At 63.5% G+C, this 53,453-nt stretch carries 50 protein-coding genes and 1 pseudogene; 19 read left to right on the top strand and 32 right to left on the bottom strand.

All coding sequences use genetic code 11. The annotated features are described in order from the left end of the window. Both FXV83_RS35660 and FXV83_RS35655 read right to left on the bottom strand, forming a co-directional pair. On the bottom strand, positions 1-1,802 hold a 1,802-nt coding region (locus tag FXV83_RS35660; RefSeq protein ID WP_148744218.1), incomplete at its 3' end, for an AIPR family protein. Between the two features lie 802 nt (positions 1,803-2,604). Continuing rightward, positions 2,605-3,030: a hypothetical protein gene (locus tag FXV83_RS35655; RefSeq protein WP_148744217.1), complete on the bottom strand. Its 426-nt coding sequence runs from the start codon at positions 3,028-3,030 to the stop codon at positions 2,605-2,607. A gap of 111 nt (positions 3,031-3,141) precedes the next feature. On the opposite strand from FXV83_RS35655, the pseudogene FXV83_RS35650 reads away from it, so the two are divergent. From FXV83_RS35650 to FXV83_RS35640, 3 genes and pseudogenes are all read left to right on the top strand, one after another. After that, a pseudogene (locus FXV83_RS35650) lies at positions 3,142-4,050 on the top strand (YifB family Mg chelatase-like AAA ATPase); the annotation flags it as partial. Between the two features lie 111 nt (positions 4,051-4,161). Next, positions 4,162-4,629 carry a hypothetical protein gene (locus FXV83_RS35645; protein ID WP_148744215.1) on the top strand — a complete coding sequence of 156 codons (468 nt, stop codon included), beginning with the start codon at positions 4,162-4,164 and terminating at the stop codon, positions 4,627-4,629. Positions 4,630-4,751: 122 nt separating this feature from the next. Continuing rightward, positions 4,752-6,980, top strand: coding sequence for a PAS domain-containing hybrid sensor histidine kinase/response regulator (locus FXV83_RS35640; protein WP_148744214.1), 2,229 nt, complete (start codon positions 4,752-4,754; stop codon positions 6,978-6,980). A 228-nt stretch (positions 6,981-7,208) separates the two neighbouring features. Here FXV83_RS35640 and coaA read toward each other — a convergent pair whose 3' ends face one another. The 7 genes from coaA to hisB all read right to left on the bottom strand — a co-directional run bounded on the left by coaA (position 7,209) and on the right by hisB (position 12,106). Beyond that, complete coding sequence (gene coaA / locus FXV83_RS35635) at positions 7,209-8,165, bottom strand: type I pantothenate kinase (RefSeq protein ID WP_148744213.1); 957 nt, start codon at positions 8,163-8,165, stop codon at positions 7,209-7,211. A 27-nt stretch (positions 8,166-8,192) separates the two neighbouring features. Then, positions 8,193-8,519, bottom strand: a complete 327-nt coding sequence (locus FXV83_RS35630; RefSeq protein ID WP_148744212.1) for a phosphoribosyl-ATP diphosphatase — start codon at positions 8,517-8,519, stop codon at positions 8,193-8,195. A 76-nt stretch (positions 8,520-8,595) separates the two neighbouring features. Next, a complete protein-coding gene (gene hisF / locus FXV83_RS35625; RefSeq protein WP_148744211.1) occupies positions 8,596-9,372 on the bottom strand; it encodes an imidazole glycerol phosphate synthase subunit HisF in 777 nt (258 codons plus the stop codon). 10 nt (positions 9,373-9,382) lie between these two features. Next, a complete protein-coding gene (gene hisA, locus FXV83_RS35620; protein WP_148744210.1) occupies positions 9,383-10,114 on the bottom strand; it encodes a 1-(5-phosphoribosyl)-5-[(5-phosphoribosylamino)methylideneamino]imidazole-4-carboxamide isomerase in 732 nt (243 codons plus the stop codon). Positions 10,115-10,271: 157 nt separating this feature from the next. Then, entirely contained in the window at positions 10,272-10,922 is a 651-nt protein-coding gene (gene hisH / locus FXV83_RS35615; protein WP_148744209.1) for an imidazole glycerol phosphate synthase subunit HisH, read from the bottom strand. After that, on the bottom strand, positions 10,919-11,449 hold the full coding sequence (locus tag FXV83_RS35610) for a DUF2628 domain-containing protein (protein ID WP_148744208.1): 531 nt from the start codon (positions 11,447-11,449) through the stop codon (positions 10,919-10,921). Before FXV83_RS35610 ends, hisH begins: the two co-directional genes overlap by 4 nt. Before the next feature lie 63 nt (positions 11,450-11,512). Next, positions 11,513-12,106 (bottom strand): imidazoleglycerol-phosphate dehydratase HisB, encoded by a 594-nt coding sequence (hisB, locus tag FXV83_RS35605; protein WP_148744207.1) that lies wholly within the window; start codon positions 12,104-12,106, stop codon positions 11,513-11,515. Between the two features lie 269 nt (positions 12,107-12,375). Between hisB and hslV the strand changes: the two genes are divergently transcribed. The 5 genes from hslV (at position 12,376) to FXV83_RS35580 (ending at position 16,923) form a co-directional block, all read left to right on the top strand. Then, positions 12,376-12,936 (top strand): ATP-dependent protease subunit HslV, encoded by a 561-nt coding sequence (gene hslV / locus FXV83_RS35600; protein WP_148744206.1) that lies wholly within the window; start codon positions 12,376-12,378, stop codon positions 12,934-12,936. A 186-nt stretch (positions 12,937-13,122) separates the two neighbouring features. Continuing rightward, on the top strand, positions 13,123-13,608 hold the full coding sequence (locus tag FXV83_RS35595) for a GNAT family N-acetyltransferase (RefSeq protein ID WP_148744205.1): 486 nt from the start codon (positions 13,123-13,125) through the stop codon (positions 13,606-13,608). After that, the gene (locus tag FXV83_RS35590; RefSeq protein WP_148744204.1) at positions 13,605-14,222 is read left to right on the top strand and encodes a DUF2585 domain-containing protein; all 618 of its coding nucleotides are present in this window, start codon (positions 13,605-13,607) and stop codon (positions 14,220-14,222) included. The genes FXV83_RS35595 and FXV83_RS35590 overlap by 4 nt, the downstream gene beginning before the upstream one ends. A gap of 52 nt (positions 14,223-14,274) precedes the next feature. Beyond that, positions 14,275-15,579: an ATP-dependent protease ATPase subunit HslU gene (gene hslU / locus FXV83_RS35585; RefSeq protein ID WP_148744203.1), complete on the top strand. Its 1,305-nt coding sequence runs from the start codon at positions 14,275-14,277 to the stop codon at positions 15,577-15,579. Between the two features lie 219 nt (positions 15,580-15,798). Further along, a complete protein-coding gene (locus tag FXV83_RS35580) occupies positions 15,799-16,923 on the top strand; it encodes a hypothetical protein (protein WP_148744202.1) in 1,125 nt (374 codons plus the stop codon). A 175-nt stretch (positions 16,924-17,098) separates the two neighbouring features. On the opposite strand, the gene FXV83_RS35575 is transcribed toward FXV83_RS35580, so the two are convergent. The 3 genes from FXV83_RS35575 to FXV83_RS35565 are packed head-to-tail and all read right to left on the bottom strand — an operon-like array spanning position 17,099 to position 19,912. Continuing rightward, entirely contained in the window at positions 17,099-17,689 is a 591-nt protein-coding gene (locus tag FXV83_RS35575) for a Smr/MutS family protein (protein WP_148744201.1), read from the bottom strand. Continuing rightward, complete coding sequence (mltA, locus tag FXV83_RS35570) at positions 17,686-19,233, bottom strand: murein transglycosylase A (RefSeq protein ID WP_187436399.1); 1,548 nt, start codon at positions 19,231-19,233, stop codon at positions 17,686-17,688. Before mltA ends, FXV83_RS35575 begins: the two co-directional genes overlap by 4 nt. Next, positions 19,211-19,912 carry a Tim44/TimA family putative adaptor protein gene (locus tag FXV83_RS35565; protein ID WP_148744200.1) on the bottom strand — a complete coding sequence of 234 codons (702 nt, stop codon included), beginning with the start codon at positions 19,910-19,912 and terminating at the stop codon, positions 19,211-19,213. Before FXV83_RS35565 ends, mltA begins: the two co-directional genes overlap by 23 nt. Before the next feature lie 404 nt (positions 19,913-20,316). On the opposite strand from FXV83_RS35565, the gene secB reads away from it, so the two are divergent. After that, complete coding sequence (gene secB / locus FXV83_RS35560) at positions 20,317-20,799, top strand: protein-export chaperone SecB (protein ID WP_148744199.1); 483 nt, start codon at positions 20,317-20,319, stop codon at positions 20,797-20,799. Here secB and dnaQ read toward each other — a convergent pair. Genes dnaQ through FXV83_RS35540 form a run of 4 tightly spaced genes read right to left on the bottom strand, consistent with a single transcriptional unit; the run spans position 20,796 to position 23,621 of the window. Continuing rightward, a complete protein-coding gene (gene dnaQ / locus FXV83_RS35555; RefSeq protein ID WP_148744198.1) occupies positions 20,796-21,512 on the bottom strand; it encodes a DNA polymerase III subunit epsilon in 717 nt (238 codons plus the stop codon). The genes secB and dnaQ overlap by 4 nt on opposite strands. Positions 21,513-21,540: 28 nt before the next feature. Further along, positions 21,541-22,140, bottom strand: coding sequence for a dephospho-CoA kinase (gene coaE / locus FXV83_RS35550; protein ID WP_148744221.1), 600 nt, complete (start codon positions 22,138-22,140; stop codon positions 21,541-21,543). Between the two features lie 23 nt (positions 22,141-22,163). Then, positions 22,164-22,772: a Maf family protein gene (locus tag FXV83_RS35545; RefSeq protein WP_148744197.1), complete on the bottom strand. Its 609-nt coding sequence runs from the start codon at positions 22,770-22,772 to the stop codon at positions 22,164-22,166. A gap of 9 nt (positions 22,773-22,781) precedes the next feature. Next, positions 22,782-23,621: a pyruvate, water dikinase regulatory protein gene (locus FXV83_RS35540; protein WP_148744196.1), complete on the bottom strand. Its 840-nt coding sequence runs from the start codon at positions 23,619-23,621 to the stop codon at positions 22,782-22,784. Positions 23,622-24,144: 523 nt separating this feature from the next. On the opposite strand from FXV83_RS35540, the gene hemJ reads away from it, so the two are divergent. The 7 genes from hemJ to FXV83_RS35500 all read left to right on the top strand — a co-directional run bounded on the left by hemJ (position 24,145) and on the right by FXV83_RS35500 (position 32,553). After that, complete coding sequence (gene hemJ, locus FXV83_RS35530; RefSeq protein WP_148744194.1) at positions 24,145-24,567, top strand: protoporphyrinogen oxidase HemJ; 423 nt, start codon at positions 24,145-24,147, stop codon at positions 24,565-24,567. A 246-nt stretch (positions 24,568-24,813) separates the two neighbouring features. Next, positions 24,814-26,079 carry a transcription termination factor Rho gene (gene rho / locus FXV83_RS35525; RefSeq protein WP_148744193.1) on the top strand — a complete coding sequence of 422 codons (1,266 nt, stop codon included), beginning with the start codon at positions 24,814-24,816 and terminating at the stop codon, positions 26,077-26,079. A 310-nt stretch (positions 26,080-26,389) separates the two neighbouring features. Next, positions 26,390-27,721, top strand: coding sequence for a tRNA uridine-5-carboxymethylaminomethyl(34) synthesis GTPase MnmE (gene mnmE / locus FXV83_RS35520; protein WP_148744192.1), 1,332 nt, complete (start codon positions 26,390-26,392; stop codon positions 27,719-27,721). Between the two features lie 242 nt (positions 27,722-27,963). Beyond that, positions 27,964-29,844 (top strand): tRNA uridine-5-carboxymethylaminomethyl(34) synthesis enzyme MnmG, encoded by a 1,881-nt coding sequence (gene mnmG / locus FXV83_RS35515; protein ID WP_148744191.1) that lies wholly within the window; start codon positions 27,964-27,966, stop codon positions 29,842-29,844. 141 nt (positions 29,845-29,985) lie between these two features. Then, entirely contained in the window at positions 29,986-30,627 is a 642-nt protein-coding gene (gene rsmG, locus FXV83_RS35510; protein WP_235940438.1) for a 16S rRNA (guanine(527)-N(7))-methyltransferase RsmG, read from the top strand. A gap of 30 nt (positions 30,628-30,657) precedes the next feature. After that, positions 30,658-31,512: a ParA family protein gene (locus FXV83_RS35505; RefSeq protein WP_148744189.1), complete on the top strand. Its 855-nt coding sequence runs from the start codon at positions 30,658-30,660 to the stop codon at positions 31,510-31,512. Between the two features lie 156 nt (positions 31,513-31,668). Beyond that, a complete protein-coding gene (locus FXV83_RS35500; protein WP_187436398.1) occupies positions 31,669-32,553 on the top strand; it encodes a ParB/RepB/Spo0J family partition protein in 885 nt (294 codons plus the stop codon). A gap of 110 nt (positions 32,554-32,663) precedes the next feature. Here FXV83_RS35500 and holA read toward each other — a convergent pair whose 3' ends face one another. From holA to FXV83_RS35480, 4 genes are all read right to left on the bottom strand, one after another. After that, positions 32,664-33,692: a DNA polymerase III subunit delta gene (gene holA / locus FXV83_RS35495; RefSeq protein ID WP_148744220.1), complete on the bottom strand. Its 1,029-nt coding sequence runs from the start codon at positions 33,690-33,692 to the stop codon at positions 32,664-32,666. A gap of 56 nt (positions 33,693-33,748) precedes the next feature. Then, complete coding sequence (gene lptE, locus FXV83_RS35490; RefSeq protein WP_148744187.1) at positions 33,749-34,300, bottom strand: LPS assembly lipoprotein LptE; 552 nt, start codon at positions 34,298-34,300, stop codon at positions 33,749-33,751. Further along, a complete protein-coding gene (gene leuS, locus FXV83_RS35485) occupies positions 34,287-36,926 on the bottom strand; it encodes a leucine--tRNA ligase (RefSeq protein WP_148744186.1) in 2,640 nt (879 codons plus the stop codon). Before leuS ends, lptE begins: the two co-directional genes overlap by 14 nt. A 178-nt stretch (positions 36,927-37,104) precedes the next feature. Next, complete coding sequence (locus FXV83_RS35480; protein ID WP_187436397.1) at positions 37,105-38,802, bottom strand: diguanylate cyclase domain-containing protein; 1,698 nt, start codon at positions 38,800-38,802, stop codon at positions 37,105-37,107. Between the two features lie 108 nt (positions 38,803-38,910). Between FXV83_RS35480 and FXV83_RS35475 the strand changes: the two genes are divergently transcribed. Beyond that, positions 38,911-39,600 (top strand): YggS family pyridoxal phosphate-dependent enzyme, encoded by a 690-nt coding sequence (locus FXV83_RS35475; protein WP_148744184.1) that lies wholly within the window; start codon positions 38,911-38,913, stop codon positions 39,598-39,600. A gap of 178 nt (positions 39,601-39,778) precedes the next feature. On the opposite strand, the gene FXV83_RS35470 is transcribed toward FXV83_RS35475, so the two are convergent. Beyond that, entirely contained in the window at positions 39,779-40,348 is a 570-nt protein-coding gene (locus tag FXV83_RS35470; protein ID WP_235940436.1) for a L,D-transpeptidase family protein, read from the bottom strand. Between the two features lie 206 nt (positions 40,349-40,554). On the opposite strand from FXV83_RS35470, the gene FXV83_RS35465 reads away from it, so the two are divergent. Together FXV83_RS35465 and FXV83_RS35460 are read left to right on the top strand one after the other, a co-directional pair. Further along, a complete protein-coding gene (locus FXV83_RS35465) occupies positions 40,555-41,241 on the top strand; it encodes a response regulator transcription factor (RefSeq protein WP_148744182.1) in 687 nt (228 codons plus the stop codon). 58 nt (positions 41,242-41,299) lie between these two features. Continuing rightward, positions 41,300-41,743, top strand: a complete 444-nt coding sequence (locus FXV83_RS35460) for a cyclic nucleotide-binding domain-containing protein (RefSeq protein WP_148744181.1) — start codon at positions 41,300-41,302, stop codon at positions 41,741-41,743. A 134-nt stretch (positions 41,744-41,877) separates the two neighbouring features. Here the strand turns inward: FXV83_RS35460 and xth are convergent, their stop codons facing one another. From xth to FXV83_RS35405, 11 genes are all read right to left on the bottom strand, one after another. Next, complete coding sequence (gene xth / locus FXV83_RS35455) at positions 41,878-42,693, bottom strand: exodeoxyribonuclease III (RefSeq protein ID WP_148744180.1); 816 nt, start codon at positions 42,691-42,693, stop codon at positions 41,878-41,880. Between the two features lie 127 nt (positions 42,694-42,820). Beyond that, a complete protein-coding gene (locus tag FXV83_RS35450; protein ID WP_148744219.1) occupies positions 42,821-43,576 on the bottom strand; it encodes an outer membrane lipoprotein carrier protein LolA in 756 nt (251 codons plus the stop codon). A 152-nt stretch (positions 43,577-43,728) separates the two neighbouring features. After that, positions 43,729-46,203 carry a DNA translocase FtsK gene (locus tag FXV83_RS35445; RefSeq protein ID WP_148744179.1) on the bottom strand — a complete coding sequence of 825 codons (2,475 nt, stop codon included), beginning with the start codon at positions 46,201-46,203 and terminating at the stop codon, positions 43,729-43,731. Positions 46,204-46,212: 9 nt separating this feature from the next. Continuing rightward, on the bottom strand, positions 46,213-47,427 hold the full coding sequence (locus FXV83_RS35440; protein ID WP_148744178.1) for an aminotransferase class I/II-fold pyridoxal phosphate-dependent enzyme: 1,215 nt from the start codon (positions 47,425-47,427) through the stop codon (positions 46,213-46,215). 320 nt (positions 47,428-47,747) lie between these two features. After that, positions 47,748-48,152 (bottom strand): GFA family protein, encoded by a 405-nt coding sequence (locus FXV83_RS35435; protein WP_148744177.1) that lies wholly within the window; start codon positions 48,150-48,152, stop codon positions 47,748-47,750. 207 nt (positions 48,153-48,359) lie between these two features. After that, positions 48,360-49,808, bottom strand: a complete 1,449-nt coding sequence (locus FXV83_RS35430; protein ID WP_148744176.1) for an ammonium transporter — start codon at positions 49,806-49,808, stop codon at positions 48,360-48,362. A gap of 39 nt (positions 49,809-49,847) precedes the next feature. Further along, positions 49,848-50,186, bottom strand: coding sequence for a P-II family nitrogen regulator (locus FXV83_RS35425; RefSeq protein ID WP_008142813.1), 339 nt, complete (start codon positions 50,184-50,186; stop codon positions 49,848-49,850). 411 nt (positions 50,187-50,597) lie between these two features. Continuing rightward, positions 50,598-51,200, bottom strand: coding sequence for an ATP-dependent Clp protease proteolytic subunit (locus FXV83_RS35420; RefSeq protein WP_148744175.1), 603 nt, complete (start codon positions 51,198-51,200; stop codon positions 50,598-50,600). Positions 51,201-51,241: 41 nt separating this feature from the next. Beyond that, entirely contained in the window at positions 51,242-51,595 is a 354-nt protein-coding gene (locus FXV83_RS35415; protein WP_148744174.1) for an SRPBCC family protein, read from the bottom strand. Then, on the bottom strand, positions 51,592-51,906 hold the full coding sequence (locus tag FXV83_RS35410) for an ArsR/SmtB family transcription factor (RefSeq protein ID WP_148744173.1): 315 nt from the start codon (positions 51,904-51,906) through the stop codon (positions 51,592-51,594). Before FXV83_RS35410 ends, FXV83_RS35415 begins: the two co-directional genes overlap by 4 nt. Positions 51,907-51,998: 92 nt before the next feature. Then, positions 51,999-53,300 (bottom strand): ammonium transporter, encoded by a 1,302-nt coding sequence (locus FXV83_RS35405; protein ID WP_148744172.1) that lies wholly within the window; start codon positions 53,298-53,300, stop codon positions 51,999-52,001. Positions 53,301-53,453 lie beyond the last annotated feature (153 nt).

The raw sequence follows: 53,453 nt of genomic DNA, 5'->3' as shown, positions 1-53,453 counted from the left end.
CGCAATCCCCGGAATCCGCATCCTGCGGAAGCACGTCCCTTTGCAACGCCAGCCAGGTAGGCCGTTATGTGATTGAAAAACGCATTGCTCTTCAGCAGAACGGGCCAGCTCTTGTCGGCCTTGTCTTTGTTGTTCTTGGCAAAGTCGATGATGTGGAGCAAGTGCGCGCGAATTATTTCGTCTGCCTCCACGCTAACGATTTTAGGAATGTTCTTCAGATCCGTCTTTCTAATCTCAACCAATTCCTTGTAGACGGTGCCGCACATAAACAACGAGCACTGCGGGATCACTTGGTGCATCACGTCGCTGTGTCTCTCTGCTAGAAGCGTTCCCAGAATCGGTTCATAGACAGTTTTTAGGTTAGTCGAAGCCTGCGCTTTCCGCCTGATTGCGGTGAACCGCCTCACAAAGTCATCAAGCCTTTGTTTCAGGTCGTGAGCGATCACGATTTTCTCTGCGGTCATGTCACCGGAGAAGATTCGCTCGTAGTAGCCGCCATCCTCAACCGAGAGAAAAATCTTCTTCACGTTCTTCTTCGCGATTTCCGGTTGGCCATAAAATGTGGCGGTGTAAGCTTGCGCGCCGTCCTTCAGGCGAATGACACGGCCGTCAAGGGAATGGCCAATACGCCTCTCAAGGGCCACTCGCTCGGTCTCCGTCAGGCTAGTCAGCTCTCCCTCTCGCCGTTCCAGCAACCACCCAAGCGATGCAAGCGCATGATCGAGTTGAACGACGCGCTGATCGTTCGACCGCAGGAAACCGGTGCCAACTTGGTTTTGATTGTTTTGATTGACCGCGACATCGTTAGCGAAGTCCTTGTGACCACTTGACGTAATTGCCCTCGCCGGGACGATAACGTCTGACTTCAGTTTCTTTTTTTCGAGAGCCCTATGCAGAGCGCGGATTGTTTGACCACCGTTTACGACTTGAGCCTTCTCCAAGGTCAACGTCTTTTGGAAGACGTCATAGAACGCTTTCTCACAGAGGAACGTCACACCGTTATTGAAGTGGAGAAAGTTGACAGAACTATCGCCCGAACACGTGGCCTCGATTGACCTATTGGTCGCCGTATCGCGCTGATCGACTCGAATGTTCCTCTGCAACAATCCCTCTCCGTGTTGCGCGTAAAGTTCGGCCAACGTGTTTCCAGGAATTGAGAATAGGTAGCAATCCGCAATGCCGGATCGTTGGGTGTATGGTGTTACCGGGACATCAAGCCGCAGCGGATCTTTAACAGCCGGAAGGGAGTGCTGGTAGAAACGCTCTTGAAGGACTTCGATAGGCTGTTCATCCCACTCAATGAAGCTGTCGGCGGCACGGCCCTTTAACATCCCGACGAATGCGTCAAGTTTGACCTTTGCCTCGGGAGCCAGCCCAGCGCCGCTGCTAACGAAGTGAATGCGATAACCATTTGGGACCTGTTGATAGAGCTCTTCAAGTCTGGCCTTAAGATCAGGATTTGCTACCGCCTCATGCTTTCGGTTCAAAATCAAGCCTAAGCCGGAGATGACCTTATCTACATCGCCAGTTGGGATCCCCTTGTCGATGTTCTGCGGGTTCTTGAGTTGATAGAAGTGGACCAGTTCATCATCGTCGATCCACAGGGCGTCGATACCGAGATCCCCGCCACCGTCACAGAACACTTCCTCGACTTCCGCGTCCGTGAAATCATGGAGGCGGTTGAAATACCAATACAGGAGGGAATGGCCTCTTTCCGTTAGACCATGGTGGTCGGAAAGCGTCTTGCATTCGGCCTCAAGTTGCTCCTTGAACAACGAGAGCAGCGGATTGACAGCGGTCATAGGATCCCCTCTAGCGACGGTTTGCAGCCACTGCTAGCACCTTAGTTCGACTGCAACCACTCGTAATGCCCGAAAAGTTTGAGAGAGCCTCAATACAAATAGCGGGGTCAGGGGCCACGCTGCTCGCCTTCCTTGGGCGACAGCCGCACCCCCTTATGCCGGACATCTGAAATTAGAGAGCGGGGTCGACCAAGAAGGGGCCCGGTGCGCGACACGGGAGCCTCCAGTTTCGCCACTGACACCGCGCCTGAGGCTTTCTTAGGAGTTCACGGAAGCCGCGCGGGAGCTCTCAGGGCGCTAACTTGCCCGCGTGTGCCAGCCCCACCACTGCATGCGCCGCAATCCGATTATTCGGCAGAGTGCCGGCTCTCTCGAATCATGTCGGCCGAGCGAACCACCTGCTCACGTAGGGCTTTGCCCGCGAGATACACGACATTGGATAAATACACGGTGCAGAGAATGATGGTGGCTATAAGCACCAAAAATTGGATATCGCCCATTAGTCTCCCGCCTCGCTCCGGCGCGTTTCGTATGTTCGTCATCTATGCACTTTGAATTCTCGCTGCCAACGCTAGGGCCGGACTACGATTGGACGAGCCGGAACAATAAGAGCAGCAGCAGCCCGCTAAGGGACCCATACGGTACTTTCAGCGAACCACACCGCCCTGTGCAGTTGAGCAAAGGCCCAAGGCTTTAGCCCCACTTTTTGGAAAGCAGGGGAGGCCCAAATCGTGGCCAAGGGGCCCACGCCTCCAAGGGGACCCGAGGCCGCGCTCGTCAACATCCATAGGTAATTCCCCCGTCAGTCATACCATGGGGCCAGCATCTCCTCTTTCTGGAAGGTGCGGTCGGTGCGGTAGTAGCTTGTAATGGTCTCGTCGCCATTGCCCGCGAAGAGCCCGTAGAGCCCGAATTCGTTGATGTCTTTGAAATAGAAGCCCACGCGATATTCGGGGCCATGGTTGACGTGAAAAGCCGACAGATGCGCCGTCTCAAACAGTAACTCTCCGTCCTTTGCCTTCCGGCGCGTGCGGGAGAATAGGTCCTCGCATCGCCCCTCGCGTTGGCGCCAGTCATACTCTCTCATACCAGTCTTGATATGTTCGTAGAGCAGCTTGTCTCTCGTTAGCCTGGCAGACGCGACCTTCGCGGCTTCCGCCTGCTTCTGGCTGCGCCAGAGAATGAAGGCTCCCACAGGCACCGCAATCATCAAAAAAGACCAATCCATCCCTCGCTCCTCCCCTTCGCACTATCGCCCCCAGTTTGGGGCTGCTCAACCGGCCAATGGTATTGCAGCAACCGCTCGCGCTTTCGGCTGGCCGCTTTTTGTCATTGACGAAATCACCTGCTGATGATCGGTGCGCCCGGCGCCGGCAAATCGATGCTGGCGGCGCGGCTGCCCTCGATCCTGCCGCCGCTGTCGCCGGGCGAACTGTTAGAGGTCTCGATGATCGCCTCCGTCGCCGGCGAGATCCAGGGCGGCGCGCTGACCGCGCGGCGGCCGTTCCGCTCGCCGCATCATTCCGCCAGCATGGCCGCGCTCACCGGCGGCGGCATGCGGGCAAAGCCCGGCGAAATTTCGCTGGCGCATCAGGGCGTGCTGTTCCTCGACGAGCTGCCCGAATTCGATCCGCGCGTGCTGGATTCGCTGCGCCAGCCGCTGGAGAACGGCGAGGTCGCGGTGTCCCGTGCCAATCATCGCGTCACCTATCCGGCGCGCTTCATGCTGGTCGCGGCGATGAATCCTTGCCGCTGCGGCAACGCATTCGAGCCCGGCTATGCCTGCAAGCGCGGCCGCATCGATCGCTGCACCGGCGATTACCAGGCCCGCATCTCCGGCCCGCTGATGGACCGCATCGACCTGCGCATCGAGGTGCCGGCGGTCACCGCCGCCGATTTGATCCTGCCGCCCGCGGCAGAAGGATCAGCCGAGGTTGCCGCGCGCGTGGCGGCGGCGCGCGACATCCAGCTCGCGCGCTATGCGGATGCCGGTCTGCCGCGTGTGCGCACCAATGCCGAGGCGCCGGCTTCGGTGCTGGAGGAAATCGCAAAGCCCGACGCGCAAGGCGCCAAGCTGCTGCGCGATGCCGCCGAAACCATGCGGCTGTCGGCGCGCGGCTATCACCGCGTGCTGCGGGTGGCGCGCACGCTCGCCGATCTCGACGGCACCGAGAAGATCGGCCGGCTGCATCTTGCCGAGGCGCTGTCCTACCGCGCACTGGCCGAGGATGTACGCCAGTTGGCGTGAGGGCCGTGCCCATCAACCCGGCGGTAACGAGTTTCCTTTACTCTCTGCAAACCATAAGGCCCCACGCGTTTTCCGGCACGAGTTCCACCGGGGCCTGGCGAGTAAAGTGTCATGTTGCGTTTCAAGATCCTGGCCTCGGTTATTCCCCTGTTGGCGGCTGCAGTATTCGCCCGCACAGAGATCGGATCGGTCTCGCATCCCTGCATCGCGCTTGGCGAGACCACGGTCGAGCTCACGTCGCTGTTCTGGACGGCCGCCGTGCACGTCGCCTTCACCGAAGACCCGGCACGGGCCACGGTGCGGGTTCAGGTCACCGACGATCCTGATGCCGCGGATTTCGCCGTCGTCGACGATGGCCTAGGTTCGGAGCCGGATTCCTGCCAGGCCAATCCGTCGACGCGCCTCATCACGATTGCCGCGCAGCCCGTCGATGGCGGCCCGGTGATCTATCTCTCCAGCGAAGGCCCGGCGGATTACCGCATCTATGTGCGCTCGAAGACGTTTTCGCAGCGCGATGCGGCGGCATTGATCGTCGGCGCCCACGGCGGCCACCGCCACCTCCAGGCCGCCTCGCTCTGAGACGTTAACGCCTCGTCAACCCTGTTTGGCAGCAGCCCCAGAGCCTCAAGCTGTTCGCAAGGTCGGCGAGACATCGTCGCACACGGCAGTGGGGTTTCGGACAAGAGTCGGGGTCGGTTGCGATGGGTCGGACGTTCCGGATCAAGGTGCAGATGCGCCGCTTCAGGCGCCGCCATCCCAGAATTGCGTTCGCGATCCGCTCGTTCGTGATCTTCTCGGCGACTTTTGGCGGCGCCTTCGGATTCATTACCGGCAGCCGGTCCGAGAATTCCGGTTACGATCCCAACGCGTTCGCGATCGGCGCGAGTTTTCTGTTCGCGCTCGCTTGCCTTGGCCTGGCGACGCTGAGCATGCGGCTGCGCTTCGTCAACAAGCGGCTGCGCACGCTGGCCGCTCACAATGAAGCGCTGATCGATCGCAATTGGGAGCTGAAGGAAGCCGAAGAGCGCGCCCGCAGCCTGTTCGAGCAGCAGGGCGATCTGATCGTGCTGCGCGATCATCAGGGCCGCATCACCTTTGCCAACGATGCCTATTGCGTGCTGGCCGGCCGGCCGCGGAGCGCGCTGCTCGGCACGCGCTTTGATTTCGACGTGCTGGAGCAGGGCGAAAGCGCGCGCGAAAGCAGCGGCACGCGCATGCACGACCAGAAGATCGCGACGCCTGCCGGCGGACGCTGGATCGCCTGGCGCGAGGGTTTTGTGCGGCTCGATGCCGGCCAGGGCGCCGAATTGCAGAGCGTCGGGCGCGATGTCACCGACCGGACCGAGACCGAACGGGCGCTGTCGCAGGCGCGCGACCAGGCCGATGCCGCCAACCGCGCCAAGTCGCGCTTCCTGGCGATGGCCTCGCACGAGATCCGCACCCCTCTCAACGGCATCATCGGCATGGGCGGGCTGTTGCTCGACACCACGCTGACGCCCGAGCAGGCAGCCTATGCCAGGGCGGTGAAGACCTCGGGCGAGGCGCTGATGGCGCTGATCGAGGAGCTGCTCGACTATTCAAAGATCGAAGCCGGCAAGCTCGACCTCGAGCAGCGCCCGTTCGCGCTCTCGACCCTCATCGAGGACATCACCGAGCTGCTGGCGCCGCGCGCGCAGGCCAAGAATCTCGAGATCGCCGCCTATGTCGACGAGCGCCTGCCGCTCGAAGTCGTCGGCGACGCGGCGCGGCTGCGCCAGGTGCTGCTCAACCTCGCCGGCAATGCCATCAAATTTACCGCGAGCGGCGGCGTCGCGCTGATCGTCGAACCCGGGATAGGGCCGAACGAGATCAGCTTTCTTGTGCGCGACACCGGCATTGGCATCGCGCCCGAAGCGCGCTCGCGCATCTTCCGCGAATTCGAGCAGGCCGACGAGCGCGTCGCCCGCACCTACGGCGGCACCGGTCTTGGGCTTGCGATCAGCGAGCGCATCGTCAAGCGCATGGGCGGCCGCATCACGCTCACGAGCGAGCCGGGCCAGGGCTCGACCTTCGAGATTGCGATTCCGCTGGCGGCATCGCAAGCCGGCACGGGGCAGACCGCATTCCCTAGCCCCGACCTCACCGGCAAGTCTATCCTCCTGATCGCCGACGGCATCGAGGCCGCGCTAATCGCGCGGCGGCTGGAGCGCTGGGGCGGCCAGACCTGCATGGTCTCGGATGCCGCCGTGGCGGCGGCGCTGCTGCCCGAACGGTCGTGGCATGCGGTGCTGATCGATCGTGCGCTCGGTCCTGACGTCGCCGACCGCCTGGGCGAAGCGGCTCGCATACACGCGGCGCAGCGGCTCGTGCTGCTGACGCCGAGCTCGCGCCACGAAAAACTTTCGGCAGCCTTCACCGGCTTTCTGGTCAAGCCGCTGCGTGCCGCCTCGCTCGCCGCGCGGCTATCGCTGGCGCCCGAAATTGTCGCACCTGATCTCGCCCCCGAGCCGCCGGTTGGGAGCACCGCCAATGCAACGCCCGTAAAATGCCTGTCGATCCTCGTCGCCGAAGACAACGAGATCAACGCGCTGTTGATGCGATCGCTATTGACGAAACTCGGCCACCTCGTCGTCATCGCGGTCCATGGCGAGGCCGCGCTGGAATCCTGGCTCGCCGCGGCATCGGCCGGCGCGCCCTACGATCTCGTGCTGATGGACATCCAGATGCCGCAGCTCGACGGCATCGAGGTAACCAAACGCATCCGCGCGCACGAGGCAGCCACAGGCGGCCGCCACACGCCGATCCTGGCGCTGACCGCCAATACGCTGGTGGAGGACCGCTATGCCTGCTTCGAGGCGGGCATGAATGGGTTTTTGATCAAGCCGCTGGACCGCGAGAAGCTGGAAGAGGCGCTGGCGGGGCTAGCGGCGGCGCGGCAGATTGCGGTGTAGCGGGCCCTCTTCGCTCGTCATTGCGAGCGAAGCGAAGCAATCCAGAATCTTTCCGCCGTGACAGTCTGGATTGCTTCGCTGCACTCGCAATGACGATGCGGTAACAGGCGTGCGTCAAGCGCTAATACTGTAGGGTGGGCAAAGCGAAGCGTGCCCACCATTCACGTTCGACCATGGGGCATGGTGGGCACGGCGCGCGAAGAGCGCGCCTTTGCCCACCCTACGAAGCTACAGCCTCCTCAGCGCCACGCTCTCCACCACGTGGTCGGGGCCCTTCTTCAGGATCAGCGTCGCGCGGGGGCGGGTCGGCAGGATGTTGTCCTCGAGATTGGCGAGGTTGGTGCGCTCCCAGATCGCGATCGCAGTGGCGGTGGCTTCCTCGTCCGACAACAGGGCGTAGCGGTTGAAGTAGGACTTTGGGTTGATGAACGCAGTGTCGCGCAGCGACAGGAAGCGCCGGATGTACCACTGCCGCAGCGCCGCTTCGTCGGCATCGATATAGACCGAGAAATCGAAGAAGTCGGAGACGACCGGCACCGCCTTGCCGTCGCGCGGCAGCTTGCCGGTTTGCAGCACGTTGACGCCCTCGACGATCAGGATGTCGGGTTGGTCGATCTCGGCCCATTCGTTCGGCACGATGTCGTAAGTCAGATGCGAATAGACCGGCGCGCGCACATGGCGGCGGCCGGCCTTGATGTCGGAGAGGAAGCTGAGCAGCAGCGGCAGGTCGTAGCTTTCCGGAAAGCCCTTCTTCTGCATCAGGCCCTGCCGCTCGAGCACGGCGTTGGGATAGAGAAAACCGTCGGTGGTGATCAGTTCGACCTTCGGGCGCGGCGACCAGCGCGCCAGCAGCGCCTGGAGCACGCGGGCCGTGGTGGATTTTCCGACCGCGACCGAGCCGGCGACACCAATGATGTACGGCATCTTGCGGTCGCGGATGTTGAGGAACTGGCGCTCCGCATAATACAGCCGCTGCATCGCATCGACATAGATCGACAGCAATCGCGACAGCGGCAGGTAGATGTCCTCGACCTCCTGCAAATCCAGGCGATCATGCAGCGAGCGCAGCCGATCGAATTCGCCCGGCTCCAGCGTCATCGGCGTGTCGTCGCGCAGCCGCGCCCATTGCTCGCGCGTATAGATGCGGTACGGATTGTACTGCTGCTCGGGTGCGCGGATATCCATAACGCCGCCTTTCCGTTGCGACCTCAGCTAACTGCCGCCCTTGCGCGACGCCTTCTCTTCCAACCCGGACATCGAGGTTCGCTTGTCCAGCGCCGCCTCGACCTCTTCCAGCTTTACGCCGCGGGCCTTGAGCAGCACAAGGAAATGGTAGAGAAGGTCGGCGCCCTCGGCGATCAGATGCTCGCGATCGTTTTCGACTGCTGCGATTACGGTTTCGACTGCTTCCTCACCGAACTTCTTGGCGCAATGTTCGGCGCCCTTGTCCAGGAGCTTGCGGGTATAGGAGCCCTCGCCGCCGGCCGTCGCGCGGGCATCGATGGTGTCGGCCAGGTCGTGGATCGTGAAACGCGGCATACGGAATACTCAGAACACGCCCGGCTGGATCAGCCGGTCTCACCCACCGATGTAGCATTTTTTGGAACTGGAGTCGTCAGGGATCGAGACGCATGGGCAGGCCGCGCCGAGTCATGTGCTCCTTGGCCTCGCGGATGGTGAATTCCCCGAAATGGAAGATCGAGGCGGCCAGCACCGCCGTGGCGTGCCCGTCGCGAATACCGTCGACGAGGTGATCGAGATTGCCGACGCCGCCCGAGGCGATCACGGGAACGGGAACGCTGTCGGCGATCGCCCTGGTCAGGGGAATGTCGAACCCCTGCCTGGTGCCGTCGCGGTCCATCGACGTGAGCAAAATTTCACCAGCGCCGAGCGAGACCACTTCCTGGGCATATTCGATGGCGTCGATGCCGGTCGAATTGCGCCCGCCATGGGTAAAAATCTCCCAGCGGTCGGAGCCGCCTGGACGCTTGACCCGCTTGGCGTCGATCGCGACCACCACGCATTGCCCGCCGAACTTTTCGGCGGCTTCCTTGACGAACTCGCGCCGTGACACCGCGGCGCTGTTGATCGAGACCTTGTCGGCGCCGGAACGCAGCAATGTCCTGATGTCGTTGACCTCACGCACGCCGCCGCCCACGGTGACCGGCATGAAGCAGGCCTCGGCCGTGCGCCGGACCACGTCGAGCATGATGCCGCGGTTCTCGTGCGTCGCGGTGATATCGAGGAAGCAGAGTTCGTCGGCGCCGGCCGCATCATAGGCGATTGCCGCTTCGACGGGATCGCCGGCATCGCGCAGGTCGACGAAGTTGACGCCCTTGACGACCCGGCCGTCCTTGACGTCGAGGCAGGGGATCACACGCACCTTGAACATCTGATGTCTCCTAGGCCGCGGCGCGGATCAGCGTGAGGGCCGCAGCGGGATCGAGCCGGCCGTCATAGAGCGCGCGGCCGGCAATCGCGCCGGCGAGCTTTTTCGCTCGCGGCGTCAGCATCGCCTTGACGTCTTCGATCGAGGCGAGACCGCCGGAGGCGATTACGGGAATGGAGATCGCCTCCGCCAGCGCAATCGTGGCATCGAGGTTCAGCCCCTTGAGCAGGCCGTCGCGCGCGATGTCGGTGAAGATGATGGCGGCGACGCCGGCGTCCTCGAAACGCTGCGCGATTTCCAGCACGGTCACCTGCGAGGTCTCGGCCCAGCCTTCGACCGCGACCTTGCCGTCGCGGGCGTCTAACCCCACCGCGACGCGGCCGGGAAATTTCTTTGCGGCAGCCTTCACCAGCTCCGGATCGCGCACCGCGGCGGTGCCGATGATGACGCGGGTGATGCCCTTGGCAAGCCAGGCCTCGACGGTGGCGAGATCGCGAATGCCGCCGCCAAGCTGCACCGGGATCTTGATCCTCTTCAGCATTGCCTCGACAGCCTGCGCATTCACCGGCTTGCCTGCGAAGGCGCCATCGAGATCGACGACGTGAAGATATTCAAAACCTTGCTCTGCGAAGCTCTGCGCCTGCGCCGCGGGATCGAGGTTGAACACGGTCGCGCGCGCCATGTCGCCTTGCTCGAGGCGCACGCATTGGCCGTTCTTGAGGTCGATGGCGGGAAAGAGGATCATGTCGCACCTTCTCCCGTCCCCCTCATGGTGGGAACGGGGCTGTCAGCCATGCACTCCGTCATTGCGAGCGCAACGAAGCAATCCAGAGTCTTTCCGCGGAGACAGTCTGGATTGCTTCGCTGCGCTCGCAATGACGAGGTGAAAACAGTCGGAACCCTCACGGCTTCCATCGCAAAAAGTTCGAGATCAGGGCCAGGCCAAAGCGCTGGCTCTTCTCGGGGTGGAATTGCGTGCCGATGGCGGTGTCCTTGCCAACGATTGCGGTGACCGGCCCGCCGTAATCGGCGCGCGCGAGCACGTCCGCTTCATTGGCGGCATTGAGGTGATAGGAGTGCACGAAATAGGCGTGCTGGCCCTTTGGGCCGAGCGGCAGCCGCTCCAGCACCGGGTGCTCGCGCAGCACGTCGAGCGTATTCCAGCCCATGTGCGGGATCTTCAGGCTTTCGTCGCGCGGCGTGATCTTCTCGACGTCGCCGCCGATCCAGTTCAGGCCCTCGGTGATGACGTGCTCCTTGCCGCGCGTGGCGAACAGCTGCATGCCGACGCAGATGCCGAACATCGGCCGCGCCTTGACCCGCACCGCTTCGGTGATCGCCTCGACCATGCCGTTGACGGCGTCTAACCCGCGCCGGCAATCGGCGAAGGCGCCGACGCCCGGCAACACCAGACGATCGGCGCTGTAGGCCTGGTCCGGATCGCTGGTGACGAAGACCTTTTGCGGGTTTTCCAGGCTGCGCGCGGCGCGCTCGAAGGCCTTGGCGGCGGAATGCAGATTACCGGAACCGTAATCGATGATGGCGACGCTCACCTTGACCCTCCCGGTTCTGGAAATAATCCGATTATGCCGCCCGCCGGCAGCGGCGGTGGGCTGGAGAATTGCTGGCCCGGCACGTTGCGGGTCGGCGGCGGGCCACCGCGATCGACGGCCCATTGATCGTTGACGATGCCGCGCTGCTTCTGGCTCCAGCGCTCGAAGAAGCGCCGTTCGGCGGTGTCCTCATCATCGCCGACGACGACATCGAGCTGGTGCCAATTGCCGCGCGACAGTGTCCAGCGGCGCAGGCTCGAGGCTTCAAAACCCATCAGGAGCGCGACTATGATGTCGGCAAAGAAGATCGAGCCGCGGCCAACGCCGAGGCTGGACAGCCCGGCATTGAACGCGGCAACGAAGATCACCCAGCCGATCAGCGCCAGCCAGAGCCTGTTCCAAAGCAGCCAGATCGGACCGAACACCATCGCCCAGAAATGAAAACCGTCGCGCACGAAGACGAACTTGTCCGTCGCGCGAAGATCCGCCCCGCCGGGGGTGGGAGCATGAACTGTATAGACAGGCATGGTGATGCCCCGTTCTTCGAATTCAGTGAAACCGCAGGCGGCGCGCGCCGCCGGAGCGAGATGTCAGCCGCCGAGCGAGCCCTTGGTGGAGGGCACCTCGCCCGCCGCCTTCGGATCAATCGCGACCGCCGCCCGCAGCGCCCGCGCCAGACCCTTGAAGCAGGACTCCGCGATGTGGTGGCTGTTATCGCCATATAGGGTCTCGACGTGGAGAGTCACGCCAGCGTTCATGGCGAAGGCCTGGAACCACTCGCGCACCAGCTCGGTGTCGAACTCGCCGATCTTGTCGCGGGGGAAATCGACCTTGAACACCAGGACCGGACGCCCCGAGATGTCGATGACGACGCGCGACAGGGTCTCGTCCATGGGCATGTGGACGCCGGCATAGCGGGTGATGCCGGCCATGGTGCCGAGCGCCTGCTTGACCGCCTGGCCGAGCGCAATGCCGGTGTCTTCGGTGGTATGGTGATGATCAATGTGCAGATCACCCACCGCCTTGACCGTGAGGTCGATGCGGGAATGGCGGGCGAGGAGATCGAGCATATGGTCGAAAAAGCCGATGCCGGTCGCGATATTGGACACGCCGGTACCATCAAGGTTCACGGTCACCTCGATGTCGGTCTCCTTGGTCTTGCGCTTGATCGTCGCGGTGCGCATGGAAAGCTGGCTTTCGCTTCTACTTGAGCATGATCCTTCTCGGAAAACCGGTGCCCACTTTTCCGGATCATGCTCGCTTGGGGCCGAAAACGCCGGTCTTTTAACAGCCAAATGACGCCTTCGCTACTGCGGGATCGCCCTGGCAGGGCAGCAGTTGGGTCTATGGTGAGCGAAATTTGGGACCGGAGCGGTCCCGTTGTGCGTCGGTTATGCACTGGTTGTGACTTGGCTCCCGACCGCCTAGATCAGGCCGGACAACGAGGTATTTCATGCACAACCCCCAGAACAGCTCGCCGGTCTGGCACGGCACCACGATTTTGACCGTCCGCAAGGGCGGCAAGGTGGTGGTTGGCGGCGACGGTCAGGTCTCGATCGGCCAGACCGTGATCAAGTCCAACGCCAAAAAGGTCCGCAAGCTCGGCAAGGGCGACGTCATCGGCGGCTTTGCCGGTGCCACTGCCGACGCCTTCACGCTGTTTGAGCGCTTGGAAGCCAAACTCGAGCAATATCCGGGGCAATTGACCCGGGCCGCGGTCGAGCTTGCCAAGGACTGGCGCACCGACCGCTATTTGCGGCGGCTGGAGGCCATGATGATCGTGGCCGACAAGGATGTCTCCCTGGTCCTGACGGGCACCGGCGACGTGCTGGAGCCCGAGGCCGGGGTGATGGCGATCGGCTCCGGCGGCAATTACGCGCTGGCCGCCGCGCGGGCGCTGCTCGACACCGACAGGGAGGCCGAGGCCATCGTCCGCCGCTCGCTCGACATTGCCGCCGACATTTGCGTCTACACCAACCGCAACGTGACCATCGAGAGCCTGGCGAGCGGTTAGACTATGGGTTTGACGGACAAACCCGTCCGCGTGCTGGCTGTAACCTCTCCCGCTTGCGGGAGAGGTCGCGCCGAAGGCGCGGGTGAGGGCTCTCTCCTCATCGGGACTGTCCCATTGCGGAAGCACCCTCACCCCGACCCTCTCCCGCAAGCGGGAGAGGGAGCGCAGCACCGCCGTGGCCGCTAGATGACCATCGCCTACACCTTCCGCCCGATGACGACGGCCGACCTGCCGCTGGTCCGGCGGTGGCTTGGCGAAGCGCATGTGCGGGAATGGTGGGGCGATCCGGATGAGCAGTTTGCGCTCGTGAGCGGCGATCTCGACGAGCCGGCGATGGACCAGTTCATCGTGTTGGCCGGAATGCGGCCATTCGGCTATCTTCAATGCTATCACCTGACCGCCTGGAATACGGGATTCGGGCCGCAACCGGAGGGCACGCGTGGCATCGACCAGTTCATCGGCGAGAGCGACATGATCGCGCGCGGTCACGGCTCGGCATTCATCCGCCAGTTCGCCGATGCGCAGCTGCAGCAGGGCCTGCCGCGCATCGTCACCGATCCTGATGCGCTCAACCTGCGCGCCGTGCGCGCCTACGAGAAGGCCGGCTTTGTCCGCGATCGCATGGTCGAGACGCCCGACGGCCCGGCGCTGCTGATGGTGCGCGCGCCATGACGCTGGCAACCACGCACGAAGGCAAGGCCGCATTTCCGCCGCTCGCCTGGGTCGGCATCGCGCTGCTGCTGCTGGCGCTACAGGCATCGATCCTGGTCGCCATGGGGCGGGTGCCGATCTGCGCCTGCGGCACCATCAAGCTCTGGCATGGCGTGGTGAACTCTTCGGAGAACTCCCAGCACATCGCCGACTGGTACAGTTTCTCGCATGTGTTGCACGGCTTCCTGTTCTACGGATTGACATGGATCCTGTTCGCGCGGCTGCCGCTGCTGCGTCTTTCCTGGCCGGTACGGCTGATCATGGCCATGCTGATCGAAGGTGCCTGGGAGATCGTCGAGAATTCCCCGTTCATCATCGAGCGCTACCGCGCCGGCACGATCTCGCTGGACTATTACGGCGATAGCATTGTCAATTCGATCTCGGATACGACGTTCATGGTGCTGGGGTTTCTCGCCGCGCGCCTGCTGCCGGTCCCGGCGACCGTCGCGATCGGACTCGCCTTCGAAATCATGATGGCGCTCCATATTCGTGACAATCTGACGCTGAACATTCTGATGCTGATCCATCCGCTCGACGCCGTGAAACTTTGGCAATCCGGCCCACCGATCCTCTGACGGCCAAAAAAGCGGCTTGTCCCGGCCCGTCTCTGATCCTAGCTAAGGTCCCATGACAGACTTCTCCCCCCGCGAAATCGTTTCCGAACTCGATCGTTTCATCGTCGGCCAGACCGAAGCCAAGCGCGCGGTCTCGATCGCGCTGCGCAACCGTTGGCGCCGGCAGCAGCTCGAAGGTTCCTTGCGCGAGGAGGTGCTGCCGAAGAACATCCTGATGATCGGCCCGACCGGCGTCGGCAAGACAGAGATTGCGCGGCGGCTCGCCAAGCTTGCCAACGCGCCGTTCCTGAAGGTCGAGGCGACAAAATTCACCGAGGTCGGCTATGTCGGCCGCGACGTCGAGCAGATCGTGCGCGACCTCGTCGAGGTTGCGATCGCCCAGGTGCGCGAACGCAAGCGCAAGGACGTGCAGGCGCGGGCGCAGCTTGCCGCCGAGGAGCGCGTGCTCGACGCGCTGGTCGGGGCCAATGCCAGCGCCGCGACGCGGGAATCGTTCCGCAAGAAGCTGCGCGCCGGCGAAATGAACGACAAGGAAATCGAGATCGAGACGCAATCCTCCGGCAGCGGTTTTCCGATGTTCGAAATACCGGGCATGCCTGGCGCGCAGATGGGCGCTGTCTCGATCGGCGATATCTTCGGCAAGCTCGGGGGCCGCAGCAAGACGCGGCGGCTGACGGTGGAGAGCTCGCACGAGATCCTCGTCAACGAGGAATCCGACAAGCTGCTGGACAACGACCAGTTGACCCAGGAGGCGATCGGCGCGGTCGAGAACAACGGCATCGTGTTTCTCGACGAGATCGACAAGATCTGCGCGCGCGACGGCCGCGTCGGCGGCGACGTCTCGCGCGAAGGCGTGCAGCGCGACCTGTTGCCGCTGATCGAGGGCACCACGGTCTCGACCAAGCATGGCGCGGTGAAGACCGACCACATCCTGTTCATTGCCTCCGGCGCCTTCCACGTCGCCAAGCCGTCGGACCTGTTGCCGGAATTGCAGGGACGGCTGCCGATTCGCGTCGAGTTGCAGGCGCTGACGCGCGACGACCTGCGGCGTATCCTGACCGAGCCCGAGGCCTCGCTGATCAAGCAATATGTCGCCTTGATGCAGACCGAAGGCGTGACGCTCGACATCACCGACAACGCCATCGATGCGCTGGCCGACGTCGCGGTGGCCGTGAATTCGACGGTCGAGAACATCGGCGCCCGGCGGCTGCAGACCGTGATGGAACGGGTGCTGGACGAAATCTCCTTCAGCGCACCCGACCGCAACGGCGAGACCGTCCGGATCGACGCCGACTACGTGCAGAAGCACGTCGGCGACCTCGCCAAGAACGCCGATCTGAGCCGGTTTATTTTGTAATCCGGCCGAGGTCGGCTATCTATCCCGCCGTCGTCCTGGCGAAAGCCAGGACCCATTACCACCAGCGGTATTTGGTAGAAAAGACGGCGGCCCCAGCTTTGCCTCAAACAGACATTCGTGGCTATGGGTCCCGGATCGGCGCTCGCTTTGGACAACGCTGCGCGTTGCCGGATCGCTTGTCCGGGACGACAGCGGAGTTTTGCGCGCCGAAGGTGCCACGTGCGCGCTAGCATCCTGCAAAATCCCTGGCGGATCCTGCTCGCGATCAACGCCGCGGTCATCGTCGGCGTCTTCGTCCACAAGATTCAGCTGCCGCCCTACGTCCCCTATATCCATCTCCTCGTCGACTATCATTTCGGCTTCATCAAGCGCGCGCTGATCGGGGCGATCGTCGCGCTGTTCACCGCGAGGGTGCCGGTGTGGCTGGTGTTCGCGCTCGGCGGCGTGACGTGGCTTGCCACGCTCGCTTTGTTCGCCAAACTATTCCAGAACACGTTCGGCTTCGCTGCCAAGACGTTGCCGCTGTTCATCTTCATCGCGGGCTCGCCGTTCTTCCTGAAGAACTTCATGCACACGCTCGGCCATTTCGACATCTATGGCTGCGCGCTGGCGATCATCCTGCTGTTGATGCCGGCGGGCTCCCTCCTGTTCGTGGCGACGGCCGCGACGTTCTCGATCGTCCTGATCCTAATCCACCACATTCATCTGCTGATGTATGTGCCCACGATCATCACCATCGTCGTGATCAGGCATTACCTCGCGCACGGCTGCAATCGCGTCAATTTCGCGTTCGGCATTGTCGCCTTGCTCATCGTCTCTGCACTGTTCTTCGCCGCGCAGTTTCTGGGAACGATGCCGATCCCCGAGACGGATTTTGTCGCATACCTGAAAAGCCGGATAGCCGATTCCTCGCGCACCGACCTGCTGCAATTCAGCTACATCTGGTACCAGCCGCTGGCGAAGGAGATTGCGGATACTTGGGGCCGCCTGCCGCACAACATCCTCGGCGTGCCCGTATTCGCGCTGCTGATCTGGCTGCACATGCCGCTGTGGCACTACTTTGCGAACCTGATCGGCGCCCTTGCCAGCGAGGTGCACCGCCGCCTGGTGATCGCGGCACTGGTCGCCGTCAGCTTCGCCTATCTCGTGATGTTCGCGATGGTATTCGACTATTCGCGCTGGATCTCGAACTGGGCGGTCTGCATGTTCCTGATCCTGCATGCCGTGAAGATGCTGCCGGCCGCGCGGACGGTGCCGCCGATTCCGGCGGACGATCGGGCGACGAATATCTTCGGTCTGATCATCACGCTGATCCCGCGCGTCGGAATCGTGCGGCCGTTCTAAGGTCTCGCAAGGACACGCCTAGCTGCGGCAGCGGCAGTGCGCTCCCTCTCCCGCTTGTGGGAGAGGGCTGGGGAGAGGGTGTCTCCGCGGAGAGATTCCCAATGAGGAGACAGCCCTCACCCGGCGCTTCGCGCCGACCTCTCCCGCAAGCGGGAGAGGTGAACCGAGCGCGCAGCTAGAATCTCGCACGCCTGATCCGCACATAAAGCGCGCCCTCGCCGCCATGGCCGAGACCCGCCTCCTCGAAGCCGACGACGAAGGCGCGGAATTCCGGCAGGCTCAGCCATTCCGGCACCTGGCGGCGCAGCACGCCGCTTTCGCCGCCGCTTCGTCCCTTGCCGGTGATGACGAGCACGAAGGTCAGGCCGTCATGGTGGGCGCGCTGGAGGAAGCCGGACAATGCGCGATGGGCGCGCGTCTGGGTCATGCCGTGCAGATCCAGCCGCGCCTCGATCTCGCTGCGGCCGCGCGACAGTTTTGTCCGCTCGCGCTTGCCGAGCGGCGCCAGCGGCGGCACCGACAGTTTCGCGGCACGTGGTGCCGGCGCAGCGGCAACCGGCCTTGCCGGCGGCGCGGGCTTGCCCACCGGCGCTGGAGGCAAGGGTTCGGCGCGCGGCGCAGCGTGCAGTTTCGCGGCACGATGCTTCCGCAGCGGCTTGACCTGCTTTGCGACGAACTCCCACAGCTCGCGGTCTTCCTCGCTCAGCGCGCGGCGGCGCGGCGAGGGACGGACATCCAGCACGGGCGGGCGCGACGATCGCTTCATTGCCGGTGGGGACGATTCTTCGCCGGCCGGCGCGGTTCGCGGACCGGCTCGATCACAGGGCGCGGTGCCGGTAGCGGGACCGCGCTCGCAGCGGCGACCGTATCGCCCTTGGGTTGAGTCGCGGCTGCGGCGGGCGTGGCCGGCTTGGCCGAATCCTTCGCGGGATCGGTTTGCGGAAACAGCTTTGCGATCCTCTCCGACGGCCGCGGATCCGGCACGGGCAGCCTTGCGCCGCGGGCGACGGGATCGACGCTCTTCGGCACCAGCATCACGAAGTGCATGGCGTGGCGCAGCCGGCCCGAGACGCGGCCGGCTTCCTGGCCCGCGCCAAAATAGAGATCGGCGCGCGCAGGTCCAATGATGGCCGAGCCGGTGTCCTGCGCGATCATCAGGCGATGGAACGGGGTCTTGGCGCGTTCGGAATCGATCGGCAGCTCGCCTTCGATGAAGAACGGCGTGCCATAGACGTGAAGCGATTTGTCGACGGCGATCGAGCGGCCGGCCGTCAGCGGAATGCCTTGCGCGCCGACTGCCTCGTCCTTGTCGGACAAATTGACCTCGCGGAAGAAGATGTAGGAGCGGTTCTGGCGGCGCAGCTCCTTGGCGCCATCGGGATTCTGCGCCATCCACTCCCTGATCTTCTGCATCGACATCTCCTCCTTCGGGATGATGCCGCGCTCGATCAGGACGCGCCCCACGGCGGTGTAGGGATAGCCGTTATAGGCGTCGTAGTTGAGCCGGACCGTGGTGCCGTCGTCGAACTTGATTCGGGCCGAGCCCTGGATCTGCGCGAACAGCAGATCGGTCGGGTCCTTGAGCCAGGCGATCTCCAGCCCGCGGCCGGCGATCTTGCCGTCCTCGATCTCGCCGCGATCGTAGTAAGGCACCAGCTTGCGGCGGCCGACCTTGCGGTAGACCGGGCCCTTGTTGGGCAGGCTGACCGAGTCCTGCTTGTAGCCGCGCACGAACAAGTTGGAGGGCCGGCGATAGACGGGAACGTTGTAGACATCGGTCTGCGTGCGCGAACCGTCAAGCACCGGCTCGTAATAGCCGGTCACGAACCCGTCGGGCTCGCCGAGCCGCGAGACCCGCAGCGGCGCGAAATTCTCCTCGAAAAAGGCCTTCGCCCTGGCGTCGTCGGTGAGTTCGAGCGATTTGACGATACGGCAGGGCTCACTCAGCGAGGCGCCCAAAGCCTTGTACTCGATCTTGGCTTCGGCCGCGGCTGTCTGCGCATTGATCGAACGGCAGCTGGCGCGGAAAGTCTTGTAGGCGGCGAGATGATCGTCGTCGCTCCAGCCCTTCACGTCGGCCCAGGTCAGCGGCAAATATTGCGCGCCGGGAATTTCGAACGGCAGGGGGAGCTGCGGATAGGGCAAGACCCGCGCGGGAACGGCAGGCAATTCGGGATGATGATGGTGGCTGCGATAGTGGCGCCGCGCCGCCTCGGCGCCGAGCGAAAACGACGATAGCGCAACGACACCGGCGCACAGCGCCGCCGCGCTCGTCTTCAAGAAAGCCTTAATTCGCGCTTCCGGTGCCAACCAGCTTCCAGTTCGGATCGCGAGAGGTGATGTCGCGGGCGAAAGTCCAGATGTCGGTGATGTCGGCGACCGTGTCGGCGCTGCCGTCGACGATGTTGCCGGCCTTGTCGCGGGTGGCCGAGATCATCTGCGAGACGAAGCGCACGGTGAGCTGTCCGGTGCGGTCGCGCAACTCGGCGCCGACGAGCTCGGCCTTGTCGATCGAGACGAAGCGCGTCTCGGTCTTCCGCTCGTTCTTCTCGCGTTCCTTAATCGCCGCGTCGAAGCTCTCAAAGACCTCCGACGACAGGAGATCGCGCAGCGCGCGCCGGTCGCCATTGGCGAAGGCCAGCACGATCATCTCGTAGGCGCCGCGGGCGCCGGACAGGAAGTGCCGCGGATCGAAGGTGGAATCCTTCTCGACGATAGCGTCAAGGCCCTGCGCCAGCGCGGTGCCCGGCTCGGTCAGATCCTTCCAGCGATCGGAGGGCGGGGCCGGCTCGGTCGTCGGCGCCAGCGGAGCCTGGTCGATCACCTTGCCCGGCATGGTCACGACGTTCTTGTCCTGGGCACCCAGCGCATTGCGGGCGGTGCGGTCGAACGGCGGCCGCTCATTGCCGGTCCGCTGCCCCAGCACACTACGCAGCCGCAGGAAGATAAAGACCGCCAGCGCTAGGAAGATGATGGTGTAGATGTCCACGTCGTATTCGCTTTCTGGTCTTTTCAGGAAGTCACTGCCGGGAAAATCGATCCGGCCAGTAGACCGTTCTACGCGGGAACGGCAAGTCTACGTCACCATTTGGTTTGGCTCCGCGCGTCACGTCCGCCGGATGTAGGCACGAAATCTTGCCCGGCCAATGGCGCCTTTTGGCACAGAGGCAAGTGTAGCGCGTTTTATGCTTAAGGGGAAACCCGATCCTGTCCGGAAATCGCGCATCTTCAATCGTTTACGGCGCCCTTCGGCCAGGAAGCCGGCTCGAACGTCACAGTTGTGGCGACGAGCCGGCGATCCCCTCCAGGATCGTTCGTCCTTGTGGAACGAGGTGGCCCTATGTTAGCCAACCGCCGCGAAATTCAGCCCCATCGGGTTAAGGAGAGACTTTCATGACCAACGGTAACGGCACCCCTCCCGAGGCGGCCCAGGCTCCCCAGCTCAACGTGCTGGCCCAGTATACCAAGGACCTCTCGTTCGAAAACCCGAACGCGCCGAGCTCGCTCCAGTCCCAGGGCCAGCCGCCCCAGATCAACATCCAGATCAACGTCAGCGCCAATAACCTCAGCGAACAGGAGTTCGAGGTGACGCTGTCGGTCGAAGGCAAGGCCGAAACCGCGGGCAAGGTGATGTTCTCGTTCGAGCTCGCCTATGCCGGCGTGTTCCGGATCTCCAACGTGCCGAAGGAGAATCTGCATCCGCTGGTCATGATCGAATGCCCGCGGCTGTTGTTCCCCTTCGCGCGCGAGATCATCGCGACCGCAGTCCGCGACGGCGGGTTCCCGCCTCTGATGCTGGACCCGGTCGATTTCGTCGGTCTCTATCGCCAGAACATGGAGCGGCAAATGGCCGCTCAGCCGAGCGGTCAGGCCTAACCGGCCGGATTGACCGCCAGAGCCGGCAGGAACTCGTTCCAGATCGCCTTGTCGCCGAGCGTGGCAATGAAGGCCCGGTGGGCCTCGCGCTCGGCGTCTGAAATCCGCGGCGCAAGCGGCACGGTCCGCTGTCGCCGTGTGACTTCCCCGGTCGCACCGACGCGAATCTCGTCGCTGTCCGAGGCCAGGATCAGTTGCGACTGCCGCGCCCCGATCAGATCGATATAGACTTCAGCCAGCAACTCGGCGTCGAGCAGCGCGCCGTGCTTGGTGCGGTGCGAATTGTCGATCGCATAGCGCGAGCAGAGATCGTCGAGCCGGTTCGACACGCCGGGATGCTTGCGCCGCGCCAGCAACAGCGTATCGACCAGCCGATCGCGTGGGATAGCTGCCTTCTTGATGCGGTCGAGCTCGGCATTGATGAAGCTGATGTCGAACGAGGCGTTGTGGATCACCAGCGGCGCATCGCCGATGAACGCGATGAATTCGTCGACGACCTCGTGAAACAGCGGCTTCGTCGCCAGAAATTCGCTCGACAGCCCGTGCACCGCAAAGGCTTCCGCCGGCATGTCCCTTTCCGGATTGATGTAGACGTGAAACGTCTGTCCGGTCGGCATGCGGTTGAAAATCTCGACGCAGCCGATCTCGACCAGGCGATCGCCGCGCAGCGGATCGAGGCCGGTGGTTTCGGTGTCGAGAACGATTTCGCGCATGTTTTGACAAGCCGTATGAGACGGCGAATCAGGCTCGCCGCTGCGGCATCTTAACGACCTCGGCCAGGATGTCCCTGATTTGCGCGCGCACTGGTTCAAGTCCGTATGACGTATCCACTACGAAATCGGCGCGTTTGCGCTTCTCGGCGTCGGGCGTCTGCTTGGCAATGATGGCGTCGAGCTTCGCCTCGTCCATCGTGCCTCGCGCCAGCACGCGCGCGCGCTGGAGTTCCGGCGAGGTCGACACCACGACCACCGCATCGACGCGCTTCTCACCGCCGGTTTCGAACAGCAGCGGAATGTCGAGGACCACGACCGGCGCCTTGGCCGCTTCTGCGTCGGCAAAGAACTTTTGCCGCGATGCGCCGAGCATGGGGTGGACGATCTGCTCCAGCTGCTTGATGGCGGCGGGATCGTGCACGACGCGCGCGGACAGTTTTTGTCGATCGACCTTGCCGTTGGCGGTGGTGCCGGGGAAGGCGGCCTCGATCGCCGGCGCCGCCTCGCCCTCATAGAGTTGATGGACGGCGGCATCGGCGTCGTAGACGGGAACGCCCGCCTCCGCGAACAATTTCGCGGTGGTGGATTTGCCCATTCCGATCGAGCCGGTCAGTCCCAGGATCCGCATCAGCGCACAGCCATCCCTGTCGTTCACACTGCAACTAGCCGTTCGTGCCGCAGGAACGCAAGCAGCGGCAGCAACGGCAGGCCGAGAATGGTGAAGTGATCGCCCTCTATGCGCTCGAACAGATGGATTCCCAGGCTCTCGAGCTGATAGGCACCGACGCTTGTCGTCACGGCGTCACCGGCAGTATCGAGATAGGCCTGAATCTCGGCTTCGGACATTTGCCGCATGGTCATGCGAGCCACCGAGACATCCTCGAAAACAACTTTGCCGGCGCGTGCCACGGCCACAGCCGAATTCAACGCGTGGCTCTTGCCGGCAAGCTCGCGCAATTGCATCATGGCCTGAGCGCGTCCGGCAGGCTTGTTGAAAAGACGATTCCCTAGAGCCAGGGTCTGGTCGGCGCCGATCACGTAACTTTCCGGATGATGCGCCGATACGGCCTTGGCCTTTTCACAGGCCAGCAGCAAAGCGATCTCGCGCGGGCTTGAAAGCTTGGAGGCCGCCTCGATTTCGCGTTCGTCAATGTCGGCCGTAATCGCCTTGAACTCCAGCCCGGCATTGGCCAGCAGCAATTTGCGCGCGCCGCTTTGCGAGGCCAGGATCAATGGAGATTTGCCGCGCCAGAGAGCCATCGCGAAAACTTATTCCGAGGGTCGGTTGCGCTGGCGATCACTGTAAAGCTTCATGATCGCCGCGGCGGTTTCCTCGATCGACCGTCGCGTGACGTCAAGCAGCGGCCAATCGTGCTTGGCGCTCAGCTTGCGCGCGAACGCGACCTCTTCGGCCACCGCCTGCCGGTCGGTATAGGTGTCGCTGCTGGAATCGGCGCCCATGGAGAGCAAGCGGTTCTGCCGCACCTGGATCAGGCGCTCCGGCGTCGCGTGCAGGCTCACCACCAGCGGCCGGATCAGCGTTTCCAATTGCGCCGGCACGGGAATGCCCGGCACCAGCGGCACGTTGGCGGTGCGGATGCCGCGATTGGCGAGATAGATCGACGTCGGCGTCTTCGAGGTCCGGGAGACACCGACGAGCACGACGTCGGCGTCCTCGAGCCCTTCGACATGCTGGCCGTCGTCATGGATCATGGTGTAGTTCAGCGCGTCGATGCGCTTGAAATATTCGGCGTTGAGGACGTGCTGGGCGCCGACCCGGCCGGTCGTCGCTGCGCCGAGATAAGCCTCGAACAACTGCATCACCGGCCCGATGATCGACAAGCTCGGAACGTTGATGTTCTTGCACTTGTCCTCGAGCCGCGAAACCAGATCCTTCTCCAGCAGCGTGAACAGCACGATGCCGGGCGCCTCCTCGATCTCGTCGAGCACGCGATCGAGCTGCTTCTGGCTCCGCACCAGCGGATAGACATGCTCGACCGGCGTCACATTGGCGTATTGCGCGGCGACCGCACGCGCGACGGTGATCAGCGTCTCGCCGGTGGAGTCGGAGACCAGGTGCAGATGGAAATAATTGTTCGATGTCGGCACAAAAACTCTTTGTATGGAGGCGGGGCGGTTTGTGGATTTCTGTGGACCTTAACGTCTCGGAAAGGGTTGCGCGACACCACGGGCGGGATAACCGCCAATTTTGTTCACACCCCTGCCCGTCGGAACAAGTTCAGCGTCCGCGCAACGCAGAATCTGAATTGCGCGGACAACCCCGTTGATAGGCTGCCGACAGCCGTGCGCAAGCCCTTGAGGCTGGACGACTTATCCGGTCACGCCGGACCTTCGCGGGACATGTTGATGGATGTGAACAAACGCGCGTGAAGTGGCGGACGGAATTGTGTGAGTCCAATTCACGGTCACTCAGACTCAAACCTTAAGATTCTAAAAGTTTTAGGTTTAGAAGAGCCGAGCGCGAGGATATGTGTGTGCGCCCGCATCTATGAATGAATTCTTACCGACGACGGTCTATCCACCGATTGCTGAGCCAGACCATTTTCGAGCGAAGTGGATCCCGCTTCGCGGTAAGAAAACGCGTCAAAACACGAAGTGGGGTTTTTCCGGCATGTACGAATGGATCAAAGCGCTGCACGTGATCGCTGTCATCTCCTGGATGGCGGGCATGCTCTACCTGCCGCGGCTGTTCGTCTATCACTGCGAGGCGGAGGTCGGCTCGAAGCAGTCGGAAACCTTCAAGGTCATGGAACGCCGGCTGCTCAAGGCGATCATCAACCCCGCGATGATCGTCACCTGGGTCGCCGGGCTCTACCTCGCCTGGTCCGGCAATTGGTTCGCCTCGCCCTGGTTGCACGTAAAACTGGCACTGGTCCTGGCGATGTCGGCGGTCCACGGCTTTTTTTCGCGCTGGCTGAAGGATTTCGCTGCCGACCGGCGCCCGCGGAGTCAGAAATTCTATCGAATTATCAACGAGGTGCCGACCGTCCTGATGATCTTGATCGTCATCATGGTGATCGTGAAGCCGTTCTAGGCAGCGTTCACGATCGATCGCTCAGCGCTTCGGCTTGCGGAGTGAAGAGCGATTTTCTATATTAGCGATATCCCACCCAACGCAGGCGGATGTGGTCGTGTCCGAGCTTTCCAGAGGCCGGACGCCGCATCGGGTTTGAAGCCTCACCGGCGCTCACCTTGCCAGACCTGCGGACCTTACCTTCTCGCGTCCGCATTTCAGAGCCTCCTCGCACCCCTCCCAAGGTTACCCCACAGGACCACCCCAATGCGGGAAATTAAACTCCAGGACCTCAAGTCGAAAACCCCGGCCGAGCTCGTCTCGTTCGCGGAAGAGAACGGGGTCGAGAATGCCAGCACCATGCGCAAGCAGGAGCTGCTGTTCGCCATCCTCAAGCAGCTCGCGCTCGCGGAAACCGACATTGTCGGCGAGGGCGTCGTCGAGGTGCTGTCCGACGGCTTCGGCTTCCTGCGCTCGCCGGACGCCAATTATCTGCCGGGCCCGGACGATATCTACGTTTCGCCCTCGCAGATTCGCCGCTTCGGCCTGCGCACCGGCGACACCCTCGAAGGCCATATTCGCAGCCCGAAAGAGGGCGAACGCTACTTTGCGCTGCTGAAGGTCAATACGCTCAATTTCGAGGATCCGGAAAAGGCCAAGCACAAGGTCAATTTCGACAACCTCACGCCGCTGTTTCCGAATCAGCGTTTCCGCATGGAAATCGATGACCCGACGCGGAAAGACCTTTCCGCAAGGGTGATCGACATTGTCGCGCCGATCGGCAAGGGCCAGCGCGCGCTGATCGTGGCGCCGCCGCGCACCGGCAAGACGGTGCTGATGCAGAACATCGCGCACTCGATCGCGCACAATCATCCCGAGTGCTATTTGATCGTGCTCTTGATCGACGAGCGTCCGGAAGAGGTCACGGATATGCAGCGCTCGGTGAAGGGCGAGGTCGTCTCCTCGACCTTCGACGAGCCGGCGGTGCGCCACGTCCAGGTCGCCGAGATGGTGATCGAGAAGGCCAAGCGCCTGGTCGAGCATGGCCGCGACGTGGTCATCCTGCTCGATTCGATCACGCGCCTCGGCCGCGCCTACAACACCGTGGTGCCGTCATCCGGCAAGGTGCTGACCGGCGGCGTCGACGCCAACGCGTTGCAGCGGCCGAAGCGCTTCTTCGGTGCCGCCCGCAACATCGAGGAGGGTGGCTCGCTGACGATCATCGCGACCGCGCTGGTCGATACCGGTAGCCGCATGGACGAAGTCATCTTCGAAGAGTTCAAGGGCACCGGTAACTCGGAACTGATCCTGGACCGCAAGGTTTCGGACAAGCGCACCTTCCCGGCGATCGACATTTCGCGCTCCGGCACCCGCAAGGAGGAGCTCATCACCGATCCGGTGTTGCTGAAGAAGATGTATGTGCTCCGCCGCATCCTGAACCCGATGGGCACGATGGACGGAATCGACTTCCTGCTCGACAAGCTCCGCAGCACCAAGAGCAATTCCGAGTTCTTTGACTCGATGAATACGTGAGTGCAGTGCAGCAACGGACGGAAGGGCGCCTTCGGGCGCCCTTTTCATTTGTGCAGCTTTGCTGCGGCGAAGGTGCAGCATGACTGGCGGCTCAAGAGCTGGTTTCGAGGCCATTCTAGTCTTTGATCTTACCTCGAAATTGTTGTGTTGAGCTGAGGACCGGTGCTGCGGCAGAGGTTTTGTGCAGCAAATTTCCACATTTATATTGCACTGCAATAAATGCGTTTGCTGCAGGTCGGGTGCAGCAATCGGGCTGCAGAACGCTGAAAACGGATATTTGCCTTTTCGCGGCCAGCCGGACAAATAGGCCATGCATCCGGGAGATCAGACCATCTTCGCGTTGTCGTCCGGCCGGCCGCCGAGCGCGATCGCCGTGGTACGCGTCTCCGGATCGCAGGCCGGGCAGGCGCTGACAACGCTGGCGGGGACGCTGCCGGCGGCAAGGCTGGCGAGCCGGCGTCTGCTCCGTGACGCGTCCGGGCAACCGATCGATGATTCCGTCGTGCTCTGGTTTCCGGGGCCGGCGAGCGCGACGGGCGAGGACGTTGCCGAATTTCACGTCCATGGCGGCCGCGCGGTGCTCTCGGCGCTCCTTGCCGCAATTTCTGACATTCCGAATATGCGTGCGGCCGAGCCAGGCGAATTCACCCGGCGCGCCTTCGAGAACGGCAAGCTCGATCTCACTGAGGCCGAGGGCCTCGACGATCTTATCCATGCCGACACCGACCGCCAGCGCCGTCAGGCGCTGCGTCAGTTGCAGGGCTTGCTCGGCAATCGTGCGCGGGACTGGCGTGAGCGGATCATCGAAGCGTCCGCGCTGATCGAGGCCGGCATCGATTTCTCGGACGAGGCTGATGTACCGGCCGAGCTGATGGCGCCGGCGATGCAGGCAATCAAGGCGCTGCAGGCCGAAATCGCAGAAGTCCTTGCGGCACAGGGCCAGGCTGAACGCCTGCGAGACGGCCTCGTCGTCGCGATTGCCGGCCCGCCGAATGTCGGCAAATCGACCCTGATCAACCAGCTCGCGCGCCGCGAGGTCGCGATCGTCTCTCCGCATGCCGGCACGACGCGCGACGTGATCGAGGTCCAGCTTGATCTCGACGGCTATCCGGTCACGGTGATCGACACCGCCGGCATTCGCGAAGCGGATGATCCGGTGGAGCAGGAGGGTGTACGGCGAGCCAAAGCCCGCGCCGCCGACGCGGACCTCGTGCTTTGGCTGTTGGGTCCCGATTCGGGGGCGAATGAGCGGCTGCCGGCGTCCGTGCCGGTCTGGGCGATCCGCAACAAGATCGATCTGGAGGGTGGGGTCCCGACTGTCGTGGCTGCGGCGGACCGAACCTTCCCGATTTCGGCCCGGCGCGGCGACGGGTTGCCCGACCTGATCCAGGCGCTGGTCGGATTTGCCGCCGATTTCTTCGGGACCAGCGAGGGTGCATTGGTCACCCGCGTCCGTCAGCGCGATCTGCTGCGCCAGGCATTGGACAGCTTGCGCCGGAGTCTGGAGCATGTAGAAGACGGCGAGGAGCTGGCCGCCGAAGAGCTGCGCGCCGCCGCTTATGCTCTGGGCCGATTGTTGGGCCGGGTGGACGTCGAGGACGTCCTTGGCGCCATTTTTCAGAAGTTCTGCATCGGAAAGTAGCGCTAGTTCTTCATTGTAGGACTAGCGCTTGCTCCATTGCTTGGTTGTTTCACGTGAAACGGACTAAAGTGGTTCCAACCCGTTTCACGTGAAACACAATGATTTCAGGCGCTGAGCTACGGTGCATGGGGTTGTTTTGCGAAAACTGCATTGGGCTTTTTTTGAGCGTCCTGTTTCACGTGAAACATTCGACGACCGAGTTTCTACTTCCGGCTTTTTCCACTCTGAGCTAGAAGTCCGCCATGCGTACAGAGCGAGCGAACTTCGACGTCATCGTGATCGGCGGCGGCCACGCCGGCTGTGAAGCTGCGGCTGCCTCTGCCAGGATGGGCGCGACGACCGCCCTGGTGACGCATCGGTTCGCGACCGTCGGCGCCATGTCCTGCAATCCCGCCATTGGCGGTCTCGGCAAGGGTCATCTGGTTCGCGAGGTCGATGCGCTCGACGGTCTGATGGGCCGGGTCGCGGACGCCGGCGGCATCCAGTTCCGCGTTCTTAATCGCCGCAAGGGTCCTGCCGTTCGTGGACCGCGCGCCCAAGCTGACCGGAAGCTCTATGCGGCTGCGATGCAGGTTGCGATCTCTGAGACCAAGGGCCTTTCGCTGATCGAAGGCGAAGCTGACGAACTGATCGTGATCGATGGCCGGGTGACCGGACTGCGCCTGGCCGACGGTCGGGAGCTCGGGGCAGGGGCTGTCGTCGTCACCACCGGCACCTTTCTCCGCGGTCTGATCCATCTCGGCGAAAAGAATTGGCCGGCTGGCCGGGTCGACGAGGCGCCGGCGATGGGCCTGTCGGGCTCGTTCGAGCGTGCCGGCTTTACCTTGGGCCGCCTGAAAACCGGGACGCCGCCGCGCCTGGACGGGACCACAATCGACTGGCCCGCCGTCGAAATGCAGCCGGGAGACAATCCTCCGGAGCCGTTCTCGGTCCTGACCGAGCGGATCACCACGCCGCAGATCGAGTGCGGGATCACGCGGACCACGTCGGCGACCCATGAGGTGATCCGGGCCAATGTCCATCGGTCCCCGATGTATTCCGGCCAAATCAAGAGCTCCGGACCGCGCTATTGTCCCTCGATCGAGGACAAGATCGTCCGCTTCGGCGATCGCGATGGCCACCAGATCTTCTTGGAGCCGGAAGGACTCGACGATACGACGGTCTATCCCAACGGCATCTCCACCTCGCTGCCGGAGGACGTCCAGCTGGCAATCCTCGCCAGCATTCCCGGCCTGGAGCGGGTCAGGATGGTCCGGCCGGGCTATGCCATCGAATACGACCACGTCGATCCGCGCGAGCTCGATCCGACCCTCCAGACCAAGCGTTTGCGGGGCCTGTTCCTGGCTGGACAGATCAATGGCACCACCGGATATGAAGAGGCCGCCGGCCAGGGCATCGTGGCCGGGCTGAACGCGGCACTGGCCGCCAGCGGGGCCACGCTGACGGTGTTCGACCGCGCCGACGGCTATCTCGGCGTGATGATCGACGATCTCGTCACCCGCGGCATCAGCGAACCCTATCGGATGTTCACCTCGCGGGCCGAATACCGGCTGACTTTGCGCGCGGACAATGCCGACCAGCGTCTGACCGAGAAGGGCATTGCCTTGGGGTGCGTCGGAAGCGGCCGGACGCAGCATCACCGCGCCAAGATGGATGCTCTGAATGCAGCGCGGGCGCTTTCGAAGTCGCTGACCATCACCCCGAACGAGGCAATCAGGCATGGGCTGTCGCTGAACAGGGATGGCCAGCGCCGGTCGGCCTTCGAGCTGATGGCCTATCCCGACATCGGCTGGAGCCAGGTTCGCGCGATCTGGCCGGAGCTGTCCGTCATTGACCCCGTGATTGCCACCCATCTCGAGATCGATGCGAAATACGACGTCTATCTCGAGCGCCAAAGCGCCGATGTCGAAGCCTTCAGGCGCGACGAGGGATTGGTGTTGTCCGATGTCGACTACCAGCTGGTGCCCGGCCTCTCCAATGAGGTCCGCGCCAAGCTGGAGAAGGCGCGGCCGTTCACCGTCGGCCAGGCCGGCCGCATCGATGGCATGACACCGGCGGCGCTCGGCATCCTCGCGGCCTATCTCCGCCGCGAAGCACGGAAGACTTCCAAAGCAATCGCATAGGCGTTTCACGTGAAACAGCGCGGGCCGGCAGGCGGCAGACCTTCATCGCCAGAGCCTAAGGCGGGCGAGGGCGCGGGACATCGACCCGGATCGGTCCCGATCAATCCGAAGATCGACAAAGCCAGCGCGACCGATAAGTCGCTGGACGCCGTGATCGCTGTCGACAAGGCCGCTGCACTCAAGCTCGCGCCTATTTCACGTGAAACGGAAGCGCGGCTCGATCGGTACATCGCGCTGCTCCGGGAGTGGCAGGCCAAGACCAATCTGGTCGCGCCCTCGACGCTGCCGCAGCTCTGGACCCGGCACATCGCCGACTCGCTTCAGCTGGTGGATCTGGCGCCATCGGCCAAGCGCTGGGCCGACCTTGGTAGCGGCGGCGGCTTTCCCGGTGTGGTGCTGGCCTGTGCCATGGCCGGGACAGCGGGAGCCAGCGTCCATCTGGTCGAGCGCATCGCCAAGAAGGCGGCTTTCCTGCGCGAAGCGATCCGTGTCACCGAATCTCCGGGAGTCGTACATCTCGCGGAGATCGGGGATAATGTGGATAGAATCACCGGCCCAGTGGATTGCGTCACCGCGCGGGCACTTGCTCCGCTACATCAACTCATCGGCTTTGCGGAGCCGCTGATGCGCCAGGGTGCAAAAGCGTTATTTCCAAAGGGTCAAGATGTAGAGGCTGAATTGACCGAAGCCGCTAAATATTGGAATATTCGGCCTCAGCTCCACCGAAGCCGCACGGGCGATGGCTGGATTGTGGAGCTGGCTGCCGTCGAACGGCGCGGGTGAAGCCTTCAGGGGCTGAGTGGGGAATTGGCGATGACCGTGATTTACGAACCGCAGCAAGAGCAGACCGAAATTGTCGCGCAGGGCCATCCGCGCATCCTCGCGTTGGCGAACCAGAAGGGCGGCGTCGGCAAAACAACCACAGCGATCAATCTCGGCACGGCGCTCGCGGCGATCGGCGAACGCGTCCTGATCGTCGATCTCGACCCGCAGGGCAACGCCTCGACCGGCCTCGGCATCGATCGCCGCAACCGCTCCTGCTCGACCTATGACGTGCTGATCGGCGAAGCCAATTTGCGCGAGGCGGTGGTCGCGACCGCGGTGCCGCGGCTGCACATCGCGCCCTCGACCATGGATCTCTCTGGCCTCGAGCTCGAACTCGGCACCACGCCCGGCCGCGCCTTCAAGCTGCGCGATGCGATCGCTGCGCTCAACAACAACGTGTCGCCGGATGCCGACTACACCTATGTGCTGATCGACTGCCCGCCCTCGCTCAACCTGCTCACGGTGAATGCGATGGCGGCGTCCGACGCCATCCTGGTGCCGCTGCAATGCGAGTTCTTCGCGCTCGAAGGCCTGTCGCAACTGTTGCAGACCGTCGAGCAGGTGCGCTCGACGCTCAACCCGAATCTGTCGATCCACGGCATCGTGCTGACCATGTTCGACTCGCGCAACAACCTCTCGAACCAGGTCGTCGCCGACGTCCGGCAGTTCATGGGCGAGAAGGTATACAAGACCATGATCCCGCGCAACGTGCGCATCTCGGAAGCGCCGTCCTACGGCAAGCCGGTGCTGGTCTACGATCTCAAATGCGTCGGCAGCGAAGCTTATCTGCGCCTAGCCACCGAAGTGATCCAGCGCGAGCGCGAGCTGCGTACGACACATTGAAGCGAAGAATCGTAGGGTGGGCAAAGCGAAGCGTGCCCACCAGAACCGTTCGAAAGACGGTGGGCACAGCGCGAAGACGCGCCTTTGCCCACCCTACGATCGAGAATCTGAAATTCAGTTCTGGAGTGTTGCACCGTGAATCCAAGGGAGCTGGCGATGGCCGACGAAGCGCGTTCGCGACTGGGCCGGGGTCTTGCGAGCCTGATCGGCGATGTCGGCGGTGAGGCACAGCATGTCGATCGTCCGCGCGCGCAGCGCAAGGTGCCGATCGAGTTCATCAAGCCCAATCCGCGCAATCCGCGCCGCGCCTTTTCGGACGTCGAGCTCAAGGAGCTCTCGGACTCCATCAAGCAGCACGGCGTGATCCAGCCGATCGTGGTGCGTCCGGTGAAGGGCGCGCAGGACCGCTACGAGATCGTCGCCGGCGAACGCCGCTGGCGCGCTTCGCAAATGGCCGGCCTGCATGAAGTGCCGATCGTGCCGGTCGACATCAGCGACAGCGACGCGCTGGAGTTCGCGATCGTCGAGAACGTGCAGCGCGAAGACCTCAATCCGATGGAAGAGGCGCTCGGCTATCACGCGCTCGCGGGCGAGTTCAAACGCAGCCAGGACGACATCGCAAAGGTCGTCGGCAAGAGCCGCAGTCATGTCGCCAACATGATGCGGCTGACCAAGCTGCCGGCCGAGGTGCAAGCCTTCATCGCGGACGGTCAATTGACCGCTGGTCACGCCCGCGCACTGATCGGCGTGCCCGATCCGCTTGCGACCGCCAAGCGCATCGTCGAGGAGGGTCTCAACGTCCGTCAGGCCGAGGCGCTGGCGCACGAAGAGGGCGTGCCGGAGCGCAAGCCGCAGAAGGCGCGCGCAGGCGCCAAGGAGAAGGACCCCGACACGGTCGATCTCGAGAAGCGCGTCAGCGACGCGCTCGGCCTCAAGGTCACCGTCAGCCACCGCGAGCCCGGCGGCTCAGTTCAGATCAACTACCGCAACCTCGAGCAGCTCGACGAGGTGATGCGGCGGCTGGCGAAGGGCGCGCTCTAGCCCTCCTCGTCATTGCGAGCGCAGCGAAGCAATCCAGAATCTCTCCGCGGAAAGATTCTGGATTGCTTCGTCGCAAGGGCTCCTCGCAATGACGTGGATAGAGTCGAGACTCAGCCCCGCCGCCTTGCGTTCGCGGCGATCGCCATCAGCGTGCGCTGGGCAATGGCGGCGGCGAGCGTCGATTGCTTGCGGGTGTCGAGCGCGGCGGTGGCGAGCTGCTCGATAATGCCGGCAAGCCGCGTCGCGCTGAAATTGCGCAGCGCCGTTTCCACCGCCGGCTTTCGGGAAAAGTGCAGTCGCGGAAATCCGCCGTCGAGCACGGCAGAGGCCGGCGTGCCGTCGGCAATGGCGAGCGCGGACTTGTGCAGCCATGCGGCCTGGCGCTGTGCCGCCGAGATGATCACGCCGGGATAGGTGCCGGCGATCATGGCTTTGGCGAATTCGGTCTCGACGATGTCGGGCCGGCCGGCGAAGGCGCCGTCGACGATCGGATCGAGCTTCAGCTCGGACGCGTCGGCCACCACGGCCATCACGTCGTCCAGCGTGATCTCGCCCTTGCCGTGGGCGTATAGAGTGAGCTTGCGTAGCTCGTTGCGCGAGGCCTGCCGGTCGCCGCCGAGGAACGACATCAGCGCGGCGCGGGCGTCCTGCGCGATGCGCAAGCTGGCGATGCGGAGCTCGTCCTCCATCAGCTTGGCGAGGTCGCGCTCGGTGTCGGGATAGCAAGCGATCGCCACAGCGGTCTTGGCGCGCTCGCAGGCTTTGCGCAGCGGCGATTCCGGGCGCAGCTCGCCGGCCTCGATCACGATGCGGCAATCCTTCATCGACATCTCGGCGAGCGTGTCGACGCCGCTGGCAAAGCTGCGCGAGCCGGCGCGCACGCGGATGGCGCGGCGGCCGCCGAACAGCGGCACGGTCATGGCCTCATCCACCAGGCGCGACGGCTCGGCGGACAGCTCGTCGCCGTCTAGCTTCACCAGCGAAAAGGGATCGTTGGGATCGTCGACGGCGGATGCGATCAATGCGTCGGCGCGCTCGCGCACGAGGCCGGCATCAGGACCATAGAGCAGGATGATCGGCCGGCCCGCATCGGGCCGGGCGAGGAAGGCGTCGATCTCTTTTCCGCGCAGCGCGACCATGTTGCCTAACACGCGTCATTCCGGCTCACGCTTCCCGCGCCCGGAATGAGAGATGATTACGTGCCCGCGGTGAAGAACGAGGCGAGCCGGGTGTTGATGTTCTCGGCGATCTCGTTGGCGGCACGGTCTTCCGCGTCGCGCAGCGCTCGATTACGGGAGAACCGCTGGTAGGAGCCGGGCATGTCGTAGGACACGCGCGAGAACGTGCTGCCGGTCATCACCGACTTGTTGGTCGCGAGGTCAATCAGGTTGTACTGAGCATCGAGGCTGTATGTTTCGGTTGTCGGCAGCGCCGTGCTGGGATCGACGATCAGGGACGAGCGGCCGGCGCTGAAGCGGAGCACTAGGCGGTGGGTCGGCGGCATACCCGTGGCAGTGCCGTAAAGCTTGAACGCAAGGGCGTTACGGACCTCGACCCCGACGCGGGCCTCTCGGGAGGCGTTCGGCTTGTCGACCGGGGGAATTTCGATCCCCATCAGCTTCTCGCGGAGGCCAGGGGTGCCGTCGGTCCGCTCGGCATACATCGGTTGGAAGCAGCCGGCCGTCAGCGCCGCCAGAGCGGCGACCGCCAGCAAACGGGCTGCGATGCGGATCCTAGCCGACAACATTCACGATCCTCTTGGGGACGATGATCACCTTGCGGACGGGTTTGCCGTCCAGGGCCAGCTTTACCGCATCGAGCGCCAAAACGGCAGCCTCGATTTCCGGATTCTGGGCCGCTGTTGCAACTGTGACCTCGCCCCGCTTCTTGCCGTTGACCTGGACTACCAGCGTCACGCTATCTTCAACCAGCAAATCGCGTTCGATTTGCGGCCAGGGCGCCTCGGAAACCAGCCCGGTCCGGCCCAACCCATTCGTAGACAAGACCTGCCAGCATTCCTCGGCCAGATGCGGCATCATCGGGGAGAACAGCTGAACCAGGATCTGGCCGGCCTCCCGGATCGCCCAGGCCAAGTCGGGGGCTGGTTGGCCGGGACGCTGCAACACCCCCGAAAAGGCGTTGGCGAATTCGCGGATATGGGCGAGGCAGACGTTGAAGTGCAGCCGCTCGATGCCGGTCGTGACCTTATCCAGCGCGCCATGGGCGGCCTTGCGCAGGGCGGTCGCATCGGCCCCGAACGAAGCCGGCCGCGCCGCGGCTGCGTCCTTGCCCAGTTCCGCGGCCTCGTTCACCAGCCGCCACAGCCGCTGCACGAAGCGCGAGGCGCCCTGGACGCGTTCGTCGCTCCAGATCACGTCGCGGTCGGGCGGAGAGTCCGACAGCATGAACCAGCGCGCGACGTCGGCGCCGTAGGTCTCGATGATGTCGTCGGGGTCGACCGTGTTCTTCTTCGACTTCGACATCTTCTCGATCGCGCCGATCTGGATGTCTTCGCCGGTCGTCATCAGAACAGCGCGCCTGCCATTACCGCCGACTTCGATCTTCACCTCGGCCGGCTGGACATAGCTGCCGTCGGCCTTCTGGTAGGTCTCGTGCACCACCATGCCCTGCGTGAACATGCCTGCGAACGGCTCGTCCATCGCGATGTGGCCGGTCGCCTTCATCGCGCGCACGAAGAAGCGGCTGTAGAGCAGATGCAGGATCGCGTGCTCGACGCCGCCGATATACTGGTCGACCGGCATCATCCGGTTGGCGACCGCGGGCGTCGTCGGCGCGTTCTCGTTCCAGGGATCGGTGAAGCGCGCAAAATACCAGGACGAATCTACGAAGGTGTCCATGGTGTCGGTTTCGCGCTGGGCCTTGGCCCCGCATTGCGGGCAGGTCACGTGCTTCCAGGTCGGGTGATGGTCGAGCGCGTTGCCGGGCTTGTCGAAGGTCGCGTCATCCGGCAGCTCGACCGGCAAATCGGCATCCGGCACCGGCACGACATCGCATGTCGGACAATGGATGACGGGAATCGGGCAGCCCCAATAGCGCTGGCGTGAAATGCCCCAGTCGCGCAGGCGGAAATTGACCTGCCGCTCGCCGACCGGCGCATTGCCACGCAGCTCGTTTTCCAGGCGTTTCGCAACTTCGTTCTTGGCCTCGTCGATGGTCATGCCGTCGAGGAAGCGCGAATTGATCATGCGGCCGTCACCGTCATAGGCGGTGTCGGTGATGACAAACGATTTCGGATCCTGACCTTCGGGGCACACCACCGGCGTATTGCCGAGGGCGTACTTGTTGACGAAGTCGAGGTCGCGCTGGTCATGCGCGGGGCAGCCGAAGATCGCGCCGGTGCCGTATTCCATCAGCACGAAGTTGGCGACATAGACCGGCAGCTTCCAGCTGGAATCGAACGGATGGACCGCGCGGATGCCGGTGTCAAAGCCCTGCTTCTCCGCGGTGTCGATGATCTCCTGCGCGGTGCCGATCTTCTTGATCTCGGCGATGAACTCCGCGAGCTTCGGGTTCTTCGCGGCGGCCGCCGTCGCCAGCGGATGGTCCGCCGAGATCGCCATGAACTTCGCGCCGAACAGCGTGTCCTGGCGCGTCGTAAAAACCTTCAGCTCGCTCTCGCCGGCCGGCGTCGTCGCCTGATCGAGTGCGAAGCGGACCAACAGGCCTTCGGACCGGCCGATCCAGTTGCGCTGCATCAGCCGGACCTTGTCGGGCCAGCGGTCCAGGCTATCAAGCGCGTCCAGCAGTTCCTGCGAGTACTTCGTGATCTTGAAGACCCACTGGTTCATTTCCCGTTGTTCGACCACGGCTCCCGAACGCCAGCCGCGACCGTCGATCACCTGCTCGTTGGCGAGCACGGTCATGTCGACGGGGTCCCAGTTCACCTTGCGCTTCTCGCGCTCGGCTAGCCCTGCGCGCAGGAAGTCCAGGAACATCTTCTGCTGGTGCTTGTAGTAGGAGGGATCGCAGGTCGCGATCTCGCGGCTCCAGTCCAGCGACAGCCCGATCGAGCGGAGCTGTTTCTTCATCGCGGCGATGTTGTCGTAGGTCCAGGCTTTCGGCGCGACCTTGCGCTCGATGGCGGCGTTTTCGGCCGGCAGGCCGAAGGCATCCCAGCCCATCGGGTGCAGCACGTTGAACCCTTTGGCGCGCATGAAGCGCGCCAGCACATCGCCCAGCGTGTAATTGCGGACATGGCCGATATGGATGCGCCCGGAGGGGTAGGGGAACATCTCGAGCACGTAGTATTTCGGCCGCGAATCGTCGTTCTTTGAGACGAAAATCGCCTGCTGGTCCCAGGCGGCTTGCCAGCGCGGTTCGGAATCGCGGGCGTTATAACGTTCGGAGGTCATGGAATCGTTGGGTTTTCGTGAGTTTCGGGCCGCTTTAAGGAGGGCGGACTAGGCCACAAAAGCGGCCGTGGGGTCAACGGGTTGGATATCCGCGGCCGGTCTGGCTTTCGGATGCCCCGCGAGCCGCGCGCGGCTGATGGCGAGACACACGTTCCAGTGTGACCGCACCCGGGCGATATTAGCCCGCCATCATCATATCGGCGGTACCGCCTTCGATCGGCACGATGCCGTGCTCGGCGACGCTGTTGCGGCCGCGGTGCTTGGCGACGTAAAGCGCGGCATCGGCGGCTTCGATCAGGTCGCCGGGGCGCAGGGTCTCGTTGGGCCGCGTTGCGGCGACGCCGATCGAGACGGTGACGATCATGTGGTTCGATGTGATGTGCGGCAGGCAGAGCTTGTGCACGGCCGCGCGCACCTGTTCGCCGATTTCGACGGCGCGTGTCACGTCGGTGTTCGGCAGCAACAGGCAGAATTCTTCGCCGCCATAGCGCGCCGCAAAGCCCATCGTATCGGCGGCGATGCCGGACAGCGATTCGCCGAGCCTGGTCAGGCAGGAATCGCCTTCGAGGTGGCCATAGGTGTCGTTGAACAGCTTGAAATGGTCGACGTCGATCATCAACAGCGCGAGCTCGCTGCCATATTGCTGTGCGCGCATCCATTCGAAGTCGAGCCGGCTCTGGAAGCCGCGGCGGTTGGCGAGTCCCGACAGCATATCGATCGAGGCCATCACCGTCAGCCGGTCGTTGCTCGCGACCAGCTCGCGCTCGCGCTGGCTCAGTTGCGCGGCCATCGCATTGAACGCGCGCGCCAGCGGCACGAATTCGGAAGGCAGGCGATTGCGCGCAGCGCGGGCCGACAGATCACCCTCGCCGAGCCGCTTGGCCATGTCGGCGAGCATCTCGATCGGCTTGATCACGAGTTTCTCTGCGGCGATCAGCGCGCCGAGCAGGACGAACAGGACCACGAAGGCGAGCTGGAGATAGGCGGTGCGAATGTCGCGGCTGACCGCCGCGGACACCTTGTCCTCGTCGATGCTGGCGATCAGACGGGCATTGGTGCCGACAATACGGATGTAGCTGACCGCGCGCCGGGATCCATCGGCGGCAAGGAAAGACAGCGAGCCCTCGTCCTGGTCCGAACGCAACGCCTTGTCGGCGATCGCCGACATCAGCGGCATGTTGTCGAGGGGCCGGCCGACCGCGCTGTGCTGGTCGGCGGGCGCGGCCAGCACGGTGCCGGCGCTGTCGACCAGCACCGCGGTGATGCCGGCGCGACCGCCCAGATTGTTCATGACCTTCGACATCCAGTCGAGATTGACCGTTGCCAGCACGACGGCATCAGCTACGCCGCTGAACGCGGACACCGGATAGACCGCCATGACGGTCGGTGCCGGCACGGGCCGCGACAGGATGAAGTCGCTGAGAACGAAGCGGCCGGTCTCCTGCGCCTGCTGGAAGTAAGGCCGGTCGCTCAGGTCAAGGCCGACATACATGTTGTTGGTGGCGCACTGGATGTGCCCGTCCTGGCCGGCGATGAGAAGCGTGCGGATCCAGGGAAGGCTCGACGGCAGGCTCGCGCGCAGCACATCGCAGCTCTTGCTGATGCCGCCGACGGAGGCGCGGATAAAGGCTTCCGATTTCAGGATGGTCTCGACCGACGAGATCACTTCACGCTGCGCGTCGGCGCTGTGCCTTGCGATGGTGGTGAATTCGGTCGCGGCCTGCGCAATCTGCCTCGCCCGCGTGCCTTCGAGCGAACGGATGCGCTCGAGCATCAAAGGCGCCACCAGAATCACCGCGAGCAACGCAAGCCGTGCCCGGATTCCGAGAACCTGCTTGAGTTTCGCTCGTTTGCGGTTGAAACTGACGCTTGCCATCTTCGCTGCCCACCCCACGCGGCAAGGTAAAGCGAAGGGTTCAAAAACCCTTTCTTGAACTTGGTAAAATTGGAACTACCTCCGCAACAATCAGTGCCGACCGACATCATGACCGAATCCAACGCCGCGCCGCTAACCGGCCATTCACCAAACGGGCTCGCCTTAGTCGAAGCGGAAATCGCGCGCGCCTGCACGGAAGCGCGGCGCGATCGCGCCTCGGTCACGCTGATTGCGGTGTCCAAGACTTTCGCCGCGGATGCAATTACGCCGGTTATTGCCGCCGGACAGCGCGTATTCGGCGAGAATCGCGTGCAGGAGGCCAAGGGCAAGTGGCCGGCGTTAATATCTGCTTATCCCGATATCGCACTGCATCTGATCGGACCGCTGCAATCCAACAAGGCGAAAGAGGCGGTTGCGCTGTTCGACGCCATCCATTCGGTTGACCGCCCGAGCATTTGCCAAGCGTTAGCCAAGGAAATCGAATCCCAGAAAAAGCATCCCGAGCTCTTCGTCCAGATCAACACCGGCGAGGAGCCGCAAAAGGCCGGCGTCGCGCCCGGCGAGGCCGATGCCTTCCTGGCGAACTGCCGCGACACCTATGGGCTGACTATCTCCGGCCTGATGTGCATCCCGCCGGTCGACGAGCCGCCGGCGGCGCATTTTGCGCTCACCGCCAAGATCGCTGCCCGCAACGGTCTGAAGAATCTGTCGATGGGCATGAGCGCGGATTTTGCCACAGCGATCATGCTCGGCGCCACGCATGTGCGCGTGGGCAGTGCGATCTTCGGGCACCGGTAGGAGTCGTTGGCGAGGGCCGAGCTTCGTCCGAGCTCTCAAATTCGTCATTGCGAGCGAAGCGAAGCAATCCAGACTGCCACCGCGGAGAGATTCTGGATTGCTTCGCTACGCTCGCAATGACTGCGGAGTGCGCGGTGATCACGTGAAGCTCACCGACATCTTCCCCAAGGCGCCCCCCTCACCCGATGATGATTCTTGTGCGCGGCCCGAGCCGCCGCAGCAATCGCAGCATCGCGGCTTTTGTCATGGAGATGCAGCCCGCAGTCGGGCCGAAATTGTCGCGGGCCAGATGCAAGAACACAGCGCTGCCGCGGCCGGCAATGCGCGGCTTGGTGTTGTGGTCGATCTCGATGATGAAGTCATAGAGATGGTCCACCCGCTTGAGCCGGTCGCCGCCCTGCTCCCGCCCGAGCCGGATCGGCTGGTTGTAATGGCGATCCCCGGGGTCCTCGCACCAGCCATCTTCACTGGTGATGGTCCGGGCCGGCAAGAAGGTCTGCGGGCGGCTGTGACGGTCGTCCCGCCACCATAATCGCCGCGGGTGGAAGCTGCCCCTTGGCGTGCCGCCGTCGCCCTCGCGCTTGTTGGCCCGAATGCCGCCCTGCCCCAGCGCCACCGGAATTGTCAGCTGTCCGGCCGTCAGCCAGCCCCGGCGCGGATTACCGGCAGCGGGCTTAACGCGGATCGTCCGCAGCGGCCCGGAGCGCCTTTGCTTGGTGTAACCGACTGAATTATCTTCTGTTTTCATGTGAAATTGCGATGTCGAATTCATTACAGGACATTCATCAAAGTGCCCTGCTATTCTGGGTTAGAGTGGTTCTGGCTTGTGAATCGGTAACAGCCCACTACTTCAAGACGAACATCAATAATAATAACGGCGACCCCTAACTTTCCCATCACGGCTGAGCGCGGCATGCATGCGCGCCGAGCCGGACCCCAAAAGGATGACCCCCTATGGCCAATGCCCGCAAGATCCTGATCGTGGATGACGATACCGATCTGCGCGATACGTTGGTGGAGCAATTATCGCTGCACGAAGAATTTGAAGCCTCCGCCGTCGATACCGGCGCCAAGGGCGCAAGCGCCGCAAAGGCCAATTCCCCCGATCTCGTCCTGATGGATGTCGGCCTGCCCGACACCGACGGCCGCGAGGTGGTCCGCTCCCTGCGCAAGGGCGGGTTCAAGGCTCCGATCATCATGCTGACCGGGCATGACACCGACTCCGACACGATTTTGGGCCTGGAATCCGGTGCCAACGACTATGTCGCAAAACCGTTCCGCTTCGCCGTGCTGCTCGCCCGCATCCGCGCCCAACTTCGCCAGCACGAAGCCAGCGAAGACGCGGTGTTCTCGGTCGGCCCCTACAGCTTCCGTCCCGGCTCCAAAATGCTGACCGCCGCCAATGCGCGCAAGGTGCGGCTGACGGAGAAGGAGACGGCGATCCTGCGCTTCCTTTACCGGGCCGGCCAGCTGCCGGTCTCGCGCGAGACCCTGCTCCAGGAGGTCTGGGGCTACAATTCCGGCGTCACCACCCATACGCTGGAAACCCACATCTACCGTCTGCGCCAGAAGATCGAGAAGGATGCCGCCAACCCGGAAATCCTGGTCACCGAAGCCGGTGGCTACAAGCTGGTGCCGTGATACGCTTCGGGGGTGTGCGAATCGTTTTAGATTGCGTGCCCCTGAGCCTCGGACCTGAATGTCAATCGATGACGACGTAGCGCTTCTCGAGCGTGTCCCGACATTGCGCCTGTTGGGAGACGCCTCGTTGCGCATGCTGGCGATCGGTTCCGAGCAGCGCGACTTCGTTCGCGGCGACGTCCTGTTCAATCTCGGCGACGACGCCGATGCCGGCTTCGTGGTCCAGCGCGGCGCCTTTCGGGTCGATGACGGCGCCGGCGCCGAAATGATCGCCGGTCCCGGTGCGCTGATCGGCGAACTTGCGCTGGTCGTGCCGATGAAGCGGCCGTCGGGCGCGATCGCGATCGAGCATTCTTCGGTCATCCGCATCGCACGCAGCCTGTTTCAGCGCGTGCTCGAAAGCGACCCGGCCGCAGCGGTTCGCCTCCGCGACGAATTCGCAATTCGCTCGAGCCAGATCGCTAGCGATATCCTGATGGCGGGCGGAAAGCTGACCAATTAGCTTCCTCATGGTGAGGAGGCGCGTCGGCGCCGTCTCGAACCATGAAGGCCCGGCTGTTGCCTGCAGCCCATCCTTCGAGACGCGCGCGAAGAGCGCGCCCTCAGGATGAGGGCATCAATCGCGGCTCAACGCCGTCACACCTCCAGCGTGACCGTCACCGGCACGTGGTCCGACGGCCGCTCCCAGCTCCGCGCGTCGCGCAGAATCCTGAAATCGCTGACCGCGTCTTTCAGCGCACGCGAGACCCAGATGTGGTCGAGCCTGCGGCCGCGGTCGCCGACGGTCCAGTCGGCGGAGCGATAGCTCCACCACGTGTAGACCTTTTCCGACATCGGAATGCGCTCGCGCGCGACGTCGATCCATTCGCCGGCCTTCAGCGCCGCCTGCAGCTTCTCGGTTTCGATCGGGGTGTGCGACACCACCTTCAGCAGCTGCTTGTGCGACCACACGTCGTTCTCGTGCGGGGCGACGTTGAGATCGCCGACCAGGATGTGGCGGTCGTCTTCGCGCGGATGCAGCGGCTCGCAGGCCTTCATCTCGTCGAGGAAGCGGAGCTTGTGGTCGAACTTCTCGTTCAGCGCGGGGTCAGGAACGTCGCCGCCGGCGGGGACGTAGAAATTATGCAGCACCAGCGGCTTTGCGATATTGGCCTTTTCGCCGAACGACACCGAGATGTGGCGCGAATCGACCTTGTCGCAGAAGGTGCGGATGTCCTTCGACTCGAACGGAATCTTCGAGACGATGGCGACGCCGTGATAACCCTTCTGCCCGTTCAGCGCGACATGCTCATAGCCGAGCCGCTTGAAGCGCTTCATCGGAAAGGCATCGTCGATGCACTTGGTCTCCTGGAGGCACAGCACGTCGGGCCGCGCGCTCTTGAGAAATTTCGCGACGAGCTCGATGCGCAGCCGCACCGAGTTGATATTCCAGGTTGTCAGGGAAAAACGCATGAGAATTGCGTCTTAGCAAGCTCTCGTAGGGTGGGCAAAGGCGCAAAGCGCCGTGCCCACGTCTTTTCGAGCTCGCGATGCGACTGGCGGGCACGCTGCCGCTTTGGCCACCCTACGCCGTCTCGGCTCAACCCGGCGACGGGCCGTAATTGGTGAAGTCGATCTTGAACATGCCGGGATCGAGCTTCTTGCCCGCATCGAGATTGTAGACCGCAATCGTGGTGTCATAGCCCTGCGGGTCGGTGACGGTCCATTGCTTAAGCTGGCCGTCCTTGGCGCCGAACATCAGCATCAGGCGGCTGGTGCCGACCAGCGCCTGCTTCTCCTCGATGGTGACGCTGACGAAGACGTCGTCGGCGGTGACGTTGACGACGTTGGTGTCCTTCATCAGGTCGATCCGGTCCGACAGCAGGAAGCGCAGCGGCGTTTGCGACAGCGGATAGACGTCTTGCGTCGCCAGCTTGCGGTCGCGAACCACGAGCGACGATCCGTCGGCGACAATGTCGATCGGGCTCGGCGGATCATATTCGAAGCGCACCTTGCCCGGCTTCTGGATGTAGAAGTCGCCTTGCGTCTTGCTGCCGTCGGGGCCGACCTGGACGAAATTCCCGACCAGCGTCGAAAGCGACGACAGATAGGCGCTGACCTTGGCCGCCTGCGCCTTCTGGTTGGCATCGAAGGTCTGGAAGATGCTGCTCGGCACGTTGCGGCGCGGATCCGGAATCACCGGATTCGGTGGCGCCTGGGTCGCGCCGGTGATCGACGGCCCACCCGAAGGCGGAGCACCGTCACGGGCCTTGGGCGCCGGCTTTGGCACGGGTACGTTCTGTGCAAAAGACGCGGCGGTCACCATCGCGGCGGTGACGAGAAGCACGCCGGCCACGCGCGCGCTTCGCGCAGCGATGGAGGCAGCGAATCGAATGTCCGGATGTTTGATCAACGCGTCGTCCTGTATGGCTGGGCGTCGTTTTAGCGTGATTTCAGGCAAAAGCAGACATCGTTTTTGCGTGAGAATGCATTTTGAGACGGGCTGCCTCACATATGGCTGTCTTCTTCCTCGACCAGGATCTCGCGCTTACCGGCGTGATTGGCGGGTCCAACAATGCCTTCCAGTTCCATGCGCTCCATCAGCGAGGCGGCGCGGTTGTAGCCGATTTGCAGGCGGCGCTGGATGTAGCTGGTCGAAGCCTTGCGGTCGCGCTTGACGATTGCCACGGCTTGCGAAAACAGGTCGCCGCCGCCGTCCGCACCCATGCCGGTGGCGTCGAACACTGCGCCGTCCTCGTCCTCGGTGGGCTCCTCGGCGGTGACCGCTTCGAGATATTCGGGCTGTCCCTGCGTCTTGAGGTGGCGCACCACCTTCTCGACTTCCTCATCCGATGCAAAAGGTCCGTGCACGCGGCTGATGCGGCCGCCGCCGGCCATGTAGAGCATGTCGCCCTGACCGAGCAGTTGCTCGGCGCCCATCTCGCCCAGAATGGTGCGGCTGTCGATCTTGGAGGTGACCTGGAAGGCGATGCGGGTCGGGAAGTTCGCCTTGATCGTACCGGTGATGACGTCGACCGATGGACGCTGCGTGGCGAGGATCACGTGCAGGCCCGCGGCGCGCGCCATCTGTGCGAGGCGCTGCACAGCACCTTCGATGTCCTTGCCGGCGACCATCATCAGGTCGGCCATTTCGTCGACGATGATGACGATGTAGGGCAGCGGCTCCAGCGAAAGCTTCTCTTCCTCGTAGATCGCCTTGCCGGTCTCCTTGTCGAAGCCGGTGTGCACCGTGCGCGTCGGCTCCTCTCCCTTTGCCTTCACTTCGAGCAGGCGCGCATTGTAACCGTCGATGTTGCGCACGCCGAGCTTGGCCATGTTCTTATAGCGCTCTTCCATCTCGCGCACGGCCCATTTCAGCGCGACCACAGCCTTCTTCGGATCGGTCACGACCGGCGTCAGCAGATGGGGAATGCCGTCATAGACGGAGAGTTCGAGCATCTTGGGATCGACCATGATCAGCCGGCACTGGTCCGGGCGCAGCCGGTAGACCAGGCTGAGGATCATGGTGTTGATGGCGACCGACTTGCCCGAGCCGGTGGTGCCGGCGATCAGCATGTGAGGCGTGCGCGCAAGATCGATGATGACGGGATCGCCGCCGATGGTCTTGCCGAGGCAGAGCGGCAGCTTTGCAACCGTCTCTGTCGTCTCCTTGGCGACCAGCAGCTCGCGCAGATAGACTTTCTCGCGATGCGCGTTCGGCAGCTCGATGCCGATCGCATTGCGGCCGGGCACGACGGCGACGCGCGCCGACAGCGCGCTCATCGAACGGGCGATGTCGTCGGCAAGTCCAATCACGCGCGACGACTTGATGCCGGGCGCCGGCTCCAGCTCGTACAGCGTGACCACCGGACCGGGATTGGACTTCACGATCTCGCCGCGCACACCGAAATCCTGCAGCACGCCTTCGAGCGCGCGCGAATTGGCTTCCAGCTCGGCCTTGCTGAGCGGCTGGCGATCGCCGGCCTTGGGCGCGGCCAGCACGGACACGGACGGAAGCTCGAACTTGTCGGAGGATTTCTTGGGCGCAGCTTTCGGCGCGGCCTTCTTGCGCGGTGCGCGCGCGGCCGGCGCTTCCTCTTCCTCCTCCTCGTCTTCGTCGTCGTGCCCGTCCTCGTAATCCTCATCCTCGGACTGCGGCGAGATCGGCGGGGCGGCACGGCCGCCGCCGAGATTCGGCTCCTGGCGGTCGAAGGCAATCGCGCGGGGCTTCGGCGTGCTCGAGACCAGCGAGCGATAGGCAGTGCCGAGCAGCCAGATCAGCCGCGCCTTCGTGCTCATCAGCGCATGAAACAGCCAACCCAACGACACCGAGCCGCGATCGCTGCCCTCGTCTTCGTCGAGCGGCGTATCGTCATCCTCGATCTCGGAAAGCTCGTCGTCGTGCTCGCGCGCGCCAAAACCGCAGGCGATCAGGAAAGTCGCGGACATTGCGACGAACAGAATCAATCCGAGCACGATGCGATAGATCGTGCCGGCCGGCCCGAAAATCACCGCGGGCGCTCGCACCAATGCGTCGCCGACCACGCCGCCAATTCCGGTCGGCAGCGGCCACGCGCCGCCATGCGGCCAGCAGCTCGCAAATCCTGCTGCGATCACCGTGCAGAGAATCCAGCAGCCAAGCCGCAGCGCCTCGCGGTCGAACGGGCGATGGGTCAGCATGCGCCAGCCCCAGACCGCGACGGTCAGGATCAGCATGATCGCACCGAGCCCGAGGATCTGCATCGCAAGGTCGGCGCCGATCGCGCCGGCATAGCCGAGAATGTTGCGGATCGGCCGCGAGGTCGCGTGGCTGAGACTGGGATCCTGCACCGACCAGGTCATCAGCGCGGCCGAGGCGACGCCCGAGAACGCGATCAGCCCAAGACCGGCGAGCTCGCGCACGCGTTTCGTCAGCGCCTCGCGGATCGAAGGCGGCAGATGGCCGACCAGAGGAATGACACGTTCGATTGTCGACATGCTCATGGGCCCCGCCTAACCCAGAGTCTCGACCAGGCGGTGCAGCGCCGCCGCCGTGGTCTCACCATCCTGCACCAGTGCGAGGCGAATGTAGCCGGCACCGGGATTGAAACCGTCGGGCTGGAGCCGCGCCAAATAGCTGCCGGGCACCACGCGCACGCCTGCTTCCTTGAAGAGTTTCAGGCACACAGACACGTCGTCTCCGAGCTCGGACGTATTGAGCCAGACGCAGAAGCCGCCATCGGGCCGGCGATAGCCGTAACGATTGCCGATGATCTGGTCGGCGAGATCGAACTTGATCCGGTACAGCCTGCGGTTCTCCTCGACATGCGCCTCGTCGCCGTAGGCAACGGTCGCGACATGCTGGAGCGGCACCGGCACCTGCGGCGCCGCGACATTGCGCAGCTCGAGAAACATGCTGATGAATTTCTTGTCCCCGGCGGCGAAGCCGACGCGCATGCCCGGCAGATTCGAGCGCTTCGAGAGCGACTGGAACGCAACCACGCGGGTGAAGTCGGGGCCGGCGCATTCCAGCGCGCTGCCCGGTGCTTCGCGGGTGTAGATCTCCGAATAGCACTCGTCGCTCAGGATCACGAAGCCGTAGCGATCGGCGAGCTGCTTGAGGCGAAGAAAATAGTCGCGCGAGGCGACCGAGCCCTGCGGGTTGGCGGGCGAGGCCAGATAGAACGCCACCGTGCGCGCCAGTGTCGCCTCGTCGATGGCGTCGAGATCGGGCAGGAAACCGTTCTCGACCGTGGTCGGCAGATAGACCGGCTCGCAAGCGGCTGCGCGGGCCCCGGCGCCATAGACTGGATAGAACGGATTCGGCATCAGGATCGCGGGCTTGCCGGGACGCGGCCCGACATAGCGCGCCGCCGTGATCGCGGCAAAGAACAGTCCCTCGCGGCTGCCATTGAGGACGAGAACCTCGCTCTCGGGATCGAGCGGTCGCGGCAGCTTGAAGCGCGACGACAGCCAGGCGCCCGCTGCTTTGCGGAACGGGTCGGTGCCCTTATTCGCCGGGTAACGGCCGAAATCGGCGATGTGCTTGGCCAGCACAGGGCCGACGAAGTCAGGCACAGGATGCTGGGGCTCGCCGACTGCAAGCGTAATCAAGGGCTTGCCTGGCTGATGGGGTGCCAGCAGCTCGTTCAGCCGGACGAAGGGCGAGCGCTCGCTGTCGGAGCTTCCACCGCCCTGCGGCGCACGGGATGAAGCGGTCATAGCCATTCGTTGGGCGCCAGCACTCTTGGAACTGCCGTCGCATGGATTGCGCCGGCGGGAAGCGGTTCATTTCACCATAGATAGGGCGAGGTTAAGACGCGATTAACCATCGGTGGGCGCACCCGTCCAGGCAGGAATAATGAGGCGGATAACAACGATACAAGGCTACCGGGCGGGACTGTTTCTTCCACCTCTCCCGTTTACGGGAGAGGTCGCGCCGAAGGCGCGGGTGCGGGTTCTCTCCTCTGGGCGAGTCTTCGTCGTCGAGACACCCTCTCCGCTGCCCTCCCCCGCAGGCGGGGGAGGGAGCGCACAGTCATCGCGGCCTAGTGCGCCGGCAGCTTCTCGAATGTCGGCATGCCCGCGGGAATCGCGTGGAATTCCTGCTTGTCGCAGGTGTAGATCGCCATCTGTGGGTGGAATTGCGTCGGCTCGTCCAGCGTGCCCACTTTCAGGATCGCGGCGGGAAGACCGGGAACCTTGGTCACCAGATGCGTGCCGCACTCGGCGCAGAATTCGCGCGTGACGGCTCGCTCGAGATCCTTGCGCGTGAACTGCTTGGGCTGCCCGGTGATGTAGCTGAAGCCCGCCGCCGGCATCGCGATGAAGGTGTTGGGCGCGCCGCCCGAGATGTACTGGCACTCGCGGCAATGACACTGCGCCTGCATCATCGGGTCGCCCTCGGCCACGTAACGCACTTCGCCGCAATAGCATCCGCCTTCCAAACGCATGACGACCTCCCGATTATTGTTTCGTTGTGGTCGATATTTCTGCGCCGGCGGTGAGGAATGGCAATCTTTTTCTTTGGCCCGCGTGACCAAAAAGAAAGGGGCTCCAACTTGCGCTGGAGCCCCTCAACGGTCGGGGCATTGCCGGGTATGTGCCCAAACCGTAGTTCTGGACGCGATCCCCGAGAGGATCGCGCCCCGGGAGAACACTTACATGTTGTAGGCGCGCTCGGTGTGCTCGGTGATGTCGAGGCCTTCACGCTCGGTCTCGACATTGGCGCGCAGGCCGACGATCACATCGACGACCTTGTAGAGGATCGCCGAACCGACACCCGACCACACCAGCGTGGTGCAGACGGCCTCGATCTGGGAGATCATCTGCGCCGTGAAGTCGTAATCGGCAACCTTGGGCGGGATCGCGGTGTAGTCGATGATGCCCGCACCGCCGAGAGCCGGGTTGACCAGGATGCCGGTGCCGAGGGCGCCGATGATGCCGCCGATGCAGTGCACGCCGAACACGTCGAGGGAATCATCGTAGCCGAGCGCGTTCTTCACGACGGTGCAGAAGAACAGGCAGACGACGCCGACGACGAGGCCGAGCACGATCGCACCCATCACGCCGGCGAAGCCGGCCGCAGGCGTGACCGCCACGAGGCCCGCAACAGCGCCGGAGATGATGCCGAGCACGGAGGGATGACCCTTCACGATCCACTCCGCAAACATCCACGACAGCGCGGCGGCCGCGGTGGCGACGAAGGAGTTGGTCATGGCGAGGGCTGCGCCGCCGTTGGCCTCTAAGTTGGAGCCGGCGTTGAAGCCGAACCAACCGACCCAGAGCAGCGAAGCACCGATCATCGACATCGTCAGCGAGTGCGGAGCCATCAGCTCTTTGCCGTAGCCGACGCGCTTGCCGATCAGCAAAGCGCCGACGAGACCTGCAATGCCGGCGTTGATGTGCACCACGGTGCCGCCCGCAAAGTCGATCGCGCCCTTCTTGAAGATCCAGCCGGCGTCGGCGTTGATCTCGTCGAGCTTGGCCTGCGCCGCGGTCTTCGCCGCGCCATCAGCCGCTGCAGCAAGCGCCTTGGCCGCATCCTGAATCGCGTCCGGGCCGGGCCAGTACCAGACCATGTGCGCGATCGGGAAGTAGATCAGGGTGACCCAGAGCGGGATGAACAGCGCGATGGCCGCGAACTTCATGCGCTCGGCAAAAGCGCCGACGATCAGCGCGGGCGTGATCGCCGCGAAGGTCATCTGGAAGCAGATATAGATGAGCTCCGAGATGTTGGCGTCGACGCTGAACGTCGCTGCCTTCGAGTCGGTGGTGACGCCCATCATGAAGGCCTTGGAGAAGCCGCCGATGAAGTCGGAGCCGCCGGTGAAGGCGAGGCTGTAGCCGTATACGGCCCAGATCACGGTGACGACGCAGACGGTGTAGAACACCTGCATCAGGACCGAGAGCATGTTCTTGGAGCGGACGAGACCGCCGTAGAACAGCGCAAGACCCGGGATCGTCATCAACAGCACGAGCACTGTCGATGTCAGCATCCAGGCGTTGTCTCCCTTGTTGACCGTTGGCTCGGCATAGGCTGCGGTCGCAGCGAACAGGCCGACTGCGAGAGCCGCCAATCCCGCGCCATAGGGACGCTTAAACGTCATTTCATTTACTCCTGATTGAATTTTTGATTGAGCGCGAAATCAGAGGGCCGCGGCGTCGGCCTCGCCGGTGCGGATGCGAACCGCATGGTCGAGGTTGATGACGAAGATCTTGCCGTCGCCGATTTGCCCGGTTTTCGCAGCCGACGTGATGGCGTCGATGGTCTTGTCGACCTGGTCGGAGGCGACAGCGACCTCGATCTTGATCTTGGGCAGGAAGCTCACGGCATATTCGGCGCCGCGATAGATTTCCGTATGGCCCTTCTGACGGCCATATCCCTTGACTTCCGTCACCGTAAGCCCGTGAACGCCGATGGCGGTCAGGGCGTCACGGACTTCTTCCAGCTTGAATGGCTTGATAATCGCCATAACAATTTTCATGGGTCCTATCCCCGCTTGGGCCCGGTCCGGACGTGGCCGGGCGTTTCTCGACTGGTTCGCCACGAGGGAGAAAGTTCACTACGCGGGCACAGCCAGGACCCCTAGAATCAAATGCCGTGCCAGATCGAGCGTCTTGCCTAACGGACTATGAAAACGGGTGTTTTCGCGTTCGGCGCGTGTTTCGCTGCAGTGCGCTATTACGTCGCGCTCAAAACGTGATCAGGCCTGCTCAAAATACGAGCAAGACAGGCTGCCGACACAATGTTGCTCATGCGCCGGGCAGCGCGAAGGTATTTTGGTAGAGCAGTCGCCTACTGCAGTGCTTCACCGTGCTGCGAAATATCCAGTCCCTCCAGCTCGTGCTCACGAGATACGCTCAAGGGCACCACCGGGCCGACCAGCTTCGGACCGTCAGGCGACCTCGCGTTCCGCAATAACCCTGTCGATCAGTCCCCATTCGACCGCTTGGTTCGCGGTCATGAAGTGATCGCGGTCCAGAGTTCGTTCCACCTCCTGCTCGGGGCGCCCGCAATGCTTTGCATAGAGACGGATGATGCGCCGCTTGGTTTCCTGCATTTCGGTTGCATGGATCAGGATGTCGGACGCCTGGCCTTGGAAGCCGCCGAGCGGCTGATGCACGTGGAGGCTCGCATTGGGCAGGGCAGCGCGGTGACCGGGCGCGCCGGCCATCAGCAGGAACGAGCCCATGGAGCGCGCGGTGCCCATACACAGCGTATGGACCGGCGCCTTGATGAATTGCATGGTGTCGTACATCGCGAGGCCACTGGTGATCACGCCGCCATAGGAATTGATGTAGAGATTGATTGGCTTGTTCGGATTCTCCGCTTCCAGGAACAGGAGCTGCGCGCAGACCAGTCCGGACATCGCATCATTGACCTCGCCGTTCAGGAAGATGATGCGCTCGCGCAGGAGCCGCGAATAGATGTCGAAGGATCGCTCGCCGCGGGTGGACTGTTCGACGACCATAGGGACGAGTTGCAGCATGCCGCGCATCGGCGACCTCCATTTCTGCGGGTGATGAAGTCTGCTTGCCGTTAGGCCGCGCGCATCAGGGAGCAATTGGTGTTGGCCGCCTGCGGCAGCTTTGCTCGATCGTCGCATGCTTGCTGGATGATGCGAACGCGGGTGCCGCCGGCTTCGTTCGGCTCGATCCGGAAGGTGACGTGGCTTTCACGAAACGGCGGTTCGGGCTCGCGGAGACGGTAGCGCACCTCTTCGCCCGCGATCGATGATTCAGGTTCGGCGCCCGCAAGGTCGGAGCCCGGCAGCCAGCGCTCGCGCAGGGCCGGAATGGTCACGGCGCGCCAGACCTTCGCCGGCGGTGCATCGAGGTCATATTGGAGCACCAAGGCTGGGGCGGAGTGATCAGGCTTCATTGCGTCGCTCATTGATCCATCTCCTTCAAGAGACCGGCGAGCGCCTCCATGCGCTTCGGCCAATAGGCGCGGTAGCGTGCAAGCCACGTCCCGATGGTGGCGATTCCGTCCGGATCGACCTCATAATTCACAAAGCGGCCCTGCCGCTCTTCGCGCACTAGGCCCGCCGCACGTAGCACCGCAAGATGCTGCGACATCGCCGGTTGGCTGATCTCCAACCCGTCGCGCAAAGCGCTGGCATTCAGGCTTCCGCCAGCGAGCTTTTCAAAAACCTTTCGGCGCGTCGGGTCGGCTAGCGCCTTGAAGATGTCGGCTTCGATCATAACGAGACATAAGCATATACTTATGTGTTGTGCAAGCTCGAAGCGACCTGCGGCCGTCCAGTGCTTCGGGCAAGCGGCTGCCAGCCGCTGCGCTACTGCAACGCCTCTCCGTGCTGCGAAATATCCAGTCCCTCCAGCTCGTGCTCACGGGATACGCGCAGCGGCACGAACAGGCCGACCAGCTTGAGCAGGACGAAACTCACCCCGGCCGACCAGACGAAGGTGACGGCGACCCCGTAGAGCTGGAGCAGCAATTGCTGCGGGTGGCCCTCGATCAGGCCGGCAGTGCCGCCGATCGCGCTGGTTGCGAACACACCGGCGAGCAAGGTGCCGGTCAGTCCGCCGATGCCGTGGACCCCGAACACGTCGAGCGAATCGTCATAGTCGAAGCGGTGCTTCAGCCAGGTGCAGGCCCAGTAGCAGACGAGGCCCGCGATCATGCCGATGACGATGCCGTGCCACGGTGCCACGAAGCCTGAGGCCGGCGTGATGGTGCCGAGCCCGGCCACCGCGCCGGAGATCATGCCGAGCACGGAAGGCTTGCGCCGCGTCGACCATTCGATCGCACCCCAGGTCAGCGCGCCGGAGCAGGCCGCAAGATGCGTCGCGATGATCGCCATCACCGCGCGCGAATTGGCCGCGCCCGCCGAGCCGCCGTTGAAGCCGAACCAGCCGACCCACAACAGGCCCGTGCCCATCACCGCGAGCGAAAGATCGAACGGCGAGAGATTTTCGGTGCCGTAGCCATGGCGGCGTCCCATCACCTTGGCGGCGACAAGGCCGCCGGTGCCGGCCGACAGATGCACGACTAGGCCGCCGGCGAAATCCAGCACGCCCATGCTGGCGAGGAAGCCGCCGCCCCACACCCAATGCGCCAGTGGAATGTAGACGAAGATGAACCAGGCGACCGAAAACAGGAGATAGGCGGAAAATCGCATGCGATCGGCGACGGACCCCGCGACCAGCGCCACCGTGATGATGGCAAAGGTCATCTGGTACAGCATGAACAGCGATTCCGGGATCGTCTTCGCGGCCGGGTTGACGCTGTCCATCGTCATGCCGGCAAGGAACCAGCGGTCGAGCGTGCCGATCCAGGGGCCGTCGCCGACGAAGCACAGCGAATAGCCGAACGCGACCCAGAGAATGGAGATCATCGTCACTGCGGCAAGGCTCTGTGCCATGGTCGCGAGCACGTTCTTCTTGCGCACCATGCCGGAATAGAACAGCGCCAGCCCCGGGATCGTCATCATCAGCACCAGCGCGGTGGCGACGATCATCCAGGCGGTGTCGGCGGTGTTGATCTCGGAGCCCGCGGCCTGCGCCGGCGATGCAAAGATGAACGCAAGTCCGAGCGGCGCAGCCATGGCGGCCGCGCGGCGCAACAATCCCGCCATGTCATTTCCCCCAGCCTATTGATTGCGTCGCACGCTGCGGCGTCGGTGCGCGGTGCGATCGAAGAAGGTGTAGCAGAGCGTTTTCGAGCGAAGTGGATACCGGTTCGCGTAAAGAAAACGCGTCAAAACTAAATCTAGACGATCGATTCCATG

The organism is Bradyrhizobium hipponense, assembly GCF_008123965.1.
Taxonomy (GTDB): Bacteria; Pseudomonadota; Alphaproteobacteria; order Rhizobiales; family Xanthobacteraceae; genus Bradyrhizobium; species Bradyrhizobium hipponense.
Note: the sequence above shows the minus strand (reverse complement) of the source record. Positions and strands in the feature narration are given on the sequence as shown.

Coding starts and splice junctions, on each gene's coding strand:
- hisF (WP_148744211.1), bottom strand. CDS start 9,372: ATGTTCAAGGTGCGTGTGATCCCCTGCCTCGACGTCAAGGACGGCCGG.
- FXV83_RS35630 (WP_148744212.1), bottom strand. CDS start 8,519: ATGCCGCGTTTCACGATCCACGACCTGGCCGACACCATCGATGCCCGC.
- FXV83_RS35410 (WP_148744173.1), bottom strand. CDS start 51,906: ATGATCGAAGCCGACATCTTCAAGGCGCTAGCCGACCCGACGCGCCGA.
- FXV83_RS35445 (WP_148744179.1), bottom strand. CDS start 46,203: ATGAGCATGTCGACAATCGAACGTGTCATTCCTCTGGTCGGCCATCTG.
- FXV83_RS35505 (WP_148744189.1), top strand. CDS start 30,658: ATGACCGTGATTTACGAACCGCAGCAAGAGCAGACCGAAATTGTCGCG.
- FXV83_RS35420 (WP_148744175.1), bottom strand. CDS start 51,200: ATGCGCGGCATGCTGCAACTCGTCCCTATGGTCGTCGAACAGTCCACC.
- FXV83_RS35645 (WP_148744215.1), top strand. CDS start 4,162: ATGTTGCGTTTCAAGATCCTGGCCTCGGTTATTCCCCTGTTGGCGGCT.
- coaE (WP_148744221.1), bottom strand. CDS start 22,140: ATGCGGATCCTGGGACTGACCGGCTCGATCGGAATGGGCAAATCCACC.
- FXV83_RS35575 (WP_148744201.1), bottom strand. CDS start 17,689: ATGAAGCGATCGTCGCGCCCGCCCGTGCTGGATGTCCGTCCCTCGCCG.
- FXV83_RS35500 (WP_187436398.1), top strand. CDS start 31,669: ATGGCCGACGAAGCGCGTTCGCGACTGGGCCGGGGTCTTGCGAGCCTG.
- lptE (WP_148744187.1), bottom strand. CDS start 34,300: ATGTTGTCGGCTAGGATCCGCATCGCAGCCCGTTTGCTGGCGGTCGCC.
- secB (WP_148744199.1), top strand. CDS start 20,317: ATGACCAACGGTAACGGCACCCCTCCCGAGGCGGCCCAGGCTCCCCAG.
- FXV83_RS35465 (WP_148744182.1), top strand. CDS start 40,555: ATGGCCAATGCCCGCAAGATCCTGATCGTGGATGACGATACCGATCTG.
- FXV83_RS35475 (WP_148744184.1), top strand. CDS start 38,911: ATGACCGAATCCAACGCCGCGCCGCTAACCGGCCATTCACCAAACGGG.
- xth (WP_148744180.1), bottom strand. CDS start 42,693: ATGCGTTTTTCCCTGACAACCTGGAATATCAACTCGGTGCGGCTGCGC.
- hemJ (WP_148744194.1), top strand. CDS start 24,145: ATGTACGAATGGATCAAAGCGCTGCACGTGATCGCTGTCATCTCCTGG.
- FXV83_RS35425 (WP_008142813.1), bottom strand. CDS start 50,186: ATGAAAATTGTTATGGCGATTATCAAGCCATTCAAGCTGGAAGAAGTC.
- FXV83_RS35470 (WP_235940436.1), bottom strand. CDS start 40,348: ATGAAAACAGAAGATAATTCAGTCGGTTACACCAAGCAAAGGCGCTCC.
- FXV83_RS35415 (WP_148744174.1), bottom strand. CDS start 51,595: ATGAGCGACGCAATGAAGCCTGATCACTCCGCCCCAGCCTTGGTGCTC.
- hisA (WP_148744210.1), bottom strand. CDS start 10,114: ATGATCCTCTTTCCCGCCATCGACCTCAAGAACGGCCAATGCGTGCGC.
- FXV83_RS35460 (WP_148744181.1), top strand. CDS start 41,300: ATGTCAATCGATGACGACGTAGCGCTTCTCGAGCGTGTCCCGACATTG.
- hisB (WP_148744207.1), bottom strand. CDS start 12,106: ATGCGCACCGCGACGATCAAGCGCAAGACCAAGGAGACCGACATCGAG.
- FXV83_RS35545 (WP_148744197.1), bottom strand. CDS start 22,772: ATGGCTCTCTGGCGCGGCAAATCTCCATTGATCCTGGCCTCGCAAAGC.
- FXV83_RS35640 (WP_148744214.1), top strand. CDS start 4,752: ATGGGTCGGACGTTCCGGATCAAGGTGCAGATGCGCCGCTTCAGGCGC.
- mnmG (WP_148744191.1), top strand. CDS start 27,964: ATGCGTACAGAGCGAGCGAACTTCGACGTCATCGTGATCGGCGGCGGC.
- leuS (WP_148744186.1), bottom strand. CDS start 36,926: ATGACCTCCGAACGTTATAACGCCCGCGATTCCGAACCGCGCTGGCAA.
- FXV83_RS35480 (WP_187436397.1), bottom strand. CDS start 38,802: ATGGCAAGCGTCAGTTTCAACCGCAAACGAGCGAAACTCAAGCAGGTT.
- hslU (WP_148744203.1), top strand. CDS start 14,275: ATGACAGACTTCTCCCCCCGCGAAATCGTTTCCGAACTCGATCGTTTC.
- holA (WP_148744220.1), bottom strand. CDS start 33,692: ATGGTCGCGCTGCGCGGAAAAGAGATCGACGCCTTCCTCGCCCGGCCC.
- FXV83_RS35610 (WP_148744208.1), bottom strand. CDS start 11,449: ATGCCTGTCTATACAGTTCATGCTCCCACCCCCGGCGGGGCGGATCTT.
- FXV83_RS35435 (WP_148744177.1), bottom strand. CDS start 48,152: ATGCGTTTGGAAGGCGGATGCTATTGCGGCGAAGTGCGTTACGTGGCC.
- FXV83_RS35655 (WP_148744217.1), bottom strand. CDS start 3,030: ATGGATTGGTCTTTTTTGATGATTGCGGTGCCTGTGGGAGCCTTCATT.
- FXV83_RS35405 (WP_148744172.1), bottom strand. CDS start 53,300: ATGGCGGGATTGTTGCGCCGCGCGGCCGCCATGGCTGCGCCGCTCGGA.
- hslV (WP_148744206.1), top strand. CDS start 12,376: ATGCACAACCCCCAGAACAGCTCGCCGGTCTGGCACGGCACCACGATT.
- rho (WP_148744193.1), top strand. CDS start 24,814: ATGCGGGAAATTAAACTCCAGGACCTCAAGTCGAAAACCCCGGCCGAG.
- dnaQ (WP_148744198.1), bottom strand. CDS start 21,512: ATGCGCGAAATCGTTCTCGACACCGAAACCACCGGCCTCGATCCGCTG.
- FXV83_RS35440 (WP_148744178.1), bottom strand. CDS start 47,427: ATGGCTATGACCGCTTCATCCCGTGCGCCGCAGGGCGGTGGAAGCTCC.
- FXV83_RS35595 (WP_148744205.1), top strand. CDS start 13,123: ATGACCATCGCCTACACCTTCCGCCCGATGACGACGGCCGACCTGCCG.
- FXV83_RS35590 (WP_148744204.1), top strand. CDS start 13,605: ATGACGCTGGCAACCACGCACGAAGGCAAGGCCGCATTTCCGCCGCTC.
- mnmE (WP_148744192.1), top strand. CDS start 26,390: ATGCATCCGGGAGATCAGACCATCTTCGCGTTGTCGTCCGGCCGGCCG.
- FXV83_RS35430 (WP_148744176.1), bottom strand. CDS start 49,808: ATGACGTTTAAGCGTCCCTATGGCGCGGGATTGGCGGCTCTCGCAGTC.
- coaA (WP_148744213.1), bottom strand. CDS start 8,165: ATGGATATCCGCGCACCCGAGCAGCAGTACAATCCGTACCGCATCTAT.